Below are 57,671 nucleotides of genomic sequence, written 5' to 3'. Positions count from 1 at the left end.
CTTGCGAAGTGTTTCCTGGGCAGCGATAAAGAACGGGGCCAGCCGTTCGACGTTACACTGCTGGAACAGTTCCGGGAACATACGTGATGTCAGAATGCGGTTTTCCAGCGCGAAGCCAATTCCGGAAGCGGCTTCGGTCCGGTCTGCCAGTACCCACCACTTCCCATTAGGAGAGCGGGCCAGATCAGCAGCGTAAAAGTGCAGGAAACATTCATTGCGCAACTGGTCCCGATGGTAGGCCCGCAAAAATCCAGGGTGGGAGTACACCAGTTCCGCTGGCAGATCCCCCTGTTTCAGCAGAGTCTGTTTGCCGTACAGGTCTTTCAGAATCAGGTTCAGTAAATGGGCTCTTTGTTTCAGAGCAATGGAAACTGTTTCCCATTCGGCAGACGAAATCAGAAATGGAATCGCATCCAACTCCCACGGGCGGGGTTGGTCTTTGGGGGTCACGACACCACTATAGGCAAAATCGTTTGCCTGGACAGTGCGTTGTGCCTGTTGCCAGCGATGTTCAAATTCCTCCCGACCGATTTTCACAATCGTATCCAGGAACTGCTTCACGTTGGGGCGTGGTTGCCCCGAGTCCAGCAGGAACTCATCGTACGCTCCTCCAGGAGGAGTGTAACCCTGGAAAATGTTGTTCACAGAGAGCGGCGGTGTGGACACGGTTTACAGTATTCCTAAAGGTGATGCGATGGTTCAATAGTGGGTATGACTGCATCCGGACTGGATGCAGTTGTCAGGCAAGCGGCAAATTCCCAATAAAGCAGGAACCGGTTTCTTCCTAAACCCTATACTCAGTTAGAGTAATCTTACACCATGCCCCGGTTTCGGCGAAGATCAAGTGTCAGCGGAAACATGGCATTTTTTTCATCTTCAGGAATGGAACTGGTTCCTCCGGTGTGTCCCATCTTAAAAAATCGTCCAGCGCGGCGGCTTTCCGCTTCGTAAGCGTTCACCGGGAACGTTCCCGGATTGAGTCCGCCGGGATGTCCGACATGGTACGTACAGCCACCAATTGAACGATTTCCCCAGGTGTCCACCAGATCGAATACCAATGGTTCGTCGACAGGAATCGTGGGGTGCAGGCAACTGGGTGGCTGCCAGGCCCGGTACCTGACGCCAGCGACAAATTCACCTTCCGTACCCGTGGCATGCAGGGGAATCTTGCGACCATTGCATAGCAGAATGTGCCTTCCGTTGGACATCCCCTGGACTTTCACCTGCAAACGCTGGACGGAAGAATCCACGAAGCGGGCGGTCGCACCCCCGGCGGGTTCTTCTCCAAGAACATACCATGGTTCAATAGCCGTTCTCAAATCTACATGAATCCCCCGGTATTGCATTTCGCCGATATGGGGAAAACGAAATTCGTAGTGTGGTCCAAACCAGCTGGCATCCAGGTCAAAGCCTGCTTCATTTAATTCCGAAATAATGTCTTCGAAATCCTGCTGGATAAAATGGGGCAGGAGCCAGCGATCGTGAATGGATGTGTTCCAGTCCACCAGGTCAACTTGATAAGGTTTGTTCCAGAAGCGGGCGACGAGTGCCCGCAGAAGTAGTTGTTGTGTCAGGCTCATCTGCCAGTGGGGAGGCATTTCAAATCCGCGAAATTCCACAAGACCCAGTCGGCCTGTGGAACTGTCCGGCGAATAGAGCTTATCGATACAGAATTCTGCCCGGTGTGTATTTCCCGTCAGGTCCACCAGCAGATGACGGAATACCCGGTCAACCAGCCACGGAGGACACTCACCTTTTTCAGGAATCTGCTCGAAGGCAATCTGTAGTTCATAGATCGCATCACAGCGGCCTTCATCAACCCGCGGCGCCTGGCTGGTTGGCCCTATAAAGCGGCCCGAGAAGAAGTAGGATAATGAGGGATGGTTATGCCAGTAAGCGAGCAGGCTTTTCAGCAGATCCGGACGTCGTAAAAATGGGCTGTCATGCGGCGTGTAGGAGCCCATCACAAAGTGATTGCCTCCGCCGGTTCCGTTATGGGTCCCATCCAGATCAAACTGTTCTGTGCCGAGTCGAGACTGGCGCGCGTCCGCATAAACTCCGGATGTGATATCCACCAGTTCCTGCCAGCTTTTAGCAGGATGTACGTTGACTTCAATCACGCCCGGATCTGGAGTGGCTTTGATATGCTGGAGCCGGTAGTCGTTGGGAGGCAGGTAGCCTTCTACGATGACAGGAATTTCCAGCTCGGCTGCCGTCTGCTCAATTTTCGTCAGTAGTTCCAGGTAGCTTTCCAGATGATCCACAGGCGGCATAAAGATATACAATACGCCGTCACGCGCTTCGAAACACATCGCCGTGCGAATCACATCTGGTTCGATGGGCGTTGCTTCTGCTTCGGGCTCCTGATCGAGATCCTGGTCCAGTGATTCGAAGCCTCCACCTGCGCCGACCCGTTGCAGCACCTGCTGCTGTACGTTGCCTGTAACATGCTGCGCGGCCTGGTGATGTGCAGACTGCTGTCGCAGTTGATCATATTCAGGGAGATCACCGGTGGCTTCAAAGGGGACAACTGGTGTCGGTGTGTATTCGCCTGGTTTGGCAGCTGGCAGTGAATCCAGAGGGAGACGCAGTCCCATGGGGGAATCGCCTGGAATTAAAAACAGTTGTTCCGAACGTACGGGCCAGGCACCACTCATCCAGCGAGGTTTCTCATGCCACCACTGATGCATCAGGGGTAACATGCAGCCCACGGGGGCTCCCAGACCGCGTTCAAAAACGCGTGCGAGACGGATTCGTTCTTCCTCGTCCACCAGATCGGAGTTCATCACGTCGGTGTTAACGGCCAGTCGACGCTCTTTCCACATGTAATACATCGCATCTTCGTAAGCGGTGGCTACATAATCAGGGTTGACTCCCAGACGCTTTGCCAGCGTCGTGGAAAACAGCTGCGCGTGTTCGATCTCGTGGTCATAATTTTCTTCCGGAGCTGCCAGCAGCATGGGGTCATTCCAGATAGGCTGTCCATCGGTTCGCCACATGCAGGTTAGCGCCCAGCGTGGTAACGATTCGCCGGGATACCATTTTCCCTGGCCGTAATGAATCATTCCCTCGGGAGCAAAACGCTGGCGCAGCAATTCAATCAGATTTCCAGCGAGACCACGTTTTGTGGGGCCGACAGCCGCTGTTTTCCATTCGTCCCCGTCCATATCATCGATGGAAACAAACGTTGGTTCCCCTCCCATGGTCAGGCGGACGTCTCCCGCTTCTAATGCCTTGTCGACCTGATGTCCGATGCTGTCGATCCGTTCCCAGACTTCATCTGTATAAGGTTTGGTGATGCGGGGATCTTCATGAACGCGTGAGACTGACATTTCGTGGTGAAAGGTGACTTCACATTTTTCGACGGTTCCCGAGATGGGGGCCGCGTTGAGTGGTTCCGGAGTACACGCGAGGGGAATGTGTCCTTCCCCTGCAAATAATCCGGAAGTCGGGTCGAGGCCAATCCAGCCGGCACCGGGCAGAAAGACCTCGGTCCAGGCATGCAGGTCGGTAAAATCTTCTGAAGCGCCAGAAGGGCCATCCAGTGATTCAATATCGGGTTTCAATTGAATCAGGTATCCGGAGACAAAACGTGCTGCCAGTCCCAGATGCCGGAACAACTGCACGAGCAGCCAGGCACTGTCGCGGCAGGAACCACTGCCCAGCTTCAGGGTTGCTTCGGGGGATTGGACGCCGTGTTCCATACGGATAACGTAGCTGATCATGTTCTGCAGGCGTTGGTTCATACCGACTAGAAAATCAATGGTCTTGATTTCAGTACGATCGATCGATGCGAGCAGAGCAGTGAATTCCGGACCTGGTTCAATCTTATCCAGAAATGGCTGGAGATCCTTACTAAGGCTCGGCTCGTATTCGAACGGGTAGTTGGTTGCCTGGGGTTCCAGGAAGAAATCGAAGGGATTAATCACGGTCATTTCAGCAACGAGATCCACTTCGACCTGCAGCATGTTGGTCTTTTCCGGAAAGACGAGTCGCGCCAGATGGTTGCTGTGTGGATCCTGCAGCCAGTTGACAAAATGCTGGACGGGAGTGACTCGCAACGAGTAACTGCGAATCGGAGTCCGGCAGTGAGGAGCAGGGCGGAGGCGAACCAGTTGTGGAGCCAGCTCGACGTAACGATCGTAGTGGTAGATCGACTTGTGGTTCAATGCGACGCGGATCATGATGTTCAATCAATCGTAGAAGAAGGATAAAAGTGCAGGAATATAATAAATGAGTGCTTAACTGGTTTGAGACTGGCTGTTTTCGTTAGCAGTTTGAGTTTGACTCTGACTCACTGCCTGCTGCGAGATGAAGAAATCTTCATGAATCGCTTCGCCGACTGAGTTCAACTGATTCTGAAAGCCGTCAATATACTGGTGCAATCCCTGCTGAATAATATCCTCGACGCTGGTGTAGTCCATATTGGAACACAACAGGCCCATCCGCTGTTCTGCCAGATTCTGAAAGGTTCCGGCGTGACTCCCCGTGATACAGCGCAACGACTCCTGAGCTTTTCTCAGGCAGAAGTGCATTGCCCGAGGGAACTGAGTATCCAGAATTAAAAAGTTGGCAACACTGTCCGGCGTAATTTTGCCGTATTGCCGTCGATACATGGCCAACGCGCTGGCTGACCTGAGCAGGGCTGACCAGCGGACCACGTCCAGAGCGCTGCCGACATCCCGGGCGTCCGGCAGCAAGATATAGTATTGTACATCGACAATCCGTGAAGTTTTATCGCCGCGTTCAATCAGCCGTCCCACGCGTGAAAAATGCCAGGCCTCGCCACGCGACATGGTTGCTTCCGTGGCACCCACCAGCATGTGGCTGGCCAGTCTGACCCGTTCGCAGAACTCCTGAGGCTGATCCAGAGTCGCAGGATTCGTCGCTGCCGAACGTACCATGAAATAAAACTGGTTGAGTTGTTCCCACATTACGGCTGGAATGATTTCACGAATGGTTCTGGCATTCTCCCGTGCATAGGAGACACAGGATAAAATAGAGTTTGAATTTTTTTCATCGAACAGCAGAAACTTCAGGACGTTATCCCGATTCGGTGCACCGTAGCGTTCCTCGTAAGGAACCTGATCGCCGGTGGTATAAACCAGGGGCGCCCACTGGTCGCCGAGCGTATCGGATTCACCCAGGGTCAGATTATAATTGACGTCAATAAACCGCGCCACATTCTCAGCACGCTCAACATAACGACTTAACCAGTAAACAGAACTCGCAACGCGACTGAGCATTAAAACTTCTCCAAAGCTGCTGACGCATGGTTTGTCTCAGGATGAGAGTGACCATTACGCAGGATCCAGGTGTCTTTACTGCCACCCCCTTGTGACGAGTTGACGATCATTGATCCTTCTCGCAGAGCAACACGTGTTAATCCGCCTGGCATCACGTAAATTTCTTTTCCACAGAGGACAAAAGGTCTCAGGTCAACGTGTCGTGGTCGAAGTTCATCGCCCACCAGTGTGGGAACCGTCGACAGTTTCAGCATTGGCTGGGCAATCCACTCGCGCGGATTGGATCGAATGGCGGCAGCGGTTTTGTCTCGTTCTTCCTGGGAAGAATGCGGCCCCATCAGAATTCCATAACCCCCGGATTCGTTGGTTGGTTTCACCACGAGTTTATCAAGATTGCTGAGAACATGCTCACGCTGTCTGGCGTCGGAACATAAATAGGTCGGCACGTTGGGGAGGATTGTTTCTTCTCCCAGGTAGTATTTGATAATGTCGGGCACATAAGCATAGACGGCTTTGTCGTCTGCCACTCCGGTACCGGGGGCATTGGCCAGTGTGACTCGACCGGCCCGGCAGACATCCATCAGGTGATCGACGCCTAGCGCTGAATCGGGGCGGAAATTTTTCGGGTCCAGAAAGTCATCGTCAATGCGACGGTAGATGACGTCGACCCGACGCAGTCCCTTGGTGGTCTTCATAAAAACGTATCCGTTTTCCACGACCAGGTCCGGGCCCTGAACGAGTTCGACACCCATCTGCTGGGCGAGGAAGGTATGTTCAAAGTAAGCTGAATTGTAAATGCCTGGTGTGAGCACGACCGCGGTCGGATCATTCACGCCTTCCGGGGCACAGTCCAACAGGGTTTTGAGTAACTGTTCGTTATAGTCTTCAATGGGAGCGACTGACATCCCCTGGAAGACCGGGGCAAAGGTGCGTTTCATCAGTTCCCGGTTTTCCAGGACATAGGAAACACCGGAGGGGCATCTCAGATTGTCTTCGAGAACGTAGATCTGTCCGTCCTGATCGCGGATCAGGTCGACGCCGGTGATGTGGCACCAGACCCCCTGGGGAGGATGAAAGCCTTTACATTGTGCCCGGAGTGTTTTAGAAGTCTGGACCAGTTCTGCGGGAACGGCTCCATCCTTGATAATTTTGCAGTCGTTGTAGATATCATCGATAAACAGATTTAAAGCATGAATACGCTGCTTTAAACCGCTTTCAATGGTCTTCCATTCATCGGCATCGATAATCCGGGGGAGCAAATCGAAGGGCCAGACTTTTTCAGTGCCCGCTTCGTGTCCGTAGACATTAAATGTAATCCCCATATTCTGCAGTGAGATGTCTGCGGCTTTCTGGCGTTGCTGCAGGCTGCCTTCGGTGAGGTTCTGCAGGCGTTCTACAAACAGCTTCCCACTGGCGCGGGGAGAGCCATCGGGGGCAAACATCTCATCAAAAATATCACTGTACTGATAGGGAGCTAACCTCATCTAACGATTCCTCAACGAGCCTTTTAAGACGGAATTGCTGTAAATCTGATATCTATGAAATACAAATTAAGCAGATTGCGTGCCGTATTAAGCAAGTAATCGTTGATAACTTGAATCTATGATTTAATTACCATACAACACTTTTCTCTCGTGTAAGTATCGCGCACAAAGACAGCAGATATCTCAGATGTTTGCCTTATAATTAAGCATGGCCTTAAATTTAGACGGAAAGCTTAATTACGTTCAGCATTCTCTGGATCTGTGTAGCAACCGACGATTGAGATCGAGTGATAACGCTTTGCTTCAGCATAACATGGCGGCGTGCAATTCGTATAGATCAAGTCTCAGTATTCAGGATCGTATGAGGTAAAGTTATAGGCTTTCTCCGATTTGAGGGGTCGAACAGATTAGTCCGTCAGCTTGAGATCAAAGGCGTACTCATTGGATCCCGGTTCGACTTTCAACTTTAAGGGGCTGGTATTAATTTTACGTACTTGTGACGGGATGTTTTCATAAGTCTTAACCGCAGGGGGCGCCTGACCTGGTACGACTGGTTCCTGTGGGGGAGGATTCACGGTGACGGTATAAGAACCAAGAGCAACCATCTCCAGGCTGGCTGTTCCATCGCTGTTCAAGGTGCCGCCTCCGCCTTCTCCGGTCTCTTCATTGACTAAATCGACCTGACCTTCCGTAACGGGATCGGTTCCATTAGTAACCTTGATGATCACAGTGCCGCGAGGCTTGTCAGCACCGGGCGTGTGGCTGCAGCCGGAAAGTTCCAACAGGAATAGCAGGGCACATCCGCTAATGACCAGTGTGTGTTTGAGGTTATTACAAGCTGCTTTATGGATCGTGTATTTCATTTTTCAGGCTGAATATTTGATAAAGTGTACTGGGAATAATTTTCCCTGACAGAGTGCACACTGGCAAAATCTGTCAGGGAATACGGGGAGACTGGTTTAATACTCACCAAGCACTTTTCCGTCGTCCCGGACGCAGAGTTGTCTGAGTGTTTCCATATCAATATTCTCGGAAATAAATCGAACAGACCCATCAGTCAGAACGGCATGGATTCCGCCTACATGATGTGAGTTGAGGATGGTATTAGCCGAATAGGCGCTGGCACCTTGAGTCGGAGCACCCGATTTCCAGTACGCGTTGGGAGGATAGCGAACCGTTGTGCTTCCGGCTGCATAATAGTAGCCGCCTGCACTCGGCAAAGTCGTCCCCTCGTTCCAGGTTGACAGGCTGGCATTAGCCCAGCCATGCCAGGCACCCAGTGCATTCGCACTTTTCTGAACTCCATTTACCAGGCCGGACTGTTCGGCCAGAATGATGGTGTTCGAGGTCCCGTCGGTACAGTCACGAAAACGTCTGCTCGCGTAAGGAATCAACATGCCGGTATTGCAGTTGCTGGAACTGCTGGCCAAGACATCGCCCGTACAGACATTTGTGCGACCCGCCGGGTCGGGAGTCGCGCCTGAGATTCCGACGTAGTCGATGATCATACTTTGCAGACTGGCATCGGAATTACTGTCGGACAGAGTGAAATCTGTGGTATTGGTCATCCCATTCGGATTCGAAGGGCATTTGTAAACGGGTAATCTTACGGAATACAAAACCGTGTTTCCGGGGAAGCCGGAATGTGCCCAGTAGCCATTGGCTCTGGTTAATTGCGCATACACATTCGCCTGATCAATGTAAGGTAGAATTGCGACACGCCAGTTAGGATAAGAGCCCGTCTGTGTGCCAATGGGTAGGGCAGTAAAGATTTCATTGTAGTTGTGCATCGCCAGCCCCAGCTGCTTCATGTTGTTCTTGCAGGTGGAGCGCCTGGCTGCTTCGCGCGCCTGTTGCACAGCGGGCAGTAACAAAGCGATGAGAATGGCGATGATGGCGATGACCACCAGCAATTCTATCAGCGTAAAGCCACGTTTACGGGATTTGAGATTTGGCATGGTAGGATTCCTGTGAGGATAATAGAGGAGGGATTTCAAACATCCTGAATAGTTTATGCAATTCAGGTGCCATTGTTAACTATTGTTATAAAATAAAGTTAAAATATAGATTCTGCTTGGATTTCAAGCGGAATTATCGGTTGTACTCAGATGTGTTTCCTGTAACTGACCGGGATGTGAATTGCTGTAAGATATATTATATATACATCTTACGATGGATTGCTTTCTGCCGGCCTCGAAAGACGATGCAAATGAACCAGGCAAGCCTGCTCATGTGATTTTGAGAGATGGTCTGCACAGGAAATAAACAGTAGGTGCATGATTTAGTGGAACGGGGGCAATTACAGGGGACGTTCCTTAGCTGAAGGAAGCGGCACGGATCCATGAAAAATCATTGTCCCGGCAATGGGGGGCGTGGATCAGAGGGGAGGTCGAGGGGAGTGCCCGGGATCCAGAGCAGTCGGCCTGTATCGGTCATTTTCTGTTCCAGCAGGAGTTCTGCGATTTCGGTGAGTCGATCCAGCACGAGGCCATGGAAACTTTTTTTCTCGGAAGCATCTCCCGCGGGAATTCCGGTAAACAGTTCGATTGCCTGGTTGAGATTAGAAACGGACCAGACATGAAACTTGCCCTGCTGGATGGCCTGTACGACATCATCACGCAGTACGAGATTCTGAACATTGGATGTGGGGATACAAACCCCTTGTGTGCCCGTTAAGCCATAGGCATGACAGACATCGAAGAAACCTTCAATTTTTTCATTCACCCCACCGATTGCCTGAACTTCTCCCCATTGATTGATGGATCCTGTGACAGCAATATCCTGGCGCAGGGGCACTTCGGCGATGGCACTGAGCAGGCAGAGTAGTTCTGCGACAGAGGCGCTGTCACCATCAATGCCGCCATAACTCTGTTCCATGGCGATACTGGCGGAGAGAGTCAAAGGCTGTTCGCTGGCGTATAAGTTGCGCAACAGTCCTTCCAGAATCAGCATGGCTTTGTCGTAGGTACTGCCACTCATGCGGCTTTCCCGTTCGATGTTGATGATGCCAGCCGTGCCAACACCGACACTGGCTGTGAGTCGGGAAGGGCGTCCGAATGCATAATCCCCCAGATCTGCAACTGCCAGTCCATTGATCTGGCTGACTCGTTTGCCCTCCAGTTGAATCAGCAGTGTCCCGTCTGCGATCAGGCTCCGTATCTTTTCAGCGACCATATCAGACCGAAAAATTCGCTCCTGCATGGCCTGGCGGACGTATTTCGGCTGAACAACTTTCTTTTTGTCTTTGCTGGCCCAGAAACTGGCTTCGCGAGCGACGTCTCCCACATGACTGAAGATGGAGGTGACTTTATTCTGATGGCTGGCCAGTCGAGATCCGACGCGTACCAGTTCTGCGACTGCGGGCGCATTGAAGGGCAGCAGTCCCTCTTTCTCCGAAAGCTGGCGTACCAGTCGTCCATAAATCAGACCGGTCTCCTGATCGCGGTCCTGTTCGTCGTCGAAGTCTGCTTTTACGCGGAAGATTTCTCGAAAGTCTTCATCATGGAGATACAGGATGTGATAAATCAGCGGTTCACCGAACGCAACCAACCGGACTTTGAGGGGAATGGATTCCGGTTGCATTGCTGACTGGGTAAACATGGAAAGCTGGTCCGGAACCTGAATTTCCAGTGACTGGTTCTTGAGGGTGCGTTTTAATTCTTTCCAGACGAAGGGCTCGATCAAAGCGTCCATCAGATTGACGATCAGATATCCCCCGTTGGCTTTCAACAGGCTGCCAGATTTAATCCGCGTGAAATTGGTGATGACGCGTCCGGCACGATCGACAACGCGTTCAATCGTTCCAAACAGATTGCGGTAATTGGGAGCATCTTCCACTATGATGGGGGGTTCTTTCAAGTGGCTATTGTCGACTACAACATTCACGCGATATTCAAGGAAACGCTGTTCAGGATCGATACCACCTTCAGCCGCGAGCATCGCAACGGCCTGGGGTGGCATATCTGCAAGATCACGAAAGAGGTTTAAATGGTTGATCACATGAGTCTTGAAATGCACCAGCCAGTCTTTGAGTCGCGGGATCTTGAATTTTAGCTGGAGTTCATTAATCAGCGGTTCGACTATCTGGACGGCAAAACGGCGTGCCACTTCTCTGACATCTACGGAGAGCTGTCGCTGAATCTCCCGCTGTTCCTGCAGAACTCGCCCCGCCATACCTACCAGTTCGTCCTGGTGGCTTTCCAGTTCCTGCATTTCTTCCGGTGAGAGCTGCTCAATTTCTTTTTGAGTCATCGGGCGATTATCTTTGAGCGGAATAAACAGGATCTCGCCATTAGGCATTTGCTGCACAGTTAATTCGTGCTGGCTGGCCAGTTTCTGAAGTTTGTCGAACACTTCCTCGCCACGCTTGCGATAGATCTGGCGCAGTTTTTCTTTTTCATTACCAAAGTCCTCTTCCTTGAACGCTTTCGGCAGGGATTCCTGCAGTTGCTCAATCAGCGATTCCATCTCTGAGCGGAACAGGATCCCTTGACCCGCGGGCAGACTGATGGACAACGGGCAGTCGGGTTCTTCAAAATTATTGACATAGATCCAGTCATCTGGAATGGAATCATCCAGAATCCGTTCGCGAAGCGCGTGGGTGATGAGTTCGTTTCGACCGGTGCCCACGAGTCCGGCAAGATAGATGTGATAATTAGGATGCCTGATGCCTGTTCCCAGTTCCAGCGCCCTCAAGACGCGTGGCTGTCCGACAATTTCTGTCAGTGGCTCCAGTTCCTGTGTTGTTTTAAAACCGAACGACTTCGGATCCAGTTTTAATGTTACTTCTTCAGAGGTCAGTTCACGGAAATTCGTCTGTTCGGTCATATCATTCTCACCAGTCAGTTCATCAGTTAAGCAGGAGGGCTGAGTTTCTGTTTGGGGATTTTCAGACGCAGGATGCCGGCCTGATTCTCCCGTTTGACATGAGAGGGGTCGATAGCCTGGTCGAGCGGGATACGACGGACAAAACTCCCCTGTCGACGCTCGATGCAGACTCCCTGGGCAGAATGCTCGACGCAGCCAGACCGTCTCCAGCCGGAAATGGTCAGGGAATGCGGATCCACTGTCACATGAATTTCATCAGGATCAACGCCGGGGACATCGGCTTCCACCAGATAATAGTCGAGTGTCTCGAAAATATCGATTTCCGGTTGCCAGTTTCCGCTGGGAGGGCATAACCCCCACTGTCCATGTATCAGTTCATCAAAAGCCTGATCAATCTCCTGTTCGAGATTGCGCAGGCGGATCGGCTTCCATGGTAAATGCGACATCGGGACTCCTGCAGGAATATTGTTAGTTTAGTAACGAAATGGAAACGACGTCTGATCTTTCCAGTTTACCCTGATTTCAGGAAGTCGTCTATAAAAAGCCAAATCTCCCTCCTCACGGACGTCACAGCCATCGAGTTTCTATTGAGTGGTCAGCGAGCAGGACGCGCGTTATACAATCAGTTCCAGGCAGAATGGACCTTGATTTTAGCGTAAAATAGATGATTGCTTCTCCTCGTCGCTCCGGTACACAAGTTGCTGTATTAGATTCTATCTCTATATAATCTTTAGGAGGAAAGACGATGGCATATCATAAAGTACAAGACATTCTTGAGCTGGTGGAGTCATTTCATCGACAGATGCGCCAGGCTTTGGATCGTGTTTCGCAGGAAGCGAATTCCGATTCTGTGGAATGGTTGTCTCAACAATTGCGTCAGCATGAATTACACTGGCAGGCAGCGCTTTCAGCATATGAGAAGCGTGTCGCGGAAGGTGTGCTCGATACCTGGTTGCAATATTTCCCTGACGAGGAGGTCCACCGCCAGATTGATTCGATCGTGATCAAGCGTGAAATGACACTTGAAGAGTTGACCGATTTGAGTATTCGTTTTCGTCAGGCATTGATTGATCTGTATGAAACTCTATCACAGGCATCATCGGCACCACGGGTTCACGAGCTGTTTCAGCAACTGCAGGAATATGAGCAGGCTGTGGCGGCACAGCAGAGCCTGAAACAGCAGGATTCAGAACTGGTTGAAAGCAGGTCCGATAAACACTCCTGATCAGCTGATCTACTGCTTAATCACAGAGCCCCGCCTGATTTCATAAGAGGAATCCAGCGGGGTTCAGCTTTTGATCCATGAGAGCGAGGGGACTTCCGTTTCCCTGAAAAACAGGCTCAGCCTGTGATAATGCTGCTTAGGTCCCCTGGAGCTTGTCTTTCTGCTCCGTTTCAAAAAAGGGGTCCAGGTAGATACCCTTGAGCTGACTCAAGTATGCGTTCCGGTATTCCACCTCAGAGAAGCTCAGGCAGTTCCAAACCGGGATTGGATCTGCGACCCCCCTTGGGAAAACTACTGTTCCAACAGCTTTGTCCAGAGTTATTTTGATACAGGGAACGTCAGTTTAACGCTGAGGGTTGGAAATCGGACAGAGTGTCGCATGAGGTGGTCGTTGATCGTTCAGTCTGATTGAAATACTGCCTCGATGGATGGGTAAAAGTCCAGAAAGCATTAGATTTCGGAAATGGCACAAGCTTTGCGAAACATACATCCCAAAGTTTTCAAACTTACATCAGGGAGTGGAACATGTTGAAACAACAAACAATTTTGATCATTGAAGACAGAAAGGCAGGAAAGCCGACTCTGTCTGATATATTAAGCGTACATAATTTTCATTCTATTACGGTCAGTCATTCTCAGCTGGAGAATCGTCAGATCGAACACAGCGTGGATCTGATCCTGATTGATATCGATCAGAGTGAGCAGGATCATCTACAACAGTTACAGTACTGGAAAAGTCACAAACCTGAAACACCCTGTATGCTGGTGTCGGGATCGGATGATATCGAAGCAGCCGTCGCAGCAATGAAGCAGGGGGCAACTGACTATCTACATAAGCCCGTCGATTCTGAGAAACTGATTCAATCGATAATAACCTGCCTGCGTTCAACGCGGAATACAGCACCTCATACGAATTCCTCCCGCCTGCAAAATTCATATCACGGTTTTAAAAACATAGTGGGACAATCCGGGGCGATGCAGGAAATAATTGAGGATGCCCGGCGTGTTGCGCAGACAGATAGTACCGTGCTGATTACAGGTGAGTCAGGCACTGGAAAAGAACTGATTGCCGAGGCCATTCATCGCAACGGCCCGCGAGCAGCAGGACCATTTGTGACCGTGAATATGTCTGCCATTCCTGAACACCTGGTGGAGAGTGAACTGTTTGGTTATATCAATGGTTCGTTAACCGATTCGACGGAATCTCGTGGTGGACGTATTGAAGCAGCCCAACATGGCACTCTGTTTATTGATGAGGTTGGCGACCTTAAACTTGAGTCGCAGGCGAAGCTGCTGCGGCTCCTGGAGAATCAAACGATCACGCCGATCGGCAGTAACCAGGATCGACACGTTGACGTGCGAGTCGTTGCGGCGACCAGCCAATATTTGGAGAAACTGGTTGAAGCAAGCCGCTTTCGAGAGGACCTGTATTACCGATTGAATGCGATCAATCTGAAACTGCCCCCCCTGCGCCAACGGAATGAGGATATTAAACTTCTGATAGACAGCTTTCTGAGCCAGATCTGTCAGCAGATGCAGCGCGAGAGACCGGAATTGTCTTCTGAACTACAGCAGTATCTGGTGAAGCATTCCTGGCCGGGAAATGTGAGGCAGCTACGAAACTGTCTGGAAAGCATGGTGGTACTTTCCAAGTCCGGGAGGCTGACGATGGATGACCTGCCTGACATGTTACGCAATGGAGAAGCGGTTCACGGGGGGATTGTGATTCCCGAGGGCATTCGACTGGAAGAACTGGAACGTACAGCAATTCAGCAGACGCTGAGCCGCAATCATGGCAACCGTACACATTCCGCAAAATCTCTGGGCATGTCGGTCCGTACATTGCAAAGGAAGCTCAAAGCCTGGGGCATCCGTGAACAAGCCAACTCCTTCTCATGAAATAGGAGTTTCGCTTCTTGTGAGTATAATCGATATCGTTTCGATTAAAGTGTTAATTCGAAAAAACTGCAGTGGTCAAAGTCGCTTTTTCGTGTATAAAATATGGCGTTGACTCAGATGTTCTCTACTTCTGATTTGTTTGAAGGTTTGCTTATGTTTGGCTGGTTGCGTCGAAGTCCGCGAAAAAATCTGGAAACCCGGTATGCGCAAAAACTGGAACAGGCACGAGACGCACAACGAAATGGGAATATCCAGGGTTATGCACAACTGATGACGGAAGCAGCATCCCTTCTGCAGGAAATCGATGGTTTGCCGGAATCAAATCAGGAAACATCAACATAAGACAACTGTAACAAGCTTAATCCTGTAACGTGATTGCAAACACCTCAGCATTATTCAGATGCAGCCGCAGCATATATTTGCCCGCAGGCAGTTCCGTTAGAGCATGATTTTTCCAGTCGACTCGATGCGCCAGAGAATCTCCCGTTAATGGATTGCAATCTGCTTTCGTATAACCAGGAATCCGGAAGCCTTCTGCTGTCAGCACTTCCACCTGAATCTGTCCCGCTTTTGCATCTGCATTGACGGTGATTTCCTGAACGCCTTTCAGATCCAGGGGCTTGAGTGTGATTTGGCCGATGTTCCGGAGGGGTTTTTTTAATGTTGACTGCGCACTTAGTTCAACAGGTCGAATTCCAGCAAAGCGATCCAGGGGCAGAGTCGCCAACCCCACGCCGCTCTGCTGGCTGGCGTCGGTCAGCTTAGAACCTCCCCCAATCGCACCGCTGGTATAACCGCCGTAATAAAACTGAATCGAATCCTGAAGAAATACAGGCGTCGCATTCGTAAAAATACCTCCACTGGAGAATGGCTGTTGTGGAATGAACGACAATTCGCGACAGGGACGATTCCAGTGAATGCCATCGCGACTGATCATCAGTTCGATATGCATCAGGTCAGCTTTCGCACCAACGGTTTCTCCGCGTGCCCGCAGAATCTGGTTCAGGCAGAAGTAACAGTCGTGATAAAAAAAGACGGGTGAATTATGAAACTCCGTGTTGGCAGCGTCCTGATCATCGGGCGAACAGACGATTTCAGGAGCAGACCAGGATAGAAAATCTTGACTGTGGGAACGCGCCATCGCATGTTTCCAGGCCAGTCCTCCATCCGGTCCGTTCAGCCAGCATTTTCCGTAGACCGCGTACTCTTTCTGTTTCGGATCATAAAACACGTCGACCGCATCGGACATCGACAGCGGCAGCAGCCATTGCTTGCGCATGAATTTTTTGCGCTTGTCCCACTGTTCTTTATATGGATTTTCCTTAACGAGTAGAGGCTGTTGTGTACGCCCGCCATAGGCGGTCTGGTTGAGCGGATTGCGAGGAGATTTCGACCAGTGAATACCGTCGGGTGAAAAGGCGGCATGCCAGCCAGGCCATTCCTGTTTTTGGTCATCCGCAGAGAAATCGTAGTACAGCATCTTATACCGCCGCGCGGGATCTGTCTCATCGGGTTCAAACAGGACCGAGTTACAATAGCGGTCGCCGTAACCTCCAGATGCGAGCAGCACGATATTGGTTTCCGGAAACGTGCCTTCCCAGGGTTTTCGGTCTGTTTTGAAGTCATGCAGTTTCAGCATGGGTTTCGCGAATTGGATGCCATCTTCCGATTCAGCGTAACAGACCACGCAGCGATGCGTTTTCCGCGGATCACGTCCCCCGGCGTATGCCTGGTACCATAGCTGGTAGAGTCCGGTTTGTGGATTGCGATGAATGGAAGACCAGGCAATTGCCAGTTCCCACGGTTGATCTTCCCGGACGACCGGGTTCTCTTTATAAACGTTCGCGTGATAAAAAACGCGTCTGGTCCCCGCACGGTAGAGTATATGATGATCATCCACAAGCAGCAGTGTTCGAGCCTGTGGCTTCGCATCTTCAGCATGGCTGATACTGACTGCTGACAGCAGGCAGACGAGGAACAGGTTTAAAGCAAAATGCAGTTGTTCGATTCTTAACATCGTGATCAGTCCTGAAAAGAAACGGAGAATTATGTCATCGCATTCTCGAAGAATTCAGCAGCTTTGAGCGTTTGCTTTGGTATCAGGGTGATATAAAAGAGAGGGAGTGCTTTGGTTCGTTTGTGGGCCAGAGTATAGATGCCGCGTGATCTTTTCAATGGAAGACTTTTCCGTTTCAGCAGTGAAGATTGCGGATGAACCGAATCCAATGAGAATGGTGACTGCTGTCAGGTTACGAACCCAAATGATATTCATGCAGTTATGATACATGCTGAAACCCGTTCAAAAAATAAAATTATCGTTTTCAGGACTCTATCATGGTCTTTAATTCCACTTTCAGTGTGTTGAGGCGTGCGATCATTTCCTGAATGGCCCGCTGATGGCGAGGCAGATCTGCCGAACCTTCGCGCAGGGGATCGAGTACAATCGCTTCATGTTTGAGATACTGCTCACAGGCATAAGGAACAGCCGCCGCGATCTCCCTGGGAATCGTGACTACGCCGTTACAGTCTCCATGCAGTAAATCGCCGGGATATATTGTGAGTCCTCCCACTTCTACGGGTACGCCGGTCGCTTCGAAGTGGCAGTACCCGTGTCCGCTCATAATACCATTGCTGAAACAGGGGAATTCCAGTGCGCGGACATTATCAATATCGCGGGCGGCTCCGGATGTAATCAGCCCGACCGCACCAAAGGTTTTATAAGTCAGGCACATCCCATCGCCGAACGTGGCGCCTGCCGGGGGATCATCCAGATCCTGAAAGACAACCACCGCGGGGCCAGGTAATTCTGCAAACGAGTTGATCAGCCGGGCTGAAATTCCAGGGTCAACCGAGCTGTCTGCTGGTGCGGAGGAACGAAAGGTGGTCGTAACCGCGTAACCGACCATGGGAGGGAATTCCGGGAAGCAGGCTGCGATCTCCCGATTCAAATATCCCGCTGTCCGGGACCGTACCTCGAACAGTTCAATCGCGTTGCAGATCGTCGGGGTATCATATCGTCGCAACTCTGCCAGATCGGGAAGGGAAATCATGAGTGTTCTCAAAAATTGATTTGACATTAAAATTAGAATAGATAGTATTTAATCATAAATAAATCTGTTGTAAATCAAAAATCTAGTCTATATAAGAAAATAAATAGTATATATGGCGACGGAAATTAACTATCAGGTGACCCAGTCTGACGAGCTGGCGGAGCGGATTCGAGAGCGAATTCAGTCGGAACGGCTGGCTGACGGGGCGTTTTTCATGACGGAATCCGATCTGGCGGAAGAATACCAGGTTTCGCGAACCGTTGCTCGGGAAGCGGTCAGCCGATTGACGGCCATTGGCCTCTTGGAAGGCCGCAAACGCATCGGCCTGATTGTACGTCGTCCTGATCCTCTGCGACTGCTGCAACTCGGGTTACCTTCCCTGTTTGATTCGGAACAGGATGTTTCCGAGCTCTCGATGTTGCGGTATGTAGTCGAAATGGGAGCCGTCGATCTGGCGATTCGTAACGGCAGCGATGAGCAATGCCAGCAGCTCTGTGAACTGGCAGCTGAAATGGCAGCCGCGATTCGCAATGATCAGCCTGAACGGATTGCGGAACTGGACATTGCCTTTCATTCACTGCTATTGCAAATGACCTCTTCCACACTCATTGCCGGCATGCAGCGGGTGCTGGTGAATTTCTTTCAATCGGTATATCAGGAATGTCAACCCGATGAAACAACGGGCGAGCGGATGATCTGGGAACACCAGGAGCTGGCGGCTGCGATTAAGGATCGCGATTCCAACCGGGCCCGCACGATGATGCAGATGCAGTCACGTAACTGGTTAAACCAGAAAAAGACCACTTGAAATCTTACCTGCGGGTTTGACGTAAGGAACGACATCATGAATAAGCTCTCAACAGGACTGTGGCTGGGATTCGCTGTCAGTATTATGACGGCGAATCTGTCGGCAGCCGAGCCTGCTGTGGATCTGCATAAAACAAAAGAGGGAACGGTATTCGCGACTTGGGGGCCGCTACCCGACCAGGCGAAGCCGACATTGTTTATCCTGGCGGGGACGATGGAGAGTACCTTGGGAAGTCCCTATTTTCGACAGTGTGGAAACCAGTTGGCAGAAGCCGGATATTTGCTGGTTTCAGTAGATATTCCCTGTCATGGCAAAGAATTTCGTCCTCCCGAACCAACGGGTTTGAGCGGCTGGGCCTATCGTTGTGAGCAGGGGGATGACTTCGTTGCTGACAATAACAGGCGGCTCAGTCAGGTGCTTGATCACCTGATCAAAACGGGTCAGACTAATCCAGACTATGTCGGCGTGTGTGGGACTTCGCGCGGCGGTTATCTGGCATTGCAGTTTGCCGCCCATGATCCGCGTGTGAAGGGAGTTGCCGCGTTTGCACCTGTGACGGATCTGACTGTCTTAAACGAATTCAAATCGCGGGCTCAAAATGAAATGGTGCAGTCGTTGAGTATGGTTCGAAAGGCAGATCAACTGGCGGGCCGTCCTGTCTGGATTGTCATCGGCGATCGCGATCTTCGCGTGGGGACTGACGAATCAATTGAACTGGCTCGCAGTATTACCAAGGCCGGGCTGGAGAAGGGGGGGCCAAGTCACGTTGATCTGCATGTCATCGCGGAACCGAAAGGGCACACTGTTCCTGAGGGCTCAACCGATCTGGCGGCGAACTGGTTTCTGAAACGGGTGGGAACCCCTGATTCTCCTCCCGCAAAATAGACGTTTCGTTTTTCAATTCTTCAGGGCGTTTCCATGCGACGAATATTTCTGAGTCTGAATAAAGCCGGTTTGTATTATCTGTCAGTAGTGCTGATGCTGCTGATCAGTAACACTGCCATTGCCCGCGACATTTACGTCGACCCTGACCAGGGGAACGATGCTGCTATCGAGGGACCCTTCAAAACAATTCGACAGGCAATTCGCATCGCGGAACCCGGCGACACGATTCACCTGCTGCCCCTGGTTTATCACGAGTACGCGGGTTTTTATGGCAAGCAGGGCACACCCGAAAAGCCGATCATCCTTGATGGACATGGTGCGACCCTGGAAGGCTCAGACCCGATTGATCTGACACAGTGGGCAGAAGTCAAACCGGACCTGTATCGCTGTGAGAATCTGATGCCAGCTTTGAGTGATGCAATTTTGCAGCGCTGGTTTTTTCTCTGGAATGGCAAGATGGTTCATATGGGCCGCACATCGAAAGGTCCGAGTGAAGAATTCAAAAAGCCTGAAGACCTGCAACCGGGGGAATGGACGTTTGTGAAACAGACAGCACCAACCGGGCAGATAGAACGGGCAGAAAAGAGTTCTCAGGTCACCGGTGCCTTTTATTTAAAACTCTCGTTGGGAGCCCAGCTGAGTGAGCAGAATCTTCGCATCCCGGTACGATCCGCCGGCGTGCAGTTTGGTGGTTCGGGAAAGAATCACAACGCGCATCTGGTGATTCGTAATCTGACCTGCACTCATCCCTATAACGACGGATTCAATATCCACGGACATTGTGAAAATGTGCTGTTTGAGAATATCCGCGCGATTGAATGTGGTGATGACGGGATCAGTGCCCACGAAACAGCCGAGTACCGTGTGGATGGGTTTGTCTCAATTGGCAACTCGACAGGGATCTGTGACACCGGAGCCAGCCGCACCAGTTACAACCGAGTCTTTATCCGCGACTGCCTGGGCTTCGATCTGTTTTTTCTGGATACAGGCCGCTATACGCTGACCAATTCGGTCATACTTTCTTCGGCGGTGCGAACATTGACTCTGGTGGGCCGCGATGATCCGGATCAGCCCTGTTCACTGACAATGAAGAATGTCTTCATCCGTCGGGTGGCCGGTAAAAATGAAGTCCGCGTTTCCCGTAATTGTGTGCTGAACGCCAGTTTTTTGACGCTGATGGGGCTTAACTTTCAGGCCACCGGTGGTGAGGTGAGCCTGCATGATTCTTTGATTGTGAGTGCTCCTGCACTGCAGTCTTTGAACCCGGCCTATAATTATCTGACTAAAAGTGCCAAAGCAGCGGATCTTTTAAACCCGGAACTGCTGATCTGGAAAGATGTCAAATGGACGGCAGATCGAAACTGCTATGAACTGCAGAGCCTGCGAGTTGATAAAACATTCTTTACTCCCACACAGTTCGGTCAGTTTCAACAGCTGACCGGACAGGAGCAGGAATCAAAGTGGGTCAGCAGTGTCACTGCTGAGACCGGCTTCGGCGCTGATCTGGCAAAACTGAAACAGTCTACAATTCCAGAAAACGAACTTGAAACTGAACGTGTACGAACTCTCCTTCCCTGATGAACCTGAATAAAAACGAAAGAGAAACGATGCCTGCCTCACCATTCTCTACTTTAAAACGATGCATTACAGCCTGTCTGTTAATTGTATTACTCTTGGGAATATCTGCCGGGCTTTCCGCCCAGACGGTTTCAGTGGACCGCGGTCCGGAAGTGGATGAAGCGGTTTTTTTCTCATTCGATGACCACGCGATTCCCTGGCGGAACAATCTGCAGCTGACACCGGTGACGGCGGAGAAGCATCCTGCGAATCCCGTGCTGCGACGTGGACCGGAAGGAGCCCCCGATCACGGACATGCGATTCTCTATGGCAGCGTGATGTACATGGACGGGAAATTTCGCATGTGGTATCTCGGGATGTTCGAGACCGCGATTAAAAGTGGCCAGGCGCCCGGCTGGTGGCGACCCATGTGTTACGCCGAGAGTGATGACGGGATCCACTGGACGAAACCCAAACTCAATCTGGTGGAATTCAATGGAAATAAACAGAACAATATCTGTCTGATCAAGTCGGAAGTCCCCGCGCTGGCCAAGGTGAATGATTTTCTGAGTGTGATGTATGATGCCAATGACCCTGACCCCAAGCGCCGTTTTAAATGTGTCTATATAGCACATCCCCCGTTTGCTGAGGTGCGTGGCGGGCGGAGTAAAATCGGGCCGAACGAAAGTCGCTGGGGCGCTTTCGTCGCCGCGACCAGTGCCGATGGCTTAACGTGGGATGTTGTTGGTGACCGTCCCATGAATGCGGGGGGCGAACGGTTCGAAGTCTCCAGCCTGTATCAGTTCGGTAACTTTTATTATGCCAATGGTCAGCTGCTTTCGCCCTGGACCTGGCGGATGGACGGTTCTGATGTCGGTCGGGTGATGCTCGCTTACCGGTCTTCTGATTTTGATCACTGGTCCCGCGCGAAAGCACTTTCCTTTGCTCGACCGGGCCAGTTGACGGCGACGCCGATACCCGGTCAGCAGACACATATGGGGGCGGGAATCTGGAATCGGGGGAACGTCCTGGTCGGCTTATATGGGATGTGGCAGGATGCCCCTCAGAAACCACCAAAAGGCGAACATTGGAACAAAGGAGTGACAATTGATCTGGGACTGGTCGTCAGCAATGATGGAATTCACTTCCGCGAGCCCGTTCCCGATCATAGTGTCATCGCCCGAGGAAAGCAGGGTGAGTGGGATGATATCGCGCTGCTGCAGGGACATGCGTTCGTCAACCGGGGGGATAAGACGCTGATGTGGTATTCCCATTGGGATACCGGCGGAAAACTCAAGAATATGGAAATTGGCCTGGCGACCCTCAGGCGAGACGGTTTTGGTTACCTCTCGCCCAAGGTCGAAGACAGCTCAGCCCACTTTGTGACGGCTCCCTTTGAAACCAGGGGAGATCTCAAACTGTTTGTGAATGTGGAAGGGGTCTCAACAGAGAATCCCTTAACGGTGGAGCTGGTCGATGAATTCGACAAACCTCTGACCGGTTACTCCGGCAAAGATGCTGCCCGCGTCACGCAACCGGGAACCCGTACGCCGATTGTCTGGTCTGGAAACAATCCGTTACCGGCCGACAAAAAACTGGCAGCGCGGGTTACATTTCCCCATTCCACAGAGACGAAGTTTTATGCTTTGTATGTCGGCAAGTAAAACGGTCTGTGATTCATTAGTTCGAATCTTTGGGGAGGGGCCAGTTCAAATGCTTGTGTAAAAAGTCGTAAGTACCCTGTTCATGAATGGCATGCGGTCCTTTAATGAATTCGAGTTCCTGTCGATCGCCGATCCCCAGTTTTGCCTGATAGAGAAATCGTACCTTGGCATATTCCTGGGCGACGCGGTCATCAGGTTCGACGCCATCAAAGTGACCGCGTTCCACCATGAAGGGCCGCGGACAGATGAGCGCGGCCATCTCTGCGTAGTTAAACGTGCTGCCCAGGTTCCATTCGAAGATTTCATATTCCCCTTTATTGGCGTAACTGTATCGCAGCGAGCGCTGGTCGGTGGCGGCATTCTTCCAGACCCATTCGCCGAAATCAGCAGAACAGATCGAAAGGGCGTAGTTCTTGACCAGCGGCGGAATTCGCATGGCTGATTTTCCGCCGTAAGAAATTCCGTAGAAGCCGATTCGTTTTTCATCGACAAAGGGCAGTGTCGAAAGCCAGTCTGTGATCTGCTGATGTTGCGGAACTGCGATGGAGAACAGGGTGCGCCCAATCGACTGTGATTTGAATTGCAGTGTGCGAAAACGATCGAATAGAACATACGGGTTCTGGGGTGAGAAGGTGATGAAGCCTCGTTCGGCCAGATGCGTGGCGAAGGACTTGTAGGCGCGATATCCTTCCTCGCCGACCGTGTGCTGCGGACGTCCTTCCAGACCATGCTGGCAGACGACGACGGGCCGCTGTTCTGAACCGTCCAGTTTCATGTCTTTAGGTAAGGTCAGAATGCCATACGCGGTGACGTCGGGGAAGACATCCATTTCGACTTCGTAGCTGATCGTCTTCGGGCCGACCTGGTATTTCCTACTGCGGGCATTATCGGGGAGCAGTTCCAGGTCAAAGGCGCCGATCACGTCATCGCGAAAGATCTTACGGTAGGGTTCCACTGATTTCTCAAAGTTTTCCAGCGAATCGGTTTTAAGGTCCTTCATGAATTCGATGCGGCTTTCGTAGGCCAACTGCAGCAGACGCTGATTATGTCTGAGGATTTCAGCCAACTGTTCGTCATGTCGTTTGCTTGCCTGTGCACGTGATTTGAGTTCGAGTGGTTTGGAGACCGCTGCCAGTCTGGCATCAGAGTCCAGGCTCTGAATCAAAGCCGTCAGTGTTTCCTGAGAGACAGGGACTTTGGAATCCACGAGTGTCAATGTGGGTGCCTGAGGTTTTAAAGCGGCGGTGAATTCACGTGCTCGCGCGACTTCGGTTTTGACTTCGTCTTTATCGGGAACCAGCAATCGACCCGGCTTGCCTTTCAGGGCGGTATAACCGTCCTGCTTAACTTCCAGTTCGCCCCAGGCAGTCGTTCGGAAACCATATTCGGGATACATGCCCGATTCGATAATCAGCGTACGCGGAGCGACGAGGCTGGCGATTTCCGCATCACCGAATACATTGAGCAGGCCGAAGACATTCCGGTCGGCAGGTTCTTCCCAGAGAAACTGTCGCGAACTGAAATAGCCGCAGACAGCCGCGGCATCGATGCGCGGATCCAGGGCTGCCGCATACAACGCCAGCCGTCCCCCTTCACCCCAGCCAATGACTCCGACAGGGCGTTTCTCATCCTCGCTAGTCTGTTTCAAAATGCTGACGCCCGCCATGACTTTCTGAGTTTCATAACCGACGAGTGTACGGCCCAGTTCGAAAGCAGGGCGGTGCGCCCATTCGCGGTTACTCATTTTCCATTGATTGGTTTGTCGATTGATCAGCGTGGGAATCAACACGCGAAATCCGGAACGTGCGAGTTGCTGCGCATACGCGTCTGACGGGTTTTTCGCAGAGACCAGATCTTCGGGAAGTTGATCAGCTTCCGGGATCGCGACGATGTCGCCGTGAATCTTTCCTTTGGGGACCAGCAACAGGCCGGTGCCCTGCATGTCATCCAGAGTCGGCCAACTGACTTCGTAGAGTGAGAATTCGTCCGATGGCTGGTCGGAAGAATCGCCAATATAAGATATGCGTCCGGTAACAAGTGGGTCGGTCAAGCCGAGCATGGCGGAGAGTTCCGCCTGTTTGTCGGCGATCGATTTTGCATAGGCTTCCGGAGAAGAGAGGTCCCGGCTCCACAGCTTCGGTCGTTCCTTGGCTGCCTGCGCGATCTGTTTGAGCAGGAACTTGTCGATACCGGCAATCATTTTTTCGCTGAGATCGCCCGGGTAAATGAGTGGTTTTGTATGAGGAAGAGGACGCGGATCGGGGGCCGGCTGCAAAACTGCCCAGGGAGGAGCATCTGTTTTTTCGCCTGCATGTGACTGTGAGAGTAGTAGTGTGAGCAGACTGACTGAAAGCGAGGCGAAGGTGACAAGAGGGGACAAACGCAGTATGCTTAAGATTTTCATGGAGATTCCCTGGCTGGATTCAGTTCCGTGACTTGTAAGGATCCGTATCATATGATGATACCCCTGCCACCGCAGCAGGGGCAATCAATAGATCTGATTTTTTCTGATTTGAAAGATCACTCTCAATTGAATTGTGTTAAACAAGATCGGATTTAAAAGCTGGTATTGGATGTACTTTGTCTTACCTGGCCGCATTGTGGCATCATCTTTTGATGTTGAAGTGATTTTTAATTTGAAATTCAAATCGAAAGCGGGAGTTGTTGAATGATCACTGTTAGCAGAGTGCTGGTGTTTCTGCTGGTCTCTGGAATCTGCTCGCTCGTCTGTGTTGCGCAGGAGAAGACGCCTGAAGAGCCTGTCCAACCGCCTCCATCCGAGACGCTGCCCGCTCCTAAAGCGGTCAATGTGACGCCCGCTGTCGAAGATTACGAAATCTCGATGCGACTGACGCGCATTCTCAAAGCGACAGAATGGTTTGAAGAACCTCTTGTCGAAGTTGATGAGGGGGTCGCTTTTCTGTCGGGATCAACCGATGATGAAAAATACCGTCAATGGGCCGGTGATCTTTCCCGGAATACACAGGATGTTGTCGCTGTCGTCAACCGGATTGAAGTCAGGCAGCCGGACCTGTTTGACCTGAGTGCCTCCTATGGCACAGTCAAATCGATTATGCGAAAGACTGTGCAGTCCATTCCCATCATACTGGCGGCGCTGCTGGTTCTGCTGTTCACTTTTATAATGATGTTTATCTCAGGACGTATTGCCGATTATACGATTCTCAGCCGGTTTCAGAATAAGCTGCTGCGTGGGGTGGTTCGCAAAGGGCTGTTGCTGCTGGTCTTTCTGCTTGGTATTTATTTAGTGTTGCAAATTGCCGGTCTGACGCGGCTGGCGGCAACGGTACTGGGGGGAACAGGATTGTTCGGACTGATCGTCGGGATTGCATTTCGGGATATCGCTGAGAACTTCCTCGCCAGTATTCTGATCAGTATGCAAAATCCGTTTCGCTATGGTGATCTGATTGAAGTGGAGGGGATACTGGGCTATGTGCAAAGGGTTAATACGCGTGGCACACTGTTAATGTCCATGGATGGAAATCACATCCAGGTACCGAATTCGATTATTTATAAGAGCAAGATTCTGAATTATACCTCGAACCCCAAAGTGCGACTCGATTTTCTGGTGGGGGTAGGCTACGACGTACCCATTAACGAAGCGCAATCCATCGCCAAAGAAATATTGGAATCTCATCCGGCAGTGCTTGACGATCCCGAACCGACGGTGCTGGTGGAGGGACTGGGGTCTTCGACTGTCAATCTGCGTCTGTATTACTGGATCGACGGCCACAAATTCAGTGTGTTGAAAGTCAATTCCTCGATGATGCGGCTGGTGAAGACTAAGTTTGAAGAACGGGGATTCTCCATGCCAGACGACGCGCGGGAAGTGATCTTTCCCCAAGGGGTGCCTGTGACGATGGTATCCGCGAAGGAAGAGGAAGGCGCAGAAGCAACTCCCTCTCAACAACCGGCTCAACCACCATCCCGCTCGCCGGTTGACATTCAGGATGAGGAGACCGTCACCGAAGCGGAAGGCAGCCTGGCCAGTGAATACAATGAGCTGGAACGACAGAGTCAGCAGGCACGCGACCCGGAAGAAGATTCAACCGATCTGCTGTCTTCATGAGTGGATACTGAGAGACCAGTGGAAGGTATGTATTTTGTTTTTGGTTGTGCACAGAAAAAAATTGATCTTCTGCGCTGAATTCACTAGACTGGAGCCATTCCACAAATATCCTTCACAGACAGCGGCTCAAAAAAACTGTCGAGGGATGCCTTTGATTGTCACTGACTCCGAACGGAGCTGAATTTATGCTGACAGTGAATGGATATGCGAAGCAGGTTTGTTCGGGTCTGACGCGGCGCGAGGCGTTACAGGTTGGGGGAGCGGGTTTATTCGGATTGAGTCTGCCGGGTGTGCTGGCTGCGGAAGAAGTTGCGGGTGCGTTTCAGAACGGGCGGGCGAAGTCGGTGATATTTCTATTTTTGTTTGGTGGTCCCAGTCAGTTGGAATCATTCGACATGAAGCCGGAAGCCTCCAGTGGCATTCGCGGCCCTTTTCATCCCATCGACAGCCGCACGCCGGGCCTGCACATCAGCGAGTATCTGCCTCAGACCGCAAATATCTCAGACAAGCTCTGCGTGATCCGCACGATGACGCATCCGCATAACGATCATAATGCCTGCCATTACATTCAGACGGGTCACAAGTGGACGCGTTCTTCCGCCGATGGGGGCGATGTCAATGCCCGGGGGACCGACTGGCCGGCGATGGGAAGTGTCGTCGAATACCTGTCCCGGCGGAGTCCCGATGCGCATCAACGTGCGCTGCCTGATTATGTCTATCTGCCCAATCGACTGGGAGTACTGCAGGGGCTGGAACGAACCGGACAACATGCGGGCTGGCTGGGGTCGGCTTATAACGCATTCGCCACCGATATTCGCAAACGCAATGCCGCAGACAATCCCTACTTTCGTGACTGCACGGATGCGGAACTGGATTTCCGGATTCGCGGTCTGGCGACGAAGGAAGAGATGACCCTGGATCGATTGAATCGTCGCAGCAGTCTGCTGCAGCAGTTTGACCAGGCCAATCGGGATTTTCACGAAGATCATCAATACAAAAACTATGATCGCATCCAGCAACGGGCGTTGTCGCTGGTGACTTCAGAGAAGATGCGGTCTGCGTTTGATATTCAGCAGGAATCAGCAAAACTGCGTGACCGCTACGGGCGGCATCTGTTTGGTCAGTCGACTTTGATGGGGCGGCGGATGATTGAAGCGGGAGCCCGTTTTGTGACCGTCTGCTGGGACGCCCCCGATGGTTACAGCTGGGACTCGCATCGCAGTGCCCATCATCTGCAGCATCACCTGCTGCCCGGATTTGACCAGGCGTATTCCGCGCTGCTGACCGATCTGGAAGAGCGGGGTCTGCTTGATGAAACGCTGGTTGTTGCCGTGGGCGAAATGGGGCGAACTCCCAAAGGGACTGCGGCGTGGGGACGCGGACACTGGTCGCATTGTTTTCCCTGTCTGCTGGCGGGCGCGGGAGTCAACGGAGGGATTGTGTATGGTACCTCCGATGCAGAGGCCGCTTATCCTGCGGACCACCCGGTCAGCCCGGAAGACCTGGCGAAAACGATTTATTGGTCACTGGGCATTGATCCCGAACTGTTTCTGCCTGATCGCGAAGACAGACCAATCCCCATCATCGAAAGCGGCACACCTCTCAAACAGTTGTTTGGGTAAGCTCGCAGCGGGTCCGTTTCCTCAATAAATGTACTGCAGACGTCCGCCGATGACATCGATAGGGAGATCGTCAGTGGTCGCGTTATTAATGAAGCCGTGCACGTAATCAAATTTGACGCTGAGCTGATCACTCAGGTACCAGTTCACCGCCAGTTCGGCGGAGTTCATGCGTCCGCCCGTCACATTTTTATCGTTCAGATTGAGGAAGGTGCCCCGTGCGGCCAGTTCCCAGGCGCCCCAGCCGCCGTCAAAAAAACTGTGCAGCGGTTTGACGGAATCAAAGACGCCCGTCTTGCGATTGTAGGGTTTGGATTCTCCCGTAAAGAACCAGCCGGCCTGGGCATAACCGCCGTAAAAGACCAGCGGGGGGCCGCCGATCTGATTGACCAGGGCATACGTAAGTTCGGCCTGATAATTGAAACGGCCATGCGAACCCGCCAGTTCGAAGTTAAACAGGTTGACACTTTCTGCGGGGACATTACCCGTGTCAACGAGTTGCGGGGGACCTGATGAATTGATGCCCGGTTCCTGGTTGGTGAAGAAGCTCAACTTGGAATCGTAGCGAACCATCTTATTAAACGGCTGCAGGACGCTGTAGTTCAAACCGGTGTGGAGCAGATTGCGACCGCCGTCTTCGTACCAGTGCAGATACGTGGTTCGGGCAGCGACTCCCTGGCCGTCGGCGTTGTGATTCAGATCGAAGCCTCCCCTGCCGACGAGGAAGCCGGCGAGTGACCAGGTACCCCGTTCTTCTTCGAGTGTGCCATCTGCCCAGATGCCGACCTGCCGAAATGGGGAGAAGGTAAAAAAGGGAGCCCGTTCGGCAAAGGTGAAGTTTTTGGAACTGGTGAGTGCTTCCATCTGGAAAGGGACTTTCGTGGTCCCGACAACCAGGCGATCGGCGTAGGGACGGTCGCGGAAATCCAGGTAGACATCACGTGCCGCGGGAGGGGATGTGGCGAACTCGACATCCATTTTGTAACCGACGTCAGTCCCGAGATCTCCTGTCAATGCGAGCCGCGCACGCCGGACGGCGGTGCGGTTATTAATATCACCAAACGCTGCCATGGACGCCGGCGACTGTTCGAAAGCCGCGGAGTCGATCTGGATGAAGCCACTCAGTTCGCCGGTCGGGTAATCGCTGTGCCCATCCAGGACGGGCACACAGGAGAGTGTGTCTGCGTCACAGACAGGGAAGGGACTGATGAACGCCGTTTCGCTCGGCAGCGAATCGGTGAGCGGTGACGGGAGTGCATCTGCTCCTGGTTCCTGTGCCAACAGAGGATTGACACTGAGCGCGAGACAACATCCCAGCAGCGACAACCAGCGTCGTAATTGACGGGGGTGTCGGAACACATTTCTCGATTGATCCTGCTGTCGTTCCATCGGGCGGGATTTTGTGTCTGTGACCGTATTTGTAAAGAAAAATGAGATCGAATCTGCTGCTGAGGATCTTCCCTGAATCCGGTCTGGCACGCGCAGGCGCAGACCGTGTCCGCAGAAACAGTGATGCTTATTTTATCGGTTGCGGGAACTGGAGAGCTGCATAGATTGGAAAAGCGAGTCCGCGTACTTTGCTGAAAAGCGGCGGAAGCGAGAAGATTGTGTGAACGGCCGCGGAAACTGTGCGGGTTATTCCGGTTGTATGTGGGGTGAATTTATTGACGGGCTGTTTTACTCTGGTATGATTTTTGGGGTTTGAAGAGTGGCTCTGTTAACAATACCGATTCAAAAACACAAACTGTCTTTTCTGTAAACCTTGTTCGTGTGAGACCAGCATGGGAATCGACTTGCTTGATCTGGTGTTTCGGGTTGAAAAACGGTTTGAGATTAAAATTCCCCGGGACGAGGTGCATCGGCTTCTGCATGAGGGGAATACTGCTGATCCGCCGGACAATCTCTGGACGGATATCCGCGTGGGTGATTTTATCGCTTTAATCGAAACTCTGGTCGCGGAACAAAACCCCGAGGCTGCGGTGGATATCTTTGCAGGCGTCAGGTTGGATATTATGGACTGTCTGCAGGTTGAGGAACAGGAAGTGACTCTGGACGCCTGGCTGGGACGTGATCTGGGGATGGAGTAGCATTCTGATTCGGTGATGCTATATAATCACGGCGATGATCGGGAACGATCTGTATTTCAGGTACCATTATTCAGAGACCCTGCGATGAAAAAATTAACCGAGCGACAGAAGCATATTATCAGTTTTATTCGTGTGTTTACCGCCAAGATGGGGTGTGCGCCGACGGTGCGGGAGATTGGTCAGTCGTTTGGAATTAAATCGACCAATGGGGTCTCGGATCATCTCAAGGCGATTGAAGCCAAAGGCCGACTGAAACGCAATCAGTTTATGCCCCGGGGGCTGGAAGTCGTGGAGAATCTGCGAATCCGGTTCTGCGGCGAAGTGCAGTAGTCGACGGAACATTCTGCATCATCTGGTGGCATCAGGAAACAGAAAGCGAACTCATCAAAGTTCTGCTTTCGAAGGTTTCTGAGCATTGATACCGGTCAATATTGTGAAGTCGCTCCGGCTTTGTTTTGTTAATTTTCTGTGAAGTTGACAAGTCGTGGCTCAATGTTTATAGGAGCGGACCGGCAGATCGATCAGAGTAGAAGCTGTCTCAGGAGCTTCCGGGGCGACTCAACACGGGAGTGATTACCGGGGGTCTTTCAGAGAGGATGTCTTTTGACTGAGGAACAGAACGACGAAACGAAGCGTCTGGAACACGCGGACTATGAATCGATGTTCCATGAACTCGCTGCGATTCGCTCGGGGATCCTGGCGGAAGCAGCGCGATCAGAGTCGCTTCTGGATGAGGTGTATCCGGGATATCGGGAGAGTGCCCGTAATCTGTTACATTATCTCACGCTGCGGCATCGGGATCTCAGGGCCTTGCAACAGCGACTGGCTGCGGTGGGGCTCTCTTCACTGGGGCGGGCCGAGTCGCATGTGATGGCGACCATCGATGCGGTGCTGTGCGTTCTGCAGCAATTGATCGGGTCATCTGTGAAATTCCCCACGCAGGATGTGGACTCAATCGATTATGCCACCGGAGAGCGACTGCTGGTGGAACATACGGAAGCCCTGCTGGGGCCATCGACCTCCGGGCGCTGGGTGCGAATTATGGTCACCATGCCGAGCGAGGCGGCAGACGATTATCAACTGGTGTATCAGTTGCTGCAGGCAGGGATGGAATGCATGCGGATCAATTGTGCGCACGATGATTCTGCCTCCTGGTCGCGGATGATTGAACATCTGCAGCGGGCCGAACGGGAACTGGGAAAGTCCTGCCGGGTTGTGATGGACCTGGCAGGCCCCAAACTCCGCACGGGACCGTTGAAACCAGGACCTCAGGTCATCAAAATTCGTCCTCGCCGCGATCAATATGGAAGGGTGACAGAGGCGGCATGCGTCTGGTTAAGCTCCGTGGAGAATCCCCGGATCTCCCCGAAGGAAGTAGATGCGAGTCTGCCTGTCGCAGCGTCATGGTTGAAACGTCTGCAGCAGGGCGATCAGATTAAATTGCAGGATGCCCGCGATTCCCGACGCAGTTTCACGGTGACGGAGGTCAGTGAGGATGGTTGCCGGGTGGAAGCGGTGCAGACGACGTACCTCATACCCGGTACCAGGTTGCGACATGAGAGGGGGATGGCTCCAGAAGAAGACTGCGAGACCCTGGTCGGTGAATTACCTGCACGGGAAAACTGTCTCAATTTACAACGGGGTGATCAGCTGATTGTCACCCGCGATCTGGAACCAGGTGGTGATGCGCTCCGGAATGAGGCGGGGCAGGTAACGACTCCGGCCCGAATCGGGTGTACGATTCCCGAGGTGTTTGACGATGTGCATGCAGGGGAGTCGATTTGGTTTGACGATGGCAAGATAGGCGGCATTGTGGAACAGGTAGAGCGTATGCAGGCGGTAGTGCGGATTACACAGACGCGTCTACAGGGCTCAAAACTCAGGCCGGACAAGGGGATCAACCTGCCCGAAAGCAAACTCAGTCTGGCTGCGTTGACGGAGAAAGATCTGGAAGATCTGACATTTGTGGCACAACATGCGGATGTGGTTGAGTTGTCGTTTGCCAATCGTGGTGCGGATGTGGAATTCCTGCAGGCGCAACTGAAACAGCAGGCAGGTCGATTTCCTGCCATTGTATTGAAAATCGAGACACGGAGCGGCTTTGAAAATCTGCCGGACATGCTGCTACTGGCGATGCGTTCGTCCTGCTGTGGAGTAATGATCGCTCGCGGCGATCTGGCGGTCGAGTGTGGTTTTGAGCGAATGGCAGAAGTTCAAGAGGAGATTCTCTGGATTTGTGAAGCGGCTCACGTTCCCGTCATCTGGGCGACGCAGGTGCTGGAGACACTCGCGAAAGAAGGGATACCGTCGCGTGCAGAAATCACCGATGCTGCGATGGGACACCGGGCAGAATGTGTGATGCTCAACAAAGGACCGCATGTGCTGCAGGCGGTGAAAACACTCGATGACATTTTAAGAAGAATGCAGGCACATCAGACCAAGAAACGAGCGATGCTTCGCGAACTGCGACTGTCGACGCATGCCGTTGATTTGCATGTATCGCGTGACATGGATTCAAAGAGTTCTTAACCTGTTGCAGAAGCGGCCCGGTTGATGCAGACGCCGATGGGTTTACAGCTTCAGACCTGATCAGTCCATTCAGGCATTATCACTGGTCACCTGTCTGGCAGGCATTTTTGATCGCGGTCTGTAAAGCTCTGAGAGACTCTAAATCAGGAGTGGAATCGGCGGGATTACTGATCGACTCAGATTGGTCGCCACATCCGGAAGCCAGCTCGCGTCACATTTTAATTATCGCGTCTCTCAATCTAATATACTCGGGCCAAACAGTCCTGGAGATGCAACAGTAAAACTGGACACTGCCTAAGGTGAGGATTAACAACAGTGAAAGAGATTCGTAGAACGCATAATGATATCCAAGAACTTGAAGTGTATGAGTAATAGAGACGTGCTGAAAAACGGCTTCCTGAAAACGAGTCGACTTGACTTCGAGTTGTGGAAGAGAACAGAATGCCCAGAGCTGTTTTTTAAAAGCGTACTTCTGAAAGGTCAGAATGGGGGCCAGTGTCAGTGACATTTCTGTCAGTGGTACTTGAATTCAGTGGTACTTGAATTCAGAGGTACTTTAATCCTGTATGAGGATATCGCGTCGTTTTTTGAGCCTGCCATATTTGTTTTCGCCGACCAGCCAGACCTGCATCTTGCCTGCGGTCTGAATCAGATTGGCGGGAATGTGCACTGTTCCATTCTGCCGATCCTGCTCTGTCACATAGATGTTGTGATAGTCATAACTGTCTGCTTCGTTTACCAGCAGTGCCATAATGACTTTCATGTTGTCAGAATTGATCTGCAGTTCCCACGGTTCCGTTTTCGAGGCAGTTTTTGCGGAGATACTGAAGTCGAGATCACAGACGGAGAACTCGCAGGCCTGACTCAACGAGTTATCGTTCATAACGCAGTGTGCGGTATAATCACCACTGGTGGAAAACGCGAGTTCGATCACGCCTTTACCAGGCTGGTTGATTTCCTGGACTATTTTATCCCCCCGTTTGACGACCAGCTTTTTTACGCCTTGGTCGTCTCTGTCCATGATGTTGATTTTTACTTTCTGATCTTTGAAATAGGGAACCCAGTCTCCCCGATCGAGCAGTAAAACCCGGTTGATAACTGGGGTTTTGGCGTCTTCCTCATAGTTGGGGAACAGGAATGACTCTGCTTTATTCTGGCCGCGCCAGGCATCCAGATCGGTGATGCGAAACAGTTTCCTGCCTCGCGCTTTGAGGTGACTGTTAAAGGTCGAGGCAGAGCGGTTGCTGGTTTTGGTCGTGAGGGGACGGCTTTCTTCCACACGGACATGCGTGACTTTTCCTTCAGCGTCTCTGGTGACTCTCGTCACAATTTCCACGTGGGAACCTGGTTGAGGAGGCGTGAAAATGATGTCTCCCACCTGTGCCGCCTGGGCTGTCTGGGGGGCAACCAGCCTGACGCCTTCGCGATAGGGTGGGTTATGCAGGCGGCTGACATACCAGACGCCGCACTGTAAGGCATAACTGGTGTAAGAGGAGCAGACTTTGCCGTAGTAGCATTCCGCATTGGCAACCTTTCCATACAGGTTTTCGGTGTATAACACACTGTGTGGATTTTCGACGGCTGCCAGAAAGGTCTTCAAATAAATATCAAAACCGATATAACGGCCCACATATTTTACGCTCGAATAGGGGACGCCCGTGTATTCTTTACCGGGTTCGAAAGTTCCCCTCCGGCGCGGCATTCCCTCGGCAACGGGAGTCCATTTCACCTGGGACATGATCCGTGCATAATCAACCCCTTTTTTCTGCCAGGCTTGCAGACGATCTGCGTCTGTCTTTTCTGCCTGTAGTTCTGATGCGGTGGAAATGTTCTGCAGGCAGGTGAGACTGACGAATAAGAAGAGCAGTATGAGGGAGAACCGCGAAGGTAAGTTCATCGAATAAGCCTTTCCGATTAATTTCGATACGTAACCTGGAATTCCACAGATAAGCAGTCACCAACGTAAACGAATCCACATGTGAATTCAACGCGAAAGTGACTTCCTGGACTTCACGACTGACCGGATCATATGGATTTTGAGTGATCGACACGTCTTTCTGGGCGGCTGCTTTTATGAGTCTTCAATAAATTTCAAATCAGGTCTGGACAGGGGGCTGGTGACTATGGTTACAATCGAACTGTTCCGAGCCGGGATTGGTTCCCGGTTCAAATCCTATCTTAATATCTCGGAAAATGCTGTTTGATCTGGGCCAAAACAGCTTCCGCGCCAGGATATCCTGGGCGTGTGAGAGCCTGTGGTGGCCTGCCTGTGTTGCGGTCTCTTCTCGCGCCTTTTGATAAACAGTGTTACGGGGAGTCTAACGCGTCTCAGCATTTCTATCTCCGAGACTCGTATCCATTCCTTCACTTTCAGGTTGATTCTCAGCTTGAAGCGTCGCACTGTTCTGGCAGAGACTGAAAGGGCTCTGCGTTCGCAGAGTTGATGCGATGACACGACTTTACGCAACACTTCTGGAATGGTTCATTCAACAGCACGGCACTCCCAGGCGGTCCCGAGCACAGGCAGCGAGACAGATTGAGGCGCTGGAGGTGCGGACGATGCTTACCGCCCATCCACTGGCAGATGCGCCCGATGTGCAGTTTGAAGTGGATCAGGACTGGGGCTCCGGTCGAACAGCCAACCTGATTCTCAACAACGACGAAGCAACTGCTTTTACCGACTGGCAACTGGAGTTTGATTTCAGTGGCGAGATACAATCATTGTGGAACGCCGAGGTCGAGAATCTGGGGGGAGGCCGCTATCGCATTACGCCTCCCAGCTGGGATGCTACTTTGGATGCAGGTGAGTCGCTGGCGATTGGACTGGTTGCCGTAGGTGCTTACAGCGAGCCCAGCGGGTTTGCATTTAACGGGAGTGGAAATCCCGTTGATCCAGATCCCGACCCGGACCCGGATCCAGACCCCGATCCTGTGGTGAATGCGCCGAATCAGCCGAGCGTCAGTGTTCTGGCAGACCAGGCTTCAGGCGGTTACCGTGTGACTCTCAATCTATGGGCAGGTTCGGCTGCGAATCACTGGAAGTTGTACGAAAACGGCGTCGTGATTCATGAAGCAGATCTGACAGGGAACGCGACCCCGCAAACGGACAGTCTGTTGATTACGAATCGGGATTATGGTGTGTTTCGCTATCAGGTCGAAGTCAGTAATGCGAACGGGGCCACTTTGAGTGACGAAGTCGCGTATGTGGCGGGAGGTGCCAGTCTGATCAGCATTGAGGGAGTTGACAGTGCCGGGCAGGCCTTACAGGTCACCATCGATCAGGAAGTCGCTTATGAATACACGCTGGCTTCCTCCAGTGAGTCGAGTCAGTTCAGTGTGGCTACCAGTAATTCGCGCGCCATTACCGCTGAGATCATTAACGGGAATACATTGCGGATTACCGGTCTTGAAGCAGGACGGTCGTCGGTGCGGATTACCGATGTCGAAAGCGGCGAAGATCGTTATATCGGGTTTCGCGTACGTACGGCAGAGGGAGCACTGCCGGGACTCCCCGATTATCTGACCATCGGTTCGGTCAGTGAAGACACGACCGGCGATCTGGCATTCTGGCAGGATTTTGATGACAGCGATTCATTGACCGGAAAATATGTTGACTCGCGGTATATCTATCTCAATGGCGGGCCGATTACCGGCTGGCGGAGCTGGGACCCGGACCGCGTGAGCAGTTATGTGCGCGAAAGTATGAAGCTGGGAATGATCCCGCAGTTCGTGTACTACAATATTCCTGATGGCGGCGAGAGCTATACGACCAACCTGGAGCACATCCAGAGTCAGTCGTACATGGAAAACTATTTCCGTGACCTGAAATTTGCGTTGGATACCATTCGGACGGAAGCGGGTGATGAGCTGGTTCAGATGATTCTGGAACCGGATTTCATCGGTTATCTGATGCAGAATGCCGGCACGTCTGCCAGCGCGATTTCGGCTGTGACGAGTGCCGCTTACAGCAGCGGAGTCTTGCAGGAAGGCGTTGATCCGCAATTCGACAATACGGTGACGGGGTTGATTGAAGCAATCAATTATACCATCAGTCATTTTGCGCCGAACGTGGAGTTTGGCTGGCAGTTCAATCTCTGGGCTTCGCCTGGTATTGAAACTCCCATACCGGGCACTGGTATTGTGCATCTGACGGATACGCTGGGAATGGAAGCAGGGCAGGCAGCGATTGCCCGCGAAGCAGAACTGATTGCCGAATATTACATGGACGCCGGTATTCTCAGCTACGGGGCAGGGTTCATCTCGCTCGATAAATATGGGCTCGATGCGGGGGCGCAGAACGGGGCAGCCAGCAATCCGGAATCCAGTACCTGGTTCTGGAATAACGATCACTGGCAGAATTACCTGCTGATCGCCCAGACGCTCACGGAAACGACCGAGCGTGAAATGGTACTCTGGCAGTTGCCCGTCGGTCACATCAATGACAGTCAGGCGGTGAATCCGTATGACGACAATGGCGAGTTTGACCCGTTGAACAACACGACGCGGCAGTATGAAGATTCTGCAGCCACATTCTTTCTGGGAGATACGTTTACGGCGAGCGGAAATCGGCTGGATTATTTCTCGACCAATGATCTGGGTGATGCGAAGCTGACCGTTTCCGGTAACAGTATCACCTGGGGTTCGCATATGGAAGAAGCGCGCGCCGCCGGTATCCGACAGATCCTGTTTGGCGCCGGTGTTGGAATCAGTACCGATGCAATCGGCAGTGAACCAACGGACGATTACTGGTGGATTACCAAGGTGCAGGAGTATTATCAGAATCCGGTTCCTCTGGAGGGGAGCATCGTAGACCCTGTGGAAGTGATACCAGAGGTCCGCATCAGCGGAGCGACTGTCGCAGAAGGTATTAGCGGGACCGTGTCGGCTACCTTGACGATTTCATTGTCTGAGACAGCAACTCAGACGGTTGTCGTCAACTATCAGACATCCAACGGGACGGCAACGGCCAGTGAAGATTATGAAGCTTCCAGCGGTCAGGTGACCTTCGCAGTGGGAGAAACCTCAAAAACGATTTCGGTTCGTATTTATGGTGACAGCCAGGTAGAACAGGATGAGGAATTTTATGTGATCCTCAGCAGCCCGGTTGGCGCAACCCTGGATGCGAGTTTGTCTTCAGCGACCACGGTTATTACCAATGACGATGAGGAAGTGGTTTCCGAGAATGAATTGAACGTGACGACGCCTTATGAGACGGCGGTAACGATCTCCGCTGGTTCGTCTGGCGGCGATCCGGATTATGGTAGTCACGTGCAGACCTATGTGGACGGTACGTTATTTCCCAGCCAGTACAGTCAGGCACAGCTGGATCAGATTGTGAGCAACTACTATGACAGTTGGAAGGCAGACTGGTTGCGTGCAGATCCGGGGGGGAACGGCTACCGGGTGATCATGGATGCGTCGGGACGGACCACATCGGAAGCGCAGGGATATGGAATGCTGGTCCTGGCGCATATGGATGGATACGATCCACAGGCCCAGGCGATCTTCGATGGTCTGTTCCAGTATTCGCGGGCCAATCCCAGCGAAGGGAATCCGGATCTGATGGACTGGGCGCAACCGGATGCGTACGGAAACAGTAGCGCCTTCGATGGGGACGCCGATATTGCCTATGCTCTGCTCGTTGCAGATGCACAATGGGGGAGTGACGGCGCGGTTAACTATCTGCAGGAAGCGATTACGATTATTGATGCGATGTATGTTTCGAACATCGGGCCTGACAGTCATCTGCCGATGCTGGGGGACTGGGTGAATCCTGATGGTGGTGGGCGGAATCAGTGGTCTGTGCGTACCAGCGATTTCATGTACGGACACTTCCGCGCTTTTGAAGCAGCAACCGGAACGGGGGCCTGGAATGAAGTGATCGCCGCGACTCAGTCGGTGATGACGAAACTGCAGCAGCAGTCGGGCACAGGACTGGTGCCGGACTTTGTGATTGTCGATCCGACGACCGGGAATGTTTCGCCTGCGCCTTCAGGCTTCCTGGAAGTCAATGACCAGCATTACTGGTACAACGCAGGGCGTGTGCCCTGGCGAATTGGTGCCGACGCGATAGTGAGTGGCGATGCGGTCTCGCAAGCCCAGGCGCAGATGCTGTCGGAATTCTTCCAGCAGTCATCCGGCGGAGATCCAGCATTGATTCGGGGCGGGTACGCTCTGGATGGAACGCCGCTCAACAGCTGGAGCGATCCATTCTTCAGAGCGGCGGTTGGAGTGTCTGCAATGACCGGTTCCGATGCCGGGGATCAGGCGTGGATGAATTCTGTCTTCGACAGTGTGGCGACGACGCATTCGAATTACTATGCGGACTCAGTTTCGATGTTGAGCATGCTGGTGATGTCGGGGAACTATATCAGTCCTTCCTCAACGCCAGGAGCAGGGGGGACGCTGCAATCTGTTTCGCAACCCGCGCATGGGGAGGTGGTCAACAATCAGAACGGAACACTGACTTACACACCAGACGCCGGTTATTCGGGGTCAGACAGCTTCGTATTTACGACGGTTTCTGATTCGGGCAGCATCATCAGTACGACGGTGAATGTCACCGTGGAAGAGTTCGAGGTGATTGTTCCGGAGGTTTCCATCAACGATGTGAGCGTGACGGAAGGGGACAGTGGCAGTGCACAGGCTGTGTTTACTGTATCACTGGATCAACCGACAACGGAACTGGTGACAGTCCAGTTTCATACCACTGATGGAACGGCGATCGCTGGTGCAGATTATCAGGCGATGAGTGGTCAGTTGATCTTTCAACCCGGAGAGCTGACGAAAACGATTTCTGTGCCGATCCTGGGTGATGTGGAACAGGAAGCGAATGAAGGTTTCCAGGTTGTACTGAATCAGCCCGTGGGTGGCATCATTGTGTCTGCTGTGGGTACAGGAAGTATTCAGGACAATGATGCGCCGGCTGCGGCGGGCGCGGTGGACTTTGATGTCGTGGATGCCTGGAACAGCGGGTTTCAGGGGGCGATGGAAATTCGGAATGAAAGTGACCAGCCTATGGAAGGCTGGATGCTGCAGTTCACCTTTGATGGTGATATTACGGATATCTGGAATGCCGAGATTGTTTCACACGTTGGAAACACGTATGTCATTCGAGGGGCATCCTGGAATTCTGATATTCCCGTCGGCGGTACGATTTCCTTCGGATTTATCGGAACGTCAACTGGATTGGATGAACCGCTGTCCGACTTCGTTCTGAATGGGAGTCCGGTTTGATCCTGAGAGTAAGTAGTTGATCTGGATTTGAGAATGGGGCACTGTTAAGCAGTGCCCTGTTTTCATCTCTCGGGTTGTGTGGCTTTTCAGTAGTATGGAACTCGGGACGAAGTTGTACTCGGATGTGTCGTCCGTGGCCTTTTGTTTTCGTTGTGTGAGGGAATGAGATGTGCACTGTTGGGCAAGCCAATATCGACACCCGGTTGATTATATTCTACTACGAAAAAATCGAAATTACACGAAAAAAGAGATCTGGTTGGCTGCTTCATTCTGAGTGTAGAGTACACGATATCAATCGTATTATTGGTCGTCTGATCATGGCAACTGGTGTTTTTATTGTGGCTGGTGTTTTATTGCCTGTTGCATTGTTTTCAGGATGTTTGATTTCCTGTTCGAGGATGAATCTTAAGGAAGGACATGTGGGGATCAAGAGGATTTTGGAAACGATGTTGCGATACAGGTTGATACAGGGCCGATCTATTGCGATGTTGAGGCGGTGCCGGGATGAAGCTTTGCGATGTGTGGCGACCCGCAGGGTTACATCACGAACGGGTGTGGTTTCAGGCAGTGCAAATCTGGAAAAAACAGGCTCATTTGCAGTGAAGATTATGAACAACTGGTGTGTGTTTCAGTGCACTGTAAACTGGTCACGCGCGCGACTCACTCAGACGCTTATTCTGGCTGGGAGCGAGGGGGAGTCAAGGGGAATTTATTCAGTGGAAATCAGACGGTTTGTATGACTGATGGGACTGACTATCTGCTCCCGTATGTCAAACGACCTCAGGGAGAGGGAGGTACCCACTATCGACCAGATACTGCGGTCGACCGGCGTGGTCTGGGAGTGTCAGTTGTTGTGCGTCGATTCCCATATTGTGGTACAGGGTCGCAAAGATTTCCTGGAAATGGACGGGACGGTCCTGCGCTTCGCCACCCAGCCGATCCGTGGTGCCGATAACCTGACCGGTTTTCATGCCTCCACAGGCAAGCAACGCATTGCAGACACGGGGCCAGTGATCGCGACCACTGTTATTATTAATCTTGGGTGTTCGCCCGAACTCACCCCAGGCGATGACAGTGGTGTCTTCTGCCATGCCCCGCTGATGCAGGTCTTCAATCAGGGCCGTGATAGCCTGATCAAAATCGGGGAAATTCTCTTTGGCCCGTTTGAAGTTACTGCCGTGCCAGTCCCAGAAGCTGTAACTCAGCGTCACTATCCGGGCACCCGCTTCGACCAGACGACGGGCGAGTAGAAACTGTTCATTCAGACGCGGGGCTGCGTCCCCCTGTTTGCGGGAAGTTCCTTTTCCATAACGTTCGCGAATCGCGGGGTCTTCTTGGGAAACGTCGAGTGCTTCCACGAGTCGTCCCGAGGTGAGCACGCCGAAAGCCTGTTCGTTGAAAGAATCGAGTCCGTGCATGGAGCCGCTGCTGTCGGCTTCGCGTTGGAACTGATCGAAGTTCTGCAGCAGGCGTTTGCGATCCTGCAGTCGATCCAGGGTGATACCGTTGAGCGTCAAATCTCCCTTCATTTCCCCGTTCGGATTGAAGGGCGTGTGCGACATGCCGAGAAAGCTGTTCTTCCCAAAGTTGTACGGGGTGTGCTGCATCTTTGGTGAGAGATTCACATAAGCAGGTGAGGTCGCCCGGGGATCGCCTTTCAGATGCGACAGGGCAGATCCCAGTTCGGGCCAGCCACCAGCAGGCTGGTTTCGATTGCTATGTCCTGTCATACATTGAAAGGAGGCATGTTGACCAATTGAGCCAACGAGAGAATTCACAAAGATGCATTTATCTGCGATCCGTGCCATTCGCGGCAGATGTTCGCAAATCTGGATGTCAGGAACATTAGTTGAGATGGGGGCGAATTCACCTCGAATCTCAGAAGGGGCATCCATCTTGATGTCATACATGTCCTGATGCGGTGGCCCACCTGGCAGGTAAATCATGATGATGGATTTTTGAGAATTGGTTTTACCCGACTGCTGCTCGGCTTTGAGTATTTGAGGCAGGCAAAGTCCGCTTAGACCCAGCGATCCGATTTTGATGAAATTTCGTCGCGAAACCTGATTACAGAATTTGTTCCCGGAAACATCAAAAATACTAAGCATAACCAACTCCAGGAATGAACCCTAACATGTTTGACTACGGTGGGGATAGCGGGGATCTTATGTGCGGATAGAGATAATAGGTAGCCATTCTAATTCTGGCCATGAGCTTTGTCCACGTCAGTCCATCAATTGGACTCTGAAAAGCTATGATTGACAGGCCAACTGCCTACGTGTCAGCATTCCCCTGATGTGCAAGAAACTGGGAATTCACCAGCAGACGTACTATAATAGGCGGCGGGAATACGGTGGTTTGCGGATGGATCAGGCCAAACGTCTGAAAGAGTTGGAAAAGGAAAATGCCCGGCTTAAAAAGCTGCTGGCAGAATCGGAACTGGATAAAGCCATTTTGCGGGAAGCCGCCTCGGGAAACTACTGAGCCCGTCGAAACGGAGTAAGGCGGTGAATTTCGTAAGAGATGCCTTGGGACATGATTGGGTTTCGGAACGCCGGGCCTTCCGGATGCTGACCGTGCTTGATGAATTTACCAGGGAGTGCCTGTGCATAGATGTCGAAAGGAGATTGAACAGTGAAAGCGTCCTGGAACGTCTGAGCGACCTGTTTGTAAGTCGTGGAGTCCCGGATCATATTCGCAGTGACAATGGTCCCGAGTTCACGGCAGAGCAGGTGCGGGACTGGCTTCAGAGGGTCGAAGTGAAGACCTTATTCATTGAACCAGGCAGTCCCTGGGAAAATGGTTACATCGAATCCTTTAACGGAAAACTGAGAGATGAATTGCTCAACGGGGAAATCTTCGATAGGTTATGGGAAGCCAAGGTGCTGGTCGAACGCTGGAGAAGAGATTACAACTCCATCAGGCCGCACAGTTCACTGGGCTACAGAGCCCCGGTGCCGGAAGCGAAGCTGTTCTGTTCGCCTGCTTCCGCTCCGCTTCAGCAGGCGAACAGAACAGCTATTGAAACAACAGAACACTAAGTCTTGTGGCTGGTGTCATTCGTGGGGGCAGGTCGGGGTAGGTGCAATGAACTAAGTATGATACGATATTTTCGAACTGATTCATCACATTTACAAAGATCGTTCGTTATGAGTTAGTCATTTTGTCAGGAAACAATCAGGTGTGTGTATGTGTGCATATACTTTCAGGAGCTTGGGGTTGAAGCGTAACGGGAATGAAGATCGATAAGTGTCCGACGCTTTGCCGGGGATTTATGTGATCTGTGATGGCAGGTGGGACTAGTGGAGTATCATTTTTTAAAATATGGGGTTGATAGATATCCCGAGAGTGCGACAACGGAGCATGTAAACAACACTCCCAACCCTCAATTTCTAGCTTGACAAAGCACTAGGCTATCGACGAAATTGCGGCAGAACGGGCGATTGAGTTTGCTGCGAGACTTAATTCGGCAATCGCGGATACATTAATATGATTGATTGGCTATTCCGAACCGTGTTGTTCACGACGATCGTGCTTACGGTATTGAATAGTTCATCAATGCTCTGGTCCCAGGAAGCGACACCTTTGAAAACGGAGCCGATTGAGGCCGGGGACAAGGTTGTACTGAAAGTCGGGACGAAACAAAGCCCCCCGTTTGCGATCAAGAACCCAGACGGTTCGTGGAAGGGAATCAGCATTGAGCTCTGGAAACATCTGGCGAATGAGTTGGATTTAGAGTATGAGTTTCAGGAACTTACTCTTGATGAGATGCTCGCGAAGCTGGAGGCAGGCGAACTGGATGCTGCAGTCGCTGCCATAAGCGTTACATCAGAACGCCTCGAACGAGTTGATTTCTGTCACCCACACTTTTCGACCGGACTGGGGATTGCGGTCAGTGCCCGGGACCGAACCAGTCCATGGATGGTGTTGCAGCGTATCGTATCGACTCGCCTGGTCAAACTCATTCTAGGTATGGTCGGCATTGTCATCATGTGTGGATTTCTATTTTGGCTGTTTGAGCGCAAGCGAAACGAAGCCATGTTCGGAGGGGAACGTCGACAAGGGATTGGCATGGGGGTCTGGTGGTCCATGATTTTACTGCTGGGACACAAGGGAATTGTTCCGGCAAGCAAGATGGGGCGTCTGCTGGCGACGATTGCAATGTTTGCCAGTATCATCCTGTTGTCAATACTGACTGGGGTGATCACTTCCGTATTGACCGTCCAACAACTCAACTCGGGAATCGATCGGGTGACCGATCTGCATCATGTCCGTGTGGCATCGGTGACGTCGAGTACCAGCGCAGAATATCTGCAGCAACGTCGCATTTCTTTTCAGAGTTACAATACACCGCGAGAAGCAATCCTGGCGGTCGATGAAAACAAGGCTAAAGCGGTGGTATACGACGCTGCCCTGCTGAAATATTTGGCAAGTACAGAATTCAGCAATTCCATTGATGTCCTGCCTGTTTTGTTCAACGTTCAGGAATATGCGATCGCGTTGCAGGCAGACAGCGTTCTTCGCAAACCACTTAATGAAGAACTTCTGCGATATCGTGAGAGCGATGCGTGGGGCGATCTTGTGTATCGATATCTGGGAGAATGACATGACGTATTTTCAATCTTGCCGGCAATGTCACCTCTTCCTGCTTGTTGTGTTAACAATGACGTCCAGCGGGCGCGGTCAAGATGGCACGCTGGAAACGAAAAATACCGACGATCCTGTGCAGCTGAAAGTTCCTGATAAACTCATCGTTGCGATTCGCGAGGTGCCGCCGTTCGCCATGCGGAATCAAGAAGGAAATTGGACAGGCATCAGTATTGCGCTTCTTCGTGAGATTAAAGTCGACCTTGAAAATGAGTCCGGTCACGAAATCGATATTGAATTCAAAGAGTACCCGCTGGCCGAAATGCTGACTGCGGTCGAAAAAAATGAAGTGGAGCTGGCAGCTGCTGCGATTACAATCAATTACGAGCGTGAGAAACGAATGGACTTCACGCATTCGTTTTATACCTCCGGTCTTGGGATTGCCGTCGGCTCGAATCAGCGGCGTTCCGGTTGGTCCGGGATCGTCGACGCTGTTTTTTCGAAAACATTTTTCCGCATTGTTGCCGGTCTGTTCTTCGCAATGCTGGTCAGCGCCGTCGGCATCTATTTATTTGAACGACGACAAAATCGAGAGCAATTTGACAAAGGCTGGGTTAAGGGTATCGCAGCTGGATTGTGGTGGGCTGCGGTCACACTGACAACGGTTGGCTATGGAGACAAAGTTCCCAAAACTCTAGGGGGCCGAATGATTGGCCTGGTTTGGATGTTCGCAGGCCTCTTCATCATTGCGGGTTTTACCGCTGCAGTGACATCTGCACTAACGGTGACCGAATTACGAGCAGGGATCAACGGCCCGGCAGATTTGTCTCGCATTAAGGTCGCGACCGTCGACGGTTCCACCTCGGCGGAATATCTGCGTTCACGACACATCATGTTCACCAAACATCCTGACGTGGATTCAGCATTGGCGAGCCTGGTTGCCAAAAAATGCAATGCGGTCGTGTATGACGCGCCCATTCTGAAGTATCAAGCTTACCAGAACTATTCGGGAGAAGTATTCGTATTGCCGGTTACATTTGAACGTCAGAATTACGCCTTTGCATTGCCGAGTGGCAGTCCCTTACGAGAGCCAGTCAATCGAGTATTACTTCGTCAGATATCCAGCCCGAGTTGGGATGAAGTGCTGGCGACTTACTTTGGAGAAGGGCAACAGTAACAAACTGACTTCGGCAAACCCAAGTGTCAGAAAGCTGATTGTCTGTCTCACTTAACGCGTTACCTTCCTCCAGTATTTGAGTGTCCATATGAACGCAAATCTATTTCGCAAGAAACATCCCAAGATTGGTGCACGTCCCGGAACGCTGGTGATTTCCAAAGAGGCACCACCCCCGAAGATATCGGTGATTCATTATTCTGAGTCAACACACAGCACGTCAACAGTAGAGAACCTCGACGAATTGAAGGGAGCCTTCGATGAAAATGAAGTGACCTGGGTAGATATCCAGGGCTTCGGCGATCGCAGTGTTATGAACAAACTTGGAACGATCTTCAACTTGCACCCGTTACTGCTGGAAGACGTCGTCAACGTTCCGCAGCGACCTAAGACCGAACCTTACGGCGACAAGTTGCTGGTTGTCATTCGTATGGTGCAAATGGGCAAAGACGAACGCAACGGTGAACCAGTAGTAGACATGGAACAGGTCAGCATGGTGATCGCGAAAAACTATCTGATCACATTCCAGGAGAAACCCGGTGATGTTCTTGACTCCGTTCGAAAGCGACTGGTTTCCAATAAAGGGATTATAAGAAAAAGTGGCGCCGACTATCTTGGATATGTAATTGCCGACACGATCATTGATGCTTATTACCCAGTGCTGGAAGTGATCGGAAATCACTTGGAAGCACTCGAAAGCGACGTGATAGAGAACCCGTCGCCCTCAGTAACAGGCGAACTAAACCGGCTCAAGAACCAACTGATTAACCTGCGCCGAGCCATCTGGCCTCAACGTGAAGCGATCAATAAACTCGTTCGCGGCGACCACGGGCTTATCTCCGAAGATGTCTGCATATACCTTCGCGATACTTACGACCATTGTATTCAGACGTCGGAAGTCGCCGAGATGTATCGAGAAATGGCGAGCAGTCTTATGAATACCTATCTGTCGGCGGTTGCCAACCGCACAAACGAGGTAATGCGGATTTTAACCATCATGGCGAGTATTTTCATTCCATTAACGTTCATGGCGGGCATCTACGGTATGAATTTCGAACATATGCCTGAGCTGCATTACAAATATTCGTACACAATATTGTGGATCGCGATGGGAACCGTCGCGACAGGGATGCTGCTGTTTTTTTATCGCAAAGGCTGGATCTTTGAACGCAAGCGTTGAGTGATATCATTCACTGCAGCGTCTTCAGGAGTATCTGGGCTGAGCATAATAGAGCGAAGCAAACGTAATGGGTTCTGGACGTCCTGCTTCCTCAAGGATCTGGTGTTCACACAGGTAGCCTGTTTATCAGGCATCCCGTTTTGGCATCCACCATTCGACAACGACTTGAGCTTGTGAACTGTCGAAATTCCTGCCAGTGATGATGTACTTCTACATCATCACTTCCATTTATCCTGCAGAATCGCCGGACTCTTGTCTGTCAGCTGCGGGGCTCTCGTTCAAAGTGACTCGGACTCGTTCCGCTCGAGAGTTTTTTGTTTCCAGTACTTCAGCGACCGCATTTGTTAAATCAATACGGTCACCCGCTTCCAGAATTTGACCTTGTCGCGACATCAATAAGCCAGAGAATGTGTCAACGTCATCATCACCGCGGTAGATATTTAAGATCTTTTCCACTACATCAATCGGTGTGCTACCCTGAACAATAAACTGACCCGGTCCATCCGGTACGATATCAGGCGTTTCGAGGTCGAACTCATCCTGCACGGAACCCACAATCTGTTCGATCACGTTTTCCATTGTCACAATGCCGATAACAGTGCCATACTCATCCACAATGAATGCCATATGCTGGTGAGTCGCTTGAAAGTGCCGTAGAAGCTTGCTGATCGGCATATTTTCCGGAACCGTCTTGGGGGGGCGGGCAATTGATCGCAAGTCAAATTGATCATCCATCTCCGTCTGTCTGATCAGTTCTTTGATGTGAACGACTCCAACAACCTTATCAAGTGATCCTTCACAGAGTGGAAATCGGGTATGTCGTGAACGACGTACCTGGGTAAGACAATCGGATAGCGACTGGCCGACCAGCAGAATTTCAACATCGGTTCGTGGTACCATAATTCGGCGACTGATTATATCGTCGAATTCGAAGACAGCATCCAGAAGTCGATGTTCACTGCGAGTCAGGTCGCCGTGAATGTGGGCCTCTTTCAGCAATGTGCGAATTTCGTCCTCACTATGAGGTGTATCATGTCCAATGCCTTTAACCCCGAGATTCTTCAATATAATTGCCGTCATCCCGTTCAGGCTGATTAATAATGGATAGGAGAAGACATAAAAAAACTTCATGGGAACAGCGCACCAGAGTACCATTTTTTCGGGATGGCGAATGGCAAAGATCTTTGGTGCCTGCTCACCAATCACCAGATGAAGAGCCGTTATCAGACTGAACGCAATAGCGAAGGCAAATCCGTGAATCACCGCCGGTGATGTGACTCCCATTGCGCTAAATACGGGTTCAAGTAAACGGGCAAATGCAGGTTCGCCAACCCATCCTAGCCCAAGCGAAGCCATTGTGATGCCCAGCTGACACGCAGAAAGTGAGTCTTCCAGACGTTCCACTAACCAAAGAGCCGTCTGGGCAAAGGGTTTATTCTGCCGAACCAGTTCTTGGATCTGACTTCCGCGGACTTTTACAAGAGAGAACTCTGCAGCGACAAAGAAACCATTTAGAGCCACGAGAAAAATGGCTATTCCAACTTCAAGCAAATCAATAAGCCAGGAAGGCATCCGAGACTTTCAGAAAAATGTTGGATATCACAAAATCTCATAGGAAATAATGTGTATGGTTAACTGCGAACGTTAGCGAATTGAATATGAGCTTCTAACCGTTCACCAATGCAGATGACTTTATGATTACAGACGTGTAATAAAGATTCTGACACGCTTAGATTACAATCAATCTTATAGAAGTCAATCAACTGGGTCAGAAAAGGGATTGAATCTCACTGCCTTCGACAAAAATCTTTCGCTGATACTTTTTTCGCATCCAGGTGCTGAAAGTTCCACTGGGATGTTTCTGGTGCTTTCTGGAGGGATATACCGCCTGATGTGCTGGCAACTGACCTTCCCTACGTTTCCGGATCCATGCGGAATGCGAGAAATATTGTTATCTTGTATTAAGGAAAAAAGCAGATTTATGAAGCGAAAATGCGACACACCAGAACCTGTTACCTTCCTTTGGGAACAGAAAAATTTAGATAAAAATCAAATATCCATGGAAATTGCCGTGGGATATTCCAGTCTGAGTACATTTCCTTACAGACGGGATAACCAGAATGAATGACGATGACAATCAAGCGGCAAAAATGGAATCCGAGGAACATGTCCGGTTAATCGCTCAGGCACAACGAAGGGTTTACGCATTCATTTTCTCTCTCGTCGGGCATTCGACAGATGCAGATGACATTCTGCAGGAAACGAACGTGATTTTGTGGCGAAAACGGGAGACGTACGAACGTGGCACTAATTACTTCGCGTGGGCGTTTGCAATTGCCCGTCTCCAGGTTCTGGCACATCGATCACGCCAGGATCGCAGGGGCATGACATTTGATGACGATTTACTGGAGGAGATTGCAAAGGCTGCCAGCACTGAATCCGAGCAGTATGACCGTCGTAACATCGCGCTGCAGGGGTGCCTGCAAAAGCTCACTTCGATTCAGCGAGACTTGATTACCCGGCGATATCAGCCAGACGGTGCAGTCAATTCTTTAGCTACCGATATTGGGAAAACGTCCAAGGCAGTCTCCGAGTCTTTGCGGCGCGTACGTGAGAAATTACGCCATTGTATTGAGCGGACGCTGGCTGCAGAGGCGCGCCCATGAGTCAGTTTACTCAGCCGAACGAATGGTCGGTTCTGCTCAACGCAATGGCAGATGACGAACTGACAGCAGAACAGGAACGACGGTTTGTGACACTTCTGCAAGCCGATGAGGAATTTCGTAAAGAGTATGTTTGTTTCTGTCAGCTACTGACTCAATTACGCTGGCAGAATGACGTTGAACCCGAAGAAACGTCTCCCCCAGAGCGTCAGGTTTTTCCAGTTCGTTCAGCCCGCCTCTTGAGGGGCTGGTGGCAAACCTCGCTTGCGGTGGTAATGATCCTGATGGCCGTCATCGGCTGGCAGAGGTGGAATGGATCAACTCAGAATGCATCGGGTCAATTAGTCCGTGTTTCCGGTCGGGTTGGGATTATTCGAAATAAGCAGCCTATCTTGTGGATTTCCCCGGAAGAAATCAGCAGTAATCCTCAACCACTGCATAGCGGAGATCGCGTGCAGACCGGTCATGGCAGTTCGGCGACTCTAATATTAAGTGATCAGACCAGGATTCGCATCCGACCCGAAACAGAGATTATCGTACGTCCCCGCTCAACTGGAGGAATCAGTGTTCCGTTCGGAAGCATTAGCGCGAAAGTGACACCCCAAAGTTCCCGGCATCCACTCTCGTTTTTTTTACCCAATGCAGAAGTGCAAGTCCTGGGAACCGAACTTGAGTTGCTCTCAGCATCTGGGCACAGCGAGATTTCTGTATTAGAAGGCAAGGTCCAGGTCACGCGGAACTCTGACAGATCAAAAAGGTCGGTATCAACCGGGCAATTCCTGCCTGTGATGGATTCAAAGCCACTTTCCGTAGTGGACTGGCCGCGTCCCCCAGATGAATGGAGTGTCGATTTTGAAGGTGGCCTCCCGGTCGGCTGGGAGGGGAAAATGGTGAGTCATTCGCTTCCGAGAAATTCTGCAGGTGCCATCAGATCCGTTTCCATTCTGCAGAACCAGCAGGTGGTTCAGAATATACGGACCCCCCTCAGCCCATCCGGGCTGTTTTTCTGGCACGAAGATTCCCTGCTCAACCTGACATTCAAAATTGAACCCCCAGGCTGGTTTCACATTTATCTGCACGCGAGAACCTATAAAGATCCTCAACCTGTTTTGACTTACTGCTACGTCGATTTGAGTCTCTGGCAGAATCAGCCCGGTCAATGGAGGACAGTGAGCATTCCGTTGTCCGAATTTCGTTTACAGACCTATACCCAAGACAAACCGTCGCTGGGTCGTGTCCCATTACAAATCTCTTTCAGTGGTGAAACCGAAAATGATGGTTTCATGATTGATCGCATCTGGGTCACTCGTGGTGATAACACGTCCCTTAAAATCCAAAATGGTGTTCAATCAGCTAATGGCATGAGGTAATCATGAGATTTCATATCAGCAATCGAAGTCTATTCCTGATCCTGGGGTTGTTGGCCCTGCAGGGATGTAACCGCACAGGGTCTGACGTAGATACGCCTGCTTCTCAGCCGAAGGTGACTGCCAGTCCCAGTGAGATACAGCCCCAACCGGAAGCGAATTCCAGCAAACAAATCTCAGTCTCCCAGGCGACACAAGATTCCACCCTGTCTCCAACAGGAAATGATGTTCCGAGTTCCCCACCGGCTCTCATTGCTCTGGCTGATACTTCCCGAAACGTCGGTCCCGGCTATTTTGACGGGAAGCATGATGCTGTTGTTTATTCTGCCCCACGTGTCGAAATGCTAAATGTATCGCCCGATGGACGATATACCGTCGTCAGTCGACACATCAATTCAGAAGGATCACTGTTACAGGTGTGGGATATTCAGTCCGGACGATTGGTGAAGGAGTACCATGAACCGTTGGGCGTGACAGCCGTGGCATTTGCGCCAGACTCTCAGTTGCTGGCTTATGGAGCGAGGGATCGTACCGTTGTACTGCAGCCGTTACCAGAGGGGCCGGGCAAACGCATGGTGCAGCACCGATTATCAATCGGGGGACTCGACTTCTCGCCTGACGGGAAACGGCTGGCAAGTTTGGGACACGATAACCAGCTCTTCATCTGGGATGTGGAAACCGGAAAATTGATTTCCCAGGCAATTGATGGAGAGGGTCGCTTTGCCTCTGATGTCAAATTCGTAGCATCAGATCGGCTGTGGACACTGGGGACTGACGACAAACTGCGCTGGTACAACTTTACGGACAATACGCTCGTTTTCAAAAATGAAGTCAAACTGCCGAAAAATACTTGGTTTCAGACTGCAGACGAAGAAAGTCTCTTTTGTCGATTCCCGGATCACAGCCTGCACGTACTTTCTGCCTCCACGGGAAAAGATTCGATGTCTCCCCCATTCCAGCCGACCCTTCCTGAAAAAAACAGATTGAAGCCATCACAAAGAATAACTACCGTCGCTGTCGCCTCGCGGTCACACGATTTTGCATTTGCGACAGCGGATGGGACAGTCACATTTGGAAAACAAACGAAATCCGAACAAGCAGAACAAGTGAAACTCGAGACTTCTGTGATCGCCCTGTCGACCGATCAGGAGGGCCGGTCCTGGATCGCTGCGACGGAAACGGGGGATCTGCTGGTAATCAGTCGCGATTCATCGGCTGCACTCCGTTGGTTAGAAAAACAGGAACCCCATGGTCCGGTCGTTGCTCCGCGATTGAGTTCGGACGGCAGGATGCTTGTCTCACTGAACGTCGCAGACAACATCATCAGTACGGACATCGAAACCGGTCTGGTAAAGGAGCGAATTACTTTCCCTGAACGGGACGAGATGAACAACAAAAAATATGTGACCACGGTTCTGGCTGATCGCAACCAGATTTACTGCGGCACAAGTGTCGGCAAGGTTGAGGTATTGGATTTGAAGACGTCCTCTTTGACATCTGGCATCCCCGTATCCAGATCTGGATCTGCAATCACATCACTGGCACTGGCTCCAGATGGAAAACAGTTACTGGCAGGTGATGCTGTAGGGAACACGGTCTGGATCAATCAAGGAAATGATTCTCCCCCGGTTTCTAAACAAGCTCACAAAGGCCGGGTCAGGGCGGTGACGTTTTCACCTGATGGTCGATCGGCTGCCTCAGCCGGCGAAGGTCGCACTGTTGTGATCTGGGATGTCGCCCTACAATCCAAACGTTTAATTCTGAATGGCCATGATGGTGTTGTTCAAGCACTGGCATTCAGTCCTGATAGCCGCTGGCTGATCAGCGGTGATCGACAGGGAGAACTCATTCTCTGGGATACTCAACAGGGTAAACAGATCTGGAATGTGACGATACGCGCCGCAAGTTTGCAGCCACAAGATCAGGCAGTGGGAGCCGAGGTCGCAAAGTGGCCGGACGCGTTTCCTGACCAGGGGATAACGTCTGTTGCATTCAATTCGGATCAGCATGTGCTGGCGGTCGGTACGGTCACCGGATATTTTCAGACATTTGATCTTGTCAAATATCGGGAACTGTCCACGGTCTTCGCAGGAGGGCCGATCAGTGACTTGAAATTTGCCGATGACAGTTCGTCGCTGCTGATTTCGCTCGTTCCAGGCGAGGTTATAAGATGTTGGCAGTCCCCGAAACCGGCTCGCATGCTCTCCGGTCACGATGGCTATGTGCGGTTTGCGGCACTCGATGAATCAGGACTGCGGGCCGTGACTGGCGGTCATGACAGACAGCTCTGTATCTGGGATGTCGATCACGAAAAGAAAATTCAAGCGCTTGACAATGGGGAGGTAATTTCAGCGGGCGCCCTTTCACCAAATGGACTGCAGGCTGTCACGGTCGGTTTCGGGACCGGAGTGATCTTCTGGGATTTAGAGCAGATGAAACGACTTGACAAACGATATGGCCATAAAGGTCGCATCTGGACGCTTGCCTTTTCTCCCAATGGGAATCAAGTTGCTTCGGGATCTGAAGATAAGACCGTCAAAATCTGGGACTTTGCAACACGGAAGACAAAGTTCACAATTCCCCATGACAGTGCTGTTCGCTTTGTTAAATATTCTCCTGATGGTAAAAAACTGATGACCAGTACTACCAATGAACATGGTTGGAAATTTCCAGGCCATTTTCAACTCTGGGATTCAAGCACTGGGAAATTGATTACGGAGTTTAAAGGTCATCGAGCCAGTGTGAATGCTGCAGTGTTTAGTGGAGACGGAACTGAAATTATTTCATGCGGTGCAGACGGTCAGGTCTGCCGGTGGAATGCTTCCACCGGAAATCAGTTGAGTAGCGTTATGCGTCGGAATGGTGTGTCGCATCTAGCCTCCTTACAAGATAGCCGATTTCTAGTCATGCAAAGATTCAGTAATGGCGTGTTTATTGATGATGTCGGCTCACTGGATCGTCTGTCAGAATTCAATGTTCCGACGCGATCGATAGGAGATCTCAATGTCTCGTCTAAAGGCAAGCGGATCATCGCTGGCACACAAGAGGGACGTGTTTTTGTGTGGGGTATTAGCGGAGAATAAGCCTTACCGCCGTTTCACCTTTCAGCATACACTGGCCATATCACAGGACGTGTCACTATGAACCTTGCTGTTTGGGGGGATGTAGTTTACTGGTCCTGTTATTGAATGGGGTCGCACAGCAGTAGTTTCTGCACAGGAAAAAACAGGACAAGTAGGTGGAAGCAAAAACAATGGCTCGCAAATCACGAATTGCAAGAGTTGGCTCTCTGAACGCTGATTTGCTGCCAGCCTTTCCGTAGGGTGGGTACTCTAATAATGGATTGATTCTGTTATTCGTTAAGGTCTATTATCAGGCGTTAATTCGTTAAGGCAAAAACGAATGCCATAAATATGATGAGCTACTCAGTAAAATAAGTATCCTCAGCCAGGACCGGTTGGTCGTGCGCAGTTTGTGATTTCCAACGGCGATTTTATCTTTATCCTGAAATCGTTGCTCTATTAACTTATAACTGCCATGTCAGGAGGCGTTGATACCCTGCGTTTCAGTGCCGTAGGTAATGGACTATTCCCAGGAGCCAAAGCACGCGAAAATATCTGGAATGTCGTACCAAACAGCAGTGAAGTTACCTACGATTGATATTGAGTGACCTGCGGAAGGGGGACTCGACTGTTAAACCTGGAGAGCAGCAGGATTAATCGCCATTCTGCAGGTTAGACAAATGCATTCAGCTTCTCCATCCAGCGTTGTACCTGCATTGCATCTGAGTAGGTTGCTCCTGTGGGCACTGCTTCCATTTTACGCACAACACGACAGAAGCAACGTAACTCCTCAGCCATCATCCCGCTGGGTGGGTTGGCACGCACTTCCAATGCCAGGGGCCAGGATGCTTCACTGTCCCAGACAGAGATCGGTCGTGGGTTAGGTTCAATGCGAGCAGACCAACCCACACCAAACACTTCAGTTCTGTCAAACCCGCGTGGCGGCATTCCTGCGGGAGTTAAATATGAGGCAGCAAACGATGCCACCGGACCGCCGTTCCACTTGAGTTGTGCCAGAGCCAAATCAATGTCGCCTGTAGCAGTCCGATGAAATTGTGCACTGAAATGATCCGGTTCCGCACAATCGAGTAGCACCTGTGTCGCGTACAGGTCATGTACCATCGCAGCGTGTAATGGGTTCTCGCCTGGAAAGTTCTCAACGATGCTCGCCGGTCGATGTCGTACGCAATCAATATAAGAAATCGGGCCACGTTCGCGGGCAACTTCCCGCAACTGTTGATACTCACTGTTAAACAGTACGATGTGCCCAATCATCAGGTTACTGGAATCGGGCTGCACCAGTGGGGCAAGGCTTTCCGCTTCTTCCAGATGATCCGCAATCGGCTTTTCCAATAGTACTGCTTTGCCATGCTCGAGGAGTTCGCGCGCGACAGTCACGTGTGACTGCGTCGTACAGGCGACAACCCATGCCTCTGCATCAGACTCCTCAATGGCCTGAGTCAGATTGGTCCACCCTGGCACATCGGGAAGTTCTTTGCTGATTTTCGCAAGGCTCTCCTGCCGACGCGCCACCACCCCCACCAGTTCCGCTTCTGCCAGCCGAGATAACGTCAATGAATGCAATCGCCCAAACCGACCCAAGCCAATGACACCTATCTTCACCGGTTTAAAACTCTTCGCTGCCATCGGTTATCCTCAGGATATATTGATCTTTTGTTCGCAGAGAGACGCAATTTTGCAGAGGGCTTTACAATATAGGAAATCTAATTTCGCCATCAAGGCTCAAAGTCACTAAAATTATCAGGATAGAAACCAGGCGAGACACCGATTCTGTTAAATAGCCCCACCGATCAGTAAATTTTTCAGACATCGCATCTTTGATTCGATCGTACGCGTCTGGAATGGTGGTTTTTCTCTCTCTGGTGAGCTTATTGCTGCAACCACAAGTCTAGATAAGTTTTCCTGATCAATCTAATGCCGACAATTGTGCCGGATTCACAGCGCGGATCACAGGTGTTTTTTGGGTGACTTGCTGCAAAGATCCATGGTGTTGAGTCCCCGTTTCGGGTAATATTATATAGTCAGATTCCGGCTCTTGATTAATCTCTGGACGTATTGAAAATACGAATAGCCGCTTTTTGAAGCGATTTTCAAACGTCGAGACTTTTTAATAGGGCTCTCAGTTTCCTTTTGTCATTGAACAGACTGCTCGCATGAACAATACAATCAATCGCCGCCGATTCATTATTCGTTCCGTTGCCGGATCTCTGGCATTGCCTGGTCTGCCATCTCTGATGACTGGCTCACTTGCAGGTAATTCAACGATTACCGAGTCTCGCGGGGCGGGGGCAGGTGCTCAAAGGTTTGTCGCCGTTGGTAACTTACTCGGTTTTCAACAGAAGCATTTTTTCCCTGAGAAAGCAGGCAAAGCGTTTGAAGAGACGCCGCTGCTCAAGCCTCTCGCAACGAATCGTAATCAGCTCACGGTGTACCGCGGACTCGATCATGGACTTCGCGGTGGTCACTTTGCCGTGCATACATTTCTGTCGGGATTGCTCCATCACGAGTCCAGGAACCGTACAGATGGCAACGTCACCCTTGATCAATTCATCGCTGATGAAGTCGGAAATCAGACACGATTTCCGTCGCTCACGGTCGGCTCTGAAGGCGGTATCCACGGTGGTTGTCAACTCTCATGGACGAAGTCAGGAGTTCGGGTTCCTCCGATTACGGGGCCGGCGGAATTATTCGACCGACTGTTCATAGCGGATTCACAAAAACTTCAGGCACAGAAAGTAAAGGAGAATTCACTCCAAGAGTCGATTCTTGATTCGATTCACGATGAGGCTCGTTCTCTTTCAAAACGAGTGAATAGTGAAGACAAAGCGAAACTCGATGAGTATTTCAGTTCCATTCGTGATGTTGAAAAACGACTGAAGCTCCGCCAGGTATGGGCTGATCAACCTAAGCCGAAGCCCCCATTCGACAAGCCGGCCGATAAGAACACCGTTGAGGACCTGCCCATGCTCTACGAGTTGATCGCTCTCGCGTTACAGACGGATTCAACGCGTATCGCAACTCTGGAAATTGGCGGCAGCTTTTTGCCACAACATCTGGGTATTAATAAATCCTATCATGGCCTGTCACATCACGGTAATGATGAAGAGTCGGTCGGGCACCTGGTCACTCTTGAGCAATATCAACTCAAACAATTTGGGAAATTTCTGACCCGTCTGGATGGCATACCAGACGGGGAGCAAACCCTACTGGATTCGACCGCGGTACTGTTCGGCAGCGGCATGGGGAATGCGAACTCGCACACCAACTCTGACTTACCAATCATTCTGGCTGGAGGTGGGTATGGTACTGGCGAATTCAAGAAAGCCCCCTCGAAGGGTTCAGGCAAGGTTCCGCTGTGTAATCTCTTTGTCGATATTGCTCAGAGAATGGGCATTGAGAAGGAATCATTCGGAA

General features: G+C 51.4%; 37 protein-coding genes and 1 pseudogene (2 of these 38 only partly in view). 22 read left to right on the top strand and 16 right to left on the bottom strand.

Going from position 1 to position 57,671, the window contains the following annotated elements; genetic code table 11:
- The 8 genes from ACN0YH_RS08550 to ACN0YH_RS08515 form a co-directional block, all read right to left on the bottom strand.
- Positions 1–666, bottom strand: partial view of a circularly permuted type 2 ATP-grasp protein gene (locus ACN0YH_RS08550; protein WP_417379149.1) — the beginning only. It extends 1,875 nt beyond the left edge of the window; only the first 666 of its 2,541 coding nucleotides appear in the window; it begins with the start codon at positions 664–666; the stop codon falls past the left edge of the window.
- A gap of 146 nt (positions 667–812) precedes the next feature.
- Positions 813–4,184: a DUF2126 domain-containing protein gene (locus ACN0YH_RS08545; protein WP_417379148.1), complete on the bottom strand. Its 3,372-nt coding sequence runs from the start codon at positions 4,182–4,184 to the stop codon at positions 813–815.
- Between the two features lie 57 nt (positions 4,185–4,241).
- Positions 4,242–5,246: an alpha-E domain-containing protein gene (locus ACN0YH_RS08540; RefSeq protein WP_417379147.1), complete on the bottom strand. Its 1,005-nt coding sequence runs from the start codon at positions 5,244–5,246 to the stop codon at positions 4,242–4,244.
- Complete coding sequence (locus tag ACN0YH_RS08535; RefSeq protein ID WP_417379146.1) at positions 5,246–6,730, bottom strand: circularly permuted type 2 ATP-grasp protein; 1,485 nt, start codon at positions 6,728–6,730, stop codon at positions 5,246–5,248. Before ACN0YH_RS08535 ends, ACN0YH_RS08540 begins: the two co-directional genes overlap by 1 nt.
- A 407-nt stretch (positions 6,731–7,137) precedes the next feature.
- The gene (locus ACN0YH_RS08530) at positions 7,138–7,593 is read right to left on the bottom strand and encodes a hypothetical protein (RefSeq protein WP_417379145.1); all 456 of its coding nucleotides are present in this window, start codon (positions 7,591–7,593) and stop codon (positions 7,138–7,140) included.
- Between the two features lie 96 nt (positions 7,594–7,689).
- Entirely contained in the window at positions 7,690–8,688 is a 999-nt protein-coding gene (locus ACN0YH_RS08525; protein ID WP_417379144.1) for a DUF1559 domain-containing protein, read from the bottom strand.
- A gap of 391 nt (positions 8,689–9,079) precedes the next feature.
- The gene (locus ACN0YH_RS08520; protein ID WP_417379143.1) at positions 9,080–11,557 is read right to left on the bottom strand and encodes a Lon protease family protein; all 2,478 of its coding nucleotides are present in this window, start codon (positions 11,555–11,557) and stop codon (positions 9,080–9,082) included.
- A 26-nt stretch (positions 11,558–11,583) separates the two neighbouring features.
- Positions 11,584–12,003, bottom strand: a complete 420-nt coding sequence (locus tag ACN0YH_RS08515; protein WP_417379142.1) for an Hsp20/alpha crystallin family protein — start codon at positions 12,001–12,003, stop codon at positions 11,584–11,586.
- A 299-nt stretch (positions 12,004–12,302) separates the two neighbouring features.
- On the opposite strand from ACN0YH_RS08515, the gene ACN0YH_RS08510 reads away from it, so the two are divergent.
- The 3 genes from ACN0YH_RS08510 (at position 12,303) to ACN0YH_RS08500 (ending at position 15,023) form a co-directional block, all read left to right on the top strand.
- A complete protein-coding gene (locus tag ACN0YH_RS08510) occupies positions 12,303–12,782 on the top strand; it encodes a hypothetical protein (protein WP_417379141.1) in 480 nt (159 codons plus the stop codon).
- Positions 12,783–13,307: 525 nt separating this feature from the next.
- A complete protein-coding gene (locus ACN0YH_RS08505) occupies positions 13,308–14,681 on the top strand; it encodes a sigma-54-dependent transcriptional regulator (RefSeq protein ID WP_417379140.1) in 1,374 nt (457 codons plus the stop codon).
- Positions 14,682–14,834: 153 nt separating this feature from the next.
- Complete coding sequence (locus tag ACN0YH_RS08500; RefSeq protein ID WP_417379139.1) at positions 14,835–15,023, top strand: DUF6435 family protein; 189 nt, start codon at positions 14,835–14,837, stop codon at positions 15,021–15,023.
- Positions 15,024–15,039: 16 nt separating this feature from the next.
- Here ACN0YH_RS08500 and ACN0YH_RS08495 read toward each other — a convergent pair whose 3' ends face one another.
- Positions 15,040–16,698: a hypothetical protein gene (locus tag ACN0YH_RS08495; protein WP_417379138.1), complete on the bottom strand. Its 1,659-nt coding sequence runs from the start codon at positions 16,696–16,698 to the stop codon at positions 15,040–15,042.
- A gap of 304 nt (positions 16,699–17,002) precedes the next feature.
- Positions 17,003–17,731, bottom strand: a complete 729-nt coding sequence (locus ACN0YH_RS08490; protein WP_417379137.1) for an RraA family protein — start codon at positions 17,729–17,731, stop codon at positions 17,003–17,005.
- A gap of 112 nt (positions 17,732–17,843) precedes the next feature.
- Between ACN0YH_RS08490 and ACN0YH_RS08485 the strand changes: the two genes are divergently transcribed.
- The 4 genes from ACN0YH_RS08485 to ACN0YH_RS08470 are packed head-to-tail and all read left to right on the top strand — an operon-like array spanning position 17,844 to position 22,645.
- A complete protein-coding gene (locus ACN0YH_RS08485) occupies positions 17,844–18,539 on the top strand; it encodes a FadR/GntR family transcriptional regulator (protein ID WP_417379136.1) in 696 nt (231 codons plus the stop codon).
- 36 nt (positions 18,540–18,575) lie between these two features.
- Positions 18,576–19,424 carry an alpha/beta hydrolase family protein gene (locus ACN0YH_RS08480; RefSeq protein ID WP_417379135.1) on the top strand — a complete coding sequence of 283 codons (849 nt, stop codon included), beginning with the start codon at positions 18,576–18,578 and terminating at the stop codon, positions 19,422–19,424.
- Between the two features lie 33 nt (positions 19,425–19,457).
- Positions 19,458–21,002, top strand: a complete 1,545-nt coding sequence (locus ACN0YH_RS08475; RefSeq protein ID WP_417379134.1) for a hypothetical protein — start codon at positions 19,458–19,460, stop codon at positions 21,000–21,002.
- A gap of 29 nt (positions 21,003–21,031) precedes the next feature.
- Positions 21,032–22,645: a hypothetical protein gene (locus ACN0YH_RS08470; protein ID WP_417379133.1), complete on the top strand. Its 1,614-nt coding sequence runs from the start codon at positions 21,032–21,034 to the stop codon at positions 22,643–22,645.
- Positions 22,646–22,661: 16 nt separating this feature from the next.
- Here the strand turns inward: ACN0YH_RS08470 and ACN0YH_RS08465 are convergent, their stop codons facing one another.
- The gene (locus tag ACN0YH_RS08465; RefSeq protein ID WP_417379132.1) at positions 22,662–25,049 is read right to left on the bottom strand and encodes a dienelactone hydrolase family protein; all 2,388 of its coding nucleotides are present in this window, start codon (positions 25,047–25,049) and stop codon (positions 22,662–22,664) included.
- 264 nt (positions 25,050–25,313) lie between these two features.
- Between ACN0YH_RS08465 and ACN0YH_RS08460 the strand changes: the two genes are divergently transcribed.
- On the top strand, positions 25,314–26,732 hold the full coding sequence (locus ACN0YH_RS08460) for a mechanosensitive ion channel domain-containing protein (protein ID WP_417379131.1): 1,419 nt from the start codon (positions 25,314–25,316) through the stop codon (positions 26,730–26,732).
- 185 nt (positions 26,733–26,917) lie between these two features.
- Positions 26,918–28,354, top strand: coding sequence for a DUF1501 domain-containing protein (locus tag ACN0YH_RS08455; RefSeq protein WP_417379130.1), 1,437 nt, complete (start codon positions 26,918–26,920; stop codon positions 28,352–28,354).
- Positions 28,355–28,375: 21 nt separating this feature from the next.
- Here ACN0YH_RS08455 and ACN0YH_RS08450 read toward each other — a convergent pair whose 3' ends face one another.
- Entirely contained in the window at positions 28,376–29,740 is a 1,365-nt protein-coding gene (locus ACN0YH_RS08450) for an OprO/OprP family phosphate-selective porin (RefSeq protein WP_417379129.1), read from the bottom strand.
- A 392-nt stretch (positions 29,741–30,132) separates the two neighbouring features.
- On the opposite strand from ACN0YH_RS08450, the gene ACN0YH_RS08445 reads away from it, so the two are divergent.
- From ACN0YH_RS08445 to ACN0YH_RS08435, 3 genes are all read left to right on the top strand, one after another.
- Entirely contained in the window at positions 30,133–30,438 is a 306-nt protein-coding gene (locus ACN0YH_RS08445; protein ID WP_417379128.1) for a hypothetical protein, read from the top strand.
- Between the two features lie 84 nt (positions 30,439–30,522).
- Positions 30,523–30,768 carry a LexA family transcriptional regulator gene (locus tag ACN0YH_RS08440; protein WP_417379127.1) on the top strand — a complete coding sequence of 82 codons (246 nt, stop codon included), beginning with the start codon at positions 30,523–30,525 and terminating at the stop codon, positions 30,766–30,768.
- Positions 30,769–31,041: 273 nt separating this feature from the next.
- A complete protein-coding gene (locus tag ACN0YH_RS08435; RefSeq protein ID WP_417379126.1) occupies positions 31,042–32,967 on the top strand; it encodes a pyruvate kinase in 1,926 nt (641 codons plus the stop codon).
- A gap of 556 nt (positions 32,968–33,523) precedes the next feature.
- Here the strand turns inward: ACN0YH_RS08435 and ACN0YH_RS08430 are convergent.
- A complete protein-coding gene (locus tag ACN0YH_RS08430; protein ID WP_417379125.1) occupies positions 33,524–34,864 on the bottom strand; it encodes a hypothetical protein in 1,341 nt (446 codons plus the stop codon).
- 551 nt (positions 34,865–35,415) lie between these two features.
- Here ACN0YH_RS08430 and ACN0YH_RS08425 point away from each other — a divergent pair.
- The gene (locus ACN0YH_RS08425) at positions 35,416–40,203 is read left to right on the top strand and encodes a glycosyl hydrolase family 8 (RefSeq protein WP_417379124.1); all 4,788 of its coding nucleotides are present in this window, start codon (positions 35,416–35,418) and stop codon (positions 40,201–40,203) included.
- Between the two features lie 770 nt (positions 40,204–40,973).
- On the opposite strand, the gene ACN0YH_RS08420 is transcribed toward ACN0YH_RS08425, so the two are convergent.
- Positions 40,974–42,311, bottom strand: a complete 1,338-nt coding sequence (locus ACN0YH_RS08420) for a DUF1501 domain-containing protein (protein ID WP_417379123.1) — start codon at positions 42,309–42,311, stop codon at positions 40,974–40,976.
- Between the two features lie 190 nt (positions 42,312–42,501).
- On the opposite strand from ACN0YH_RS08420, the pseudogene ACN0YH_RS08415 reads away from it, so the two are divergent.
- The 4 genes and pseudogenes from ACN0YH_RS08415 to corA form a co-directional block, all read left to right on the top strand.
- Positions 42,502–43,244 (top strand): annotated as a pseudogene (locus tag ACN0YH_RS08415) (integrase core domain-containing protein); the annotation flags it as partial.
- A gap of 448 nt (positions 43,245–43,692) precedes the next feature.
- A complete protein-coding gene (locus ACN0YH_RS08410) occupies positions 43,693–44,808 on the top strand; it encodes a transporter substrate-binding domain-containing protein (protein ID WP_417379122.1) in 1,116 nt (371 codons plus the stop codon).
- Position 44,809: 1 nt separating this feature from the next.
- On the top strand, positions 44,810–45,967 hold the full coding sequence (locus ACN0YH_RS08405) for a transporter substrate-binding domain-containing protein (protein WP_417379121.1): 1,158 nt from the start codon (positions 44,810–44,812) through the stop codon (positions 45,965–45,967).
- Between the two features lie 88 nt (positions 45,968–46,055).
- Positions 46,056–47,144, top strand: a complete 1,089-nt coding sequence (gene corA / locus ACN0YH_RS08400; protein WP_417379120.1) for a magnesium/cobalt transporter CorA — start codon at positions 46,056–46,058, stop codon at positions 47,142–47,144.
- 228 nt (positions 47,145–47,372) lie between these two features.
- Here the strand turns inward: corA and ACN0YH_RS08395 are convergent, their stop codons facing one another.
- Positions 47,373–48,716 (bottom strand): hemolysin family protein, encoded by a 1,344-nt coding sequence (locus tag ACN0YH_RS08395; protein WP_417379119.1) that lies wholly within the window; start codon positions 48,714–48,716, stop codon positions 47,373–47,375.
- Positions 48,717–48,924: 208 nt separating this feature from the next.
- Between ACN0YH_RS08395 and ACN0YH_RS08390 the strand changes: the two genes are divergently transcribed.
- The 4 genes from ACN0YH_RS08390 to ACN0YH_RS08375 are packed head-to-tail and all read left to right on the top strand — an operon-like array spanning position 48,925 to position 54,257.
- Entirely contained in the window at positions 48,925–49,272 is a 348-nt protein-coding gene (locus tag ACN0YH_RS08390; protein ID WP_417379118.1) for a hypothetical protein, read from the top strand.
- Positions 49,265–49,810 (top strand): sigma-70 family RNA polymerase sigma factor, encoded by a 546-nt coding sequence (locus ACN0YH_RS08385; protein WP_417379117.1) that lies wholly within the window; start codon positions 49,265–49,267, stop codon positions 49,808–49,810. The genes ACN0YH_RS08390 and ACN0YH_RS08385 overlap by 8 nt, the downstream gene beginning before the upstream one ends.
- On the top strand, positions 49,807–51,177 hold the full coding sequence (locus tag ACN0YH_RS08380; RefSeq protein WP_417379116.1) for a FecR domain-containing protein: 1,371 nt from the start codon (positions 49,807–49,809) through the stop codon (positions 51,175–51,177). The genes ACN0YH_RS08385 and ACN0YH_RS08380 overlap by 4 nt, the downstream gene beginning before the upstream one ends.
- A 2-nt stretch (positions 51,178–51,179) precedes the next feature.
- Complete coding sequence (locus tag ACN0YH_RS08375) at positions 51,180–54,257, top strand: WD40 repeat domain-containing protein (protein ID WP_417379115.1); 3,078 nt, start codon at positions 51,180–51,182, stop codon at positions 54,255–54,257.
- Between the two features lie 651 nt (positions 54,258–54,908).
- Here the strand turns inward: ACN0YH_RS08375 and ACN0YH_RS08370 are convergent.
- The gene (locus tag ACN0YH_RS08370; RefSeq protein ID WP_417379114.1) at positions 54,909–55,883 is read right to left on the bottom strand and encodes a Gfo/Idh/MocA family protein; all 975 of its coding nucleotides are present in this window, start codon (positions 55,881–55,883) and stop codon (positions 54,909–54,911) included.
- Positions 55,884–56,410: 527 nt separating this feature from the next.
- On the opposite strand from ACN0YH_RS08370, the gene ACN0YH_RS08365 reads away from it, so the two are divergent.
- Positions 56,411–57,671, top strand: the 5' portion of a protein-coding gene (locus tag ACN0YH_RS08365; RefSeq protein ID WP_417379113.1) for a DUF1552 domain-containing protein. It continues 23 nt past the right edge of the window; 1,261 of the gene's 1,284 nt are visible here — the first part of the coding sequence; it begins with the start codon at positions 56,411–56,413; the stop codon falls past the right edge of the window.

This window comes from Gimesia sp. (assembly GCF_048262075.1).
In the GTDB taxonomy this organism is placed as follows: domain Bacteria; phylum Planctomycetota; class Planctomycetia; order Planctomycetales; family Planctomycetaceae; genus Gimesia.
Note: the sequence above shows the minus strand (reverse complement) of the source record. Positions and strands in the feature narration are given on the sequence as shown.

Excerpts from the sequence above, each read along its gene's own strand:
- ACN0YH_RS08545 (WP_417379148.1), bottom strand. The coding sequence starts at position 4,184 with ATGATCCGCGTCGCATTGAACCACAAGTCGATCTACCACTACGATCGT.
- ACN0YH_RS08540 (WP_417379147.1), bottom strand. The coding sequence starts at position 5,246 with ATGCTCAGTCGCGTTGCGAGTTCTGTTTACTGGTTAAGTCGTTATGTT.
- ACN0YH_RS08535 (WP_417379146.1), bottom strand. The coding sequence starts at position 6,730 with ATGAGGTTAGCTCCCTATCAGTACAGTGATATTTTTGATGAGATGTTT.
- ACN0YH_RS08530 (WP_417379145.1), bottom strand. The coding sequence starts at position 7,593 with ATGAAATACACGATCCATAAAGCAGCTTGTAATAACCTCAAACACACA.
- ACN0YH_RS08525 (WP_417379144.1), bottom strand. The coding sequence starts at position 8,688 with ATGCCAAATCTCAAATCCCGTAAACGTGGCTTTACGCTGATAGAATTG.
- ACN0YH_RS08520 (WP_417379143.1), bottom strand. The coding sequence starts at position 11,557 with ATGACCGAACAGACGAATTTCCGTGAACTGACCTCTGAAGAAGTAACA.
- ACN0YH_RS08515 (WP_417379142.1), bottom strand. The coding sequence starts at position 12,003 with ATGTCGCATTTACCATGGAAGCCGATCCGCCTGCGCAATCTCGAACAG.
- ACN0YH_RS08510 (WP_417379141.1), top strand. The coding sequence starts at position 12,303 with ATGGCATATCATAAAGTACAAGACATTCTTGAGCTGGTGGAGTCATTT.
- ACN0YH_RS08505 (WP_417379140.1), top strand. The coding sequence starts at position 13,308 with ATGTTGAAACAACAAACAATTTTGATCATTGAAGACAGAAAGGCAGGA.
- ACN0YH_RS08500 (WP_417379139.1), top strand. The coding sequence starts at position 14,835 with ATGTTTGGCTGGTTGCGTCGAAGTCCGCGAAAAAATCTGGAAACCCGG.
- ACN0YH_RS08495 (WP_417379138.1), bottom strand. The coding sequence starts at position 16,698 with ATGTTAAGAATCGAACAACTGCATTTTGCTTTAAACCTGTTCCTCGTC.
- ACN0YH_RS08490 (WP_417379137.1), bottom strand. The coding sequence starts at position 17,731 with ATGATTTCCCTTCCCGATCTGGCAGAGTTGCGACGATATGATACCCCG.
- ACN0YH_RS08485 (WP_417379136.1), top strand. The coding sequence starts at position 17,844 with ATGGCGACGGAAATTAACTATCAGGTGACCCAGTCTGACGAGCTGGCG.
- ACN0YH_RS08480 (WP_417379135.1), top strand. The coding sequence starts at position 18,576 with ATGAATAAGCTCTCAACAGGACTGTGGCTGGGATTCGCTGTCAGTATT.
- ACN0YH_RS08475 (WP_417379134.1), top strand. The coding sequence starts at position 19,458 with ATGCGACGAATATTTCTGAGTCTGAATAAAGCCGGTTTGTATTATCTG.
- ACN0YH_RS08470 (WP_417379133.1), top strand. The coding sequence starts at position 21,032 with ATGCCTGCCTCACCATTCTCTACTTTAAAACGATGCATTACAGCCTGT.
- ACN0YH_RS08465 (WP_417379132.1), bottom strand. The coding sequence starts at position 25,049 with ATGAAAATCTTAAGCATACTGCGTTTGTCCCCTCTTGTCACCTTCGCC.
- ACN0YH_RS08460 (WP_417379131.1), top strand. The coding sequence starts at position 25,314 with ATGATCACTGTTAGCAGAGTGCTGGTGTTTCTGCTGGTCTCTGGAATC.
- ACN0YH_RS08455 (WP_417379130.1), top strand. The coding sequence starts at position 26,918 with ATGCTGACAGTGAATGGATATGCGAAGCAGGTTTGTTCGGGTCTGACG.
- ACN0YH_RS08450 (WP_417379129.1), bottom strand. The coding sequence starts at position 29,740 with ATGGAACGACAGCAGGATCAATCGAGAAATGTGTTCCGACACCCCCGT.
- ACN0YH_RS08445 (WP_417379128.1), top strand. The coding sequence starts at position 30,133 with ATGGGAATCGACTTGCTTGATCTGGTGTTTCGGGTTGAAAAACGGTTT.
- ACN0YH_RS08440 (WP_417379127.1), top strand. The coding sequence starts at position 30,523 with ATGAAAAAATTAACCGAGCGACAGAAGCATATTATCAGTTTTATTCGT.
- ACN0YH_RS08430 (WP_417379125.1), bottom strand. The coding sequence starts at position 34,864 with ATGAACTTACCTTCGCGGTTCTCCCTCATACTGCTCTTCTTATTCGTC.
- ACN0YH_RS08425 (WP_417379124.1), top strand. The coding sequence starts at position 35,416 with ATGACACGACTTTACGCAACACTTCTGGAATGGTTCATTCAACAGCAC.
- ACN0YH_RS08420 (WP_417379123.1), bottom strand. The coding sequence starts at position 42,311 with ATGCTTAGTATTTTTGATGTTTCCGGGAACAAATTCTGTAATCAGGTT.
- ACN0YH_RS08410 (WP_417379122.1), top strand. The coding sequence starts at position 43,693 with ATGATTGATTGGCTATTCCGAACCGTGTTGTTCACGACGATCGTGCTT.
- ACN0YH_RS08405 (WP_417379121.1), top strand. The coding sequence starts at position 44,810 with ATGACGTATTTTCAATCTTGCCGGCAATGTCACCTCTTCCTGCTTGTT.
- corA (WP_417379120.1), top strand. The coding sequence starts at position 46,056 with ATGAACGCAAATCTATTTCGCAAGAAACATCCCAAGATTGGTGCACGT.
- ACN0YH_RS08395 (WP_417379119.1), bottom strand. The coding sequence starts at position 48,716 with ATGCCTTCCTGGCTTATTGATTTGCTTGAAGTTGGAATAGCCATTTTT.
- ACN0YH_RS08385 (WP_417379117.1), top strand. The coding sequence starts at position 49,265 with ATGAATGACGATGACAATCAAGCGGCAAAAATGGAATCCGAGGAACAT.
- ACN0YH_RS08380 (WP_417379116.1), top strand. The coding sequence starts at position 49,807 with ATGAGTCAGTTTACTCAGCCGAACGAATGGTCGGTTCTGCTCAACGCA.
- ACN0YH_RS08375 (WP_417379115.1), top strand. The coding sequence starts at position 51,180 with ATGAGATTTCATATCAGCAATCGAAGTCTATTCCTGATCCTGGGGTTG.
- ACN0YH_RS08370 (WP_417379114.1), bottom strand. The coding sequence starts at position 55,883 with ATGGCAGCGAAGAGTTTTAAACCGGTGAAGATAGGTGTCATTGGCTTG.